The 54,981-nt window shown below is 68.7% G+C and carries 57 protein-coding genes and 1 tRNA gene (1 of these 58 only partly in view); 41 read left to right on the forward strand and 17 right to left on the reverse strand.

From position 1 onward, the window contains the following. Positions 1-189: 189 nt before the first annotated feature. Positions 190-765 carry an SRPBCC family protein gene (locus AC0NZN_RS16040; RefSeq protein WP_474593321.1) on the reverse strand — a complete coding sequence of 192 codons (576 nt, stop codon included), beginning with the start codon at positions 763-765 and terminating at the stop codon, positions 190-192. 260 nt (positions 766-1,025) lie between these two features. On the opposite strand from AC0NZN_RS16040, the gene AC0NZN_RS16045 reads away from it, so the two are divergent. Together AC0NZN_RS16045 and AC0NZN_RS16050 are read left to right on the forward strand one after the other, a co-directional pair. Next, on the forward strand, positions 1,026-1,190 hold the full coding sequence (locus AC0NZN_RS16045) for a hypothetical protein (RefSeq protein ID WP_474593322.1): 165 nt from the start codon (positions 1,026-1,028) through the stop codon (positions 1,188-1,190). A gap of 307 nt (positions 1,191-1,497) precedes the next feature. Further along, positions 1,498-2,028, forward strand: coding sequence for a gluconokinase (locus AC0NZN_RS16050; RefSeq protein ID WP_474593323.1), 531 nt, complete (start codon positions 1,498-1,500; stop codon positions 2,026-2,028). Here the strand turns inward: AC0NZN_RS16050 and AC0NZN_RS16055 are convergent, their stop codons facing one another. After that, complete coding sequence (locus AC0NZN_RS16055; RefSeq protein WP_474593324.1) at positions 2,029-3,105, reverse strand: ABC transporter permease; 1,077 nt, start codon at positions 3,103-3,105, stop codon at positions 2,029-2,031. It lies immediately after the preceding gene. A 69-nt stretch (positions 3,106-3,174) separates the two neighbouring features. Here AC0NZN_RS16055 and AC0NZN_RS16060 point away from each other — a divergent pair, with 69 nt between their 5' ends. Continuing rightward, positions 3,175-3,765, forward strand: a complete 591-nt coding sequence (locus tag AC0NZN_RS16060; protein WP_474593325.1) for a TetR/AcrR family transcriptional regulator — start codon at positions 3,175-3,177, stop codon at positions 3,763-3,765. Between the two features lie 36 nt (positions 3,766-3,801). On the opposite strand, the gene AC0NZN_RS16065 is transcribed toward AC0NZN_RS16060, so the two are convergent. Continuing rightward, positions 3,802-4,854 (reverse strand): LacI family DNA-binding transcriptional regulator, encoded by a 1,053-nt coding sequence (locus tag AC0NZN_RS16065; RefSeq protein WP_474593326.1) that lies wholly within the window; start codon positions 4,852-4,854, stop codon positions 3,802-3,804. A gap of 177 nt (positions 4,855-5,031) precedes the next feature. On the opposite strand from AC0NZN_RS16065, the gene AC0NZN_RS16070 reads away from it, so the two are divergent. From AC0NZN_RS16070 to AC0NZN_RS16100, 7 genes are read left to right on the forward strand one after another with little or no spacing between them, the layout of a single operon-like run. Continuing rightward, on the forward strand, positions 5,032-6,456 hold the full coding sequence (locus tag AC0NZN_RS16070) for an ABC transporter substrate-binding protein (protein ID WP_474593327.1): 1,425 nt from the start codon (positions 5,032-5,034) through the stop codon (positions 6,454-6,456). A 1-nt stretch (position 6,457) separates the two neighbouring features. Further along, a complete protein-coding gene (locus AC0NZN_RS16075) occupies positions 6,458-7,420 on the forward strand; it encodes a carbohydrate ABC transporter permease (protein ID WP_474593328.1) in 963 nt (320 codons plus the stop codon). After that, positions 7,417-8,316, forward strand: coding sequence for a carbohydrate ABC transporter permease (locus AC0NZN_RS16080; protein ID WP_474593329.1), 900 nt, complete (start codon positions 7,417-7,419; stop codon positions 8,314-8,316). The genes AC0NZN_RS16075 and AC0NZN_RS16080 overlap by 4 nt, the downstream gene beginning before the upstream one ends. Next, entirely contained in the window at positions 8,313-9,728 is a 1,416-nt protein-coding gene (locus AC0NZN_RS16085) for a family 43 glycosylhydrolase (protein WP_474593330.1), read from the forward strand. The genes AC0NZN_RS16080 and AC0NZN_RS16085 overlap by 4 nt, the downstream gene beginning before the upstream one ends. A 28-nt stretch (positions 9,729-9,756) precedes the next feature. After that, the gene (gene tatA, locus AC0NZN_RS16090) at positions 9,757-9,981 is read left to right on the forward strand and encodes a twin-arginine translocase TatA/TatE family subunit (protein ID WP_474593331.1); all 225 of its coding nucleotides are present in this window, start codon (positions 9,757-9,759) and stop codon (positions 9,979-9,981) included. Beyond that, positions 9,978-11,366 carry a glycoside hydrolase family 32 protein gene (locus AC0NZN_RS16095; protein ID WP_474593332.1) on the forward strand — a complete coding sequence of 463 codons (1,389 nt, stop codon included), beginning with the start codon at positions 9,978-9,980 and terminating at the stop codon, positions 11,364-11,366. Before tatA ends, AC0NZN_RS16095 begins: the two co-directional genes overlap by 4 nt. Beyond that, on the forward strand, positions 11,363-12,247 hold the full coding sequence (locus tag AC0NZN_RS16100) for a carbohydrate kinase family protein (protein WP_474593333.1): 885 nt from the start codon (positions 11,363-11,365) through the stop codon (positions 12,245-12,247). Before AC0NZN_RS16095 ends, AC0NZN_RS16100 begins: the two co-directional genes overlap by 4 nt. Before the next feature lie 27 nt (positions 12,248-12,274). On the opposite strand, the gene AC0NZN_RS16105 is transcribed toward AC0NZN_RS16100, so the two are convergent. Continuing rightward, positions 12,275-13,987 carry a glycoside hydrolase family 13 protein gene (locus AC0NZN_RS16105; RefSeq protein ID WP_474593334.1) on the reverse strand — a complete coding sequence of 571 codons (1,713 nt, stop codon included), beginning with the start codon at positions 13,985-13,987 and terminating at the stop codon, positions 12,275-12,277. 138 nt (positions 13,988-14,125) lie between these two features. Between AC0NZN_RS16105 and AC0NZN_RS16110 the strand changes: the two genes are divergently transcribed. From AC0NZN_RS16110 to AC0NZN_RS16130, 5 genes are all read left to right on the forward strand, one after another. After that, positions 14,126-15,376 (forward strand): ABC transporter substrate-binding protein, encoded by a 1,251-nt coding sequence (locus AC0NZN_RS16110; RefSeq protein ID WP_474593335.1) that lies wholly within the window; start codon positions 14,126-14,128, stop codon positions 15,374-15,376. Between the two features lie 205 nt (positions 15,377-15,581). Beyond that, a complete protein-coding gene (locus AC0NZN_RS16115) occupies positions 15,582-16,484 on the forward strand; it encodes a carbohydrate ABC transporter permease (protein ID WP_474593446.1) in 903 nt (300 codons plus the stop codon). Continuing rightward, positions 16,481-17,395 carry a carbohydrate ABC transporter permease gene (locus AC0NZN_RS16120; RefSeq protein WP_474593336.1) on the forward strand — a complete coding sequence of 305 codons (915 nt, stop codon included), beginning with the start codon at positions 16,481-16,483 and terminating at the stop codon, positions 17,393-17,395. The genes AC0NZN_RS16115 and AC0NZN_RS16120 overlap by 4 nt, the downstream gene beginning before the upstream one ends. A 4-nt stretch (positions 17,396-17,399) precedes the next feature. Then, positions 17,400-17,627, forward strand: coding sequence for a hypothetical protein (locus AC0NZN_RS16125; RefSeq protein WP_474593337.1), 228 nt, complete (start codon positions 17,400-17,402; stop codon positions 17,625-17,627). A 14-nt stretch (positions 17,628-17,641) separates the two neighbouring features. Next, positions 17,642-18,655, forward strand: coding sequence for a LacI family DNA-binding transcriptional regulator (locus tag AC0NZN_RS16130; RefSeq protein WP_474593338.1), 1,014 nt, complete (start codon positions 17,642-17,644; stop codon positions 18,653-18,655). 23 nt (positions 18,656-18,678) lie between these two features. Here AC0NZN_RS16130 and AC0NZN_RS16135 read toward each other — a convergent pair whose 3' ends face one another. Further along, positions 18,679-19,143, reverse strand: coding sequence for an FHA domain-containing protein (locus AC0NZN_RS16135; RefSeq protein WP_474593339.1), 465 nt, complete (start codon positions 19,141-19,143; stop codon positions 18,679-18,681). Positions 19,144-19,274: 131 nt separating this feature from the next. Next, a complete protein-coding gene (locus AC0NZN_RS16140; protein ID WP_474593340.1) occupies positions 19,275-20,018 on the reverse strand; it encodes a sulfite exporter TauE/SafE family protein in 744 nt (247 codons plus the stop codon). A gap of 147 nt (positions 20,019-20,165) precedes the next feature. Here AC0NZN_RS16140 and AC0NZN_RS16145 point away from each other — a divergent pair, with 147 nt between their 5' ends. Next, positions 20,166-21,026, forward strand: a complete 861-nt coding sequence (locus tag AC0NZN_RS16145) for a hypothetical protein (protein ID WP_474593341.1) — start codon at positions 20,166-20,168, stop codon at positions 21,024-21,026. Between the two features lie 7 nt (positions 21,027-21,033). Here AC0NZN_RS16145 and AC0NZN_RS16150 read toward each other — a convergent pair whose 3' ends face one another. Beyond that, positions 21,034-22,272, reverse strand: a complete 1,239-nt coding sequence (locus AC0NZN_RS16150; protein ID WP_474593342.1) for an MFS transporter — start codon at positions 22,270-22,272, stop codon at positions 21,034-21,036. Between the two features lie 99 nt (positions 22,273-22,371). Here AC0NZN_RS16150 and AC0NZN_RS16155 point away from each other — a divergent pair, with 99 nt between their 5' ends. From AC0NZN_RS16155 to AC0NZN_RS16190, 8 genes are all read left to right on the forward strand, one after another. Then, positions 22,372-23,412 carry an NAD(P)H-dependent flavin oxidoreductase gene (locus AC0NZN_RS16155; RefSeq protein ID WP_474593343.1) on the forward strand — a complete coding sequence of 347 codons (1,041 nt, stop codon included), beginning with the start codon at positions 22,372-22,374 and terminating at the stop codon, positions 23,410-23,412. Positions 23,413-23,451: 39 nt separating this feature from the next. Beyond that, on the forward strand, positions 23,452-23,577 hold the full coding sequence (locus tag AC0NZN_RS16160) for a hypothetical protein (protein WP_474593344.1): 126 nt from the start codon (positions 23,452-23,454) through the stop codon (positions 23,575-23,577). A 15-nt stretch (positions 23,578-23,592) separates the two neighbouring features. Further along, complete coding sequence (locus AC0NZN_RS16165; protein ID WP_474593345.1) at positions 23,593-24,270, forward strand: asparagine synthase; 678 nt, start codon at positions 23,593-23,595, stop codon at positions 24,268-24,270. Between the two features lie 49 nt (positions 24,271-24,319). After that, positions 24,320-24,392: transfer RNA gene (locus AC0NZN_RS16170), tRNA-Arg, on the forward strand. A gap of 282 nt (positions 24,393-24,674) precedes the next feature. Further along, positions 24,675-25,163: a hypothetical protein gene (locus AC0NZN_RS16175; RefSeq protein WP_474593346.1), complete on the forward strand. Its 489-nt coding sequence runs from the start codon at positions 24,675-24,677 to the stop codon at positions 25,161-25,163. A gap of 190 nt (positions 25,164-25,353) precedes the next feature. After that, positions 25,354-26,253: a hypothetical protein gene (locus tag AC0NZN_RS16180; protein ID WP_474593347.1), complete on the forward strand. Its 900-nt coding sequence runs from the start codon at positions 25,354-25,356 to the stop codon at positions 26,251-26,253. Beyond that, complete coding sequence (locus AC0NZN_RS16185) at positions 26,250-26,648, forward strand: GntR family transcriptional regulator (RefSeq protein ID WP_474593348.1); 399 nt, start codon at positions 26,250-26,252, stop codon at positions 26,646-26,648. The genes AC0NZN_RS16180 and AC0NZN_RS16185 overlap by 4 nt, the downstream gene beginning before the upstream one ends. A gap of 98 nt (positions 26,649-26,746) precedes the next feature. Beyond that, positions 26,747-27,295, forward strand: coding sequence for a GNAT family N-acetyltransferase (locus tag AC0NZN_RS16190; protein ID WP_474593349.1), 549 nt, complete (start codon positions 26,747-26,749; stop codon positions 27,293-27,295). Between the two features lie 17 nt (positions 27,296-27,312). On the opposite strand, the gene AC0NZN_RS16195 is transcribed toward AC0NZN_RS16190, so the two are convergent. Continuing rightward, positions 27,313-27,774, reverse strand: a complete 462-nt coding sequence (locus AC0NZN_RS16195; protein WP_474593350.1) for a nitroreductase/quinone reductase family protein — start codon at positions 27,772-27,774, stop codon at positions 27,313-27,315. 152 nt (positions 27,775-27,926) lie between these two features. Here AC0NZN_RS16195 and AC0NZN_RS16200 point away from each other — a divergent pair, with 152 nt between their 5' ends. The 3 genes from AC0NZN_RS16200 to AC0NZN_RS16210 all read left to right on the forward strand — a co-directional run bounded on the left by AC0NZN_RS16200 (position 27,927) and on the right by AC0NZN_RS16210 (position 30,050). Next, positions 27,927-28,277 (forward strand): metallopeptidase family protein, encoded by a 351-nt coding sequence (locus tag AC0NZN_RS16200; protein ID WP_474593351.1) that lies wholly within the window; start codon positions 27,927-27,929, stop codon positions 28,275-28,277. A gap of 296 nt (positions 28,278-28,573) precedes the next feature. Continuing rightward, complete coding sequence (locus AC0NZN_RS16205; protein WP_474593352.1) at positions 28,574-29,323, forward strand: SDR family NAD(P)-dependent oxidoreductase; 750 nt, start codon at positions 28,574-28,576, stop codon at positions 29,321-29,323. 130 nt (positions 29,324-29,453) lie between these two features. Further along, positions 29,454-30,050 carry a TetR/AcrR family transcriptional regulator gene (locus AC0NZN_RS16210; RefSeq protein ID WP_474593353.1) on the forward strand — a complete coding sequence of 199 codons (597 nt, stop codon included), beginning with the start codon at positions 29,454-29,456 and terminating at the stop codon, positions 30,048-30,050. Positions 30,051-30,099: 49 nt separating this feature from the next. On the opposite strand, the gene AC0NZN_RS16215 is transcribed toward AC0NZN_RS16210, so the two are convergent. The 5 genes from AC0NZN_RS16215 to AC0NZN_RS16235 are packed head-to-tail and all read right to left on the reverse strand — an operon-like array spanning position 30,100 to position 33,737. Beyond that, positions 30,100-30,681, reverse strand: coding sequence for a TetR/AcrR family transcriptional regulator (locus AC0NZN_RS16215; RefSeq protein WP_474593354.1), 582 nt, complete (start codon positions 30,679-30,681; stop codon positions 30,100-30,102). Between the two features lie 3 nt (positions 30,682-30,684). Then, on the reverse strand, positions 30,685-31,974 hold the full coding sequence (locus AC0NZN_RS16220) for an ABC transporter permease (protein WP_474593355.1): 1,290 nt from the start codon (positions 31,972-31,974) through the stop codon (positions 30,685-30,687). Continuing rightward, complete coding sequence (locus AC0NZN_RS16225; protein WP_474593356.1) at positions 31,971-32,678, reverse strand: ABC transporter ATP-binding protein; 708 nt, start codon at positions 32,676-32,678, stop codon at positions 31,971-31,973. The genes AC0NZN_RS16220 and AC0NZN_RS16225 overlap by 4 nt, the downstream gene beginning before the upstream one ends. Before the next feature lie 52 nt (positions 32,679-32,730). Further along, positions 32,731-32,988 (reverse strand): hypothetical protein, encoded by a 258-nt coding sequence (locus AC0NZN_RS16230; protein WP_474593357.1) that lies wholly within the window; start codon positions 32,986-32,988, stop codon positions 32,731-32,733. Next, entirely contained in the window at positions 32,988-33,737 is a 750-nt protein-coding gene (locus AC0NZN_RS16235) for a hypothetical protein (protein WP_474593358.1), read from the reverse strand. Before AC0NZN_RS16235 ends, AC0NZN_RS16230 begins: the two co-directional genes overlap by 1 nt. 132 nt (positions 33,738-33,869) lie before the next feature. Here AC0NZN_RS16235 and AC0NZN_RS16240 point away from each other — a divergent pair, with 132 nt between their 5' ends. The 4 genes from AC0NZN_RS16240 (at position 33,870) to AC0NZN_RS16255 (ending at position 36,748) form a co-directional block, all read left to right on the forward strand. Continuing rightward, positions 33,870-34,253 (forward strand): PPOX class F420-dependent oxidoreductase, encoded by a 384-nt coding sequence (locus tag AC0NZN_RS16240; RefSeq protein ID WP_474593359.1) that lies wholly within the window; start codon positions 33,870-33,872, stop codon positions 34,251-34,253. A 230-nt stretch (positions 34,254-34,483) separates the two neighbouring features. Continuing rightward, positions 34,484-34,864, forward strand: coding sequence for a hypothetical protein (locus AC0NZN_RS16245; protein ID WP_474593360.1), 381 nt, complete (start codon positions 34,484-34,486; stop codon positions 34,862-34,864). A gap of 188 nt (positions 34,865-35,052) precedes the next feature. Next, positions 35,053-36,378 (forward strand): phosphoribosyltransferase family protein, encoded by a 1,326-nt coding sequence (locus AC0NZN_RS16250; protein ID WP_474593361.1) that lies wholly within the window; start codon positions 35,053-35,055, stop codon positions 36,376-36,378. Between the two features lie 157 nt (positions 36,379-36,535). Then, positions 36,536-36,748 carry a hypothetical protein gene (locus AC0NZN_RS16255; RefSeq protein WP_474593362.1) on the forward strand — a complete coding sequence of 71 codons (213 nt, stop codon included), beginning with the start codon at positions 36,536-36,538 and terminating at the stop codon, positions 36,746-36,748. Between the two features lie 46 nt (positions 36,749-36,794). Here the strand turns inward: AC0NZN_RS16255 and AC0NZN_RS16260 are convergent, their stop codons facing one another. Genes AC0NZN_RS16260 through AC0NZN_RS16270 form a run of 3 tightly spaced genes read right to left on the reverse strand, consistent with a single transcriptional unit; the run spans position 36,795 to position 39,932 of the window. After that, the gene (locus AC0NZN_RS16260) at positions 36,795-37,658 is read right to left on the reverse strand and encodes a carbohydrate ABC transporter permease (protein ID WP_474593363.1); all 864 of its coding nucleotides are present in this window, start codon (positions 37,656-37,658) and stop codon (positions 36,795-36,797) included. Next, on the reverse strand, positions 37,655-38,638 hold the full coding sequence (locus AC0NZN_RS16265; RefSeq protein ID WP_474593364.1) for a carbohydrate ABC transporter permease: 984 nt from the start codon (positions 38,636-38,638) through the stop codon (positions 37,655-37,657). The genes AC0NZN_RS16260 and AC0NZN_RS16265 overlap by 4 nt, the downstream gene beginning before the upstream one ends. Then, positions 38,631-39,932, reverse strand: coding sequence for an ABC transporter substrate-binding protein (locus AC0NZN_RS16270; protein ID WP_474593365.1), 1,302 nt, complete (start codon positions 39,930-39,932; stop codon positions 38,631-38,633). Before AC0NZN_RS16270 ends, AC0NZN_RS16265 begins: the two co-directional genes overlap by 8 nt. A 156-nt stretch (positions 39,933-40,088) precedes the next feature. Between AC0NZN_RS16270 and AC0NZN_RS16275 the strand changes: the two genes are divergently transcribed. Both AC0NZN_RS16275 and AC0NZN_RS16280 read left to right on the forward strand, forming a co-directional pair. Continuing rightward, positions 40,089-41,114, forward strand: a complete 1,026-nt coding sequence (locus tag AC0NZN_RS16275) for a LacI family DNA-binding transcriptional regulator (protein ID WP_474593366.1) — start codon at positions 40,089-40,091, stop codon at positions 41,112-41,114. Positions 41,115-41,137: 23 nt separating this feature from the next. Next, a complete protein-coding gene (locus tag AC0NZN_RS16280) occupies positions 41,138-42,937 on the forward strand; it encodes a glycoside hydrolase family 2 protein (RefSeq protein ID WP_474593367.1) in 1,800 nt (599 codons plus the stop codon). Between the two features lie 137 nt (positions 42,938-43,074). Here AC0NZN_RS16280 and AC0NZN_RS16285 read toward each other — a convergent pair whose 3' ends face one another. Next, the gene (locus AC0NZN_RS16285; protein ID WP_474593368.1) at positions 43,075-43,719 is read right to left on the reverse strand and encodes a TetR/AcrR family transcriptional regulator; all 645 of its coding nucleotides are present in this window, start codon (positions 43,717-43,719) and stop codon (positions 43,075-43,077) included. Between the two features lie 147 nt (positions 43,720-43,866). Between AC0NZN_RS16285 and AC0NZN_RS16290 the strand changes: the two genes are divergently transcribed. The 8 genes from AC0NZN_RS16290 to AC0NZN_RS16325 all read left to right on the forward strand — a co-directional run. Further along, entirely contained in the window at positions 43,867-45,543 is a 1,677-nt protein-coding gene (locus AC0NZN_RS16290) for an ABC transporter substrate-binding protein (protein WP_474593369.1), read from the forward strand. Positions 45,544-45,623: 80 nt separating this feature from the next. Continuing rightward, positions 45,624-46,448 (forward strand): ABC transporter ATP-binding protein, encoded by an 825-nt coding sequence (locus tag AC0NZN_RS16295; protein ID WP_474593370.1) that lies wholly within the window; start codon positions 45,624-45,626, stop codon positions 46,446-46,448. Continuing rightward, the gene (locus AC0NZN_RS16300) at positions 46,445-47,257 is read left to right on the forward strand and encodes an ABC transporter ATP-binding protein (RefSeq protein ID WP_474593371.1); all 813 of its coding nucleotides are present in this window, start codon (positions 46,445-46,447) and stop codon (positions 47,255-47,257) included. The genes AC0NZN_RS16295 and AC0NZN_RS16300 overlap by 4 nt, the downstream gene beginning before the upstream one ends. Beyond that, a complete protein-coding gene (locus tag AC0NZN_RS16305) occupies positions 47,254-48,450 on the forward strand; it encodes an ABC transporter permease (RefSeq protein ID WP_474593372.1) in 1,197 nt (398 codons plus the stop codon). The genes AC0NZN_RS16300 and AC0NZN_RS16305 overlap by 4 nt, the downstream gene beginning before the upstream one ends. A gap of 1 nt (position 48,451) precedes the next feature. Further along, on the forward strand, positions 48,452-49,492 hold the full coding sequence (locus AC0NZN_RS16310; protein ID WP_474593373.1) for an ABC transporter permease: 1,041 nt from the start codon (positions 48,452-48,454) through the stop codon (positions 49,490-49,492). Then, entirely contained in the window at positions 49,489-51,765 is a 2,277-nt protein-coding gene (locus tag AC0NZN_RS16315; RefSeq protein WP_474593374.1) for an exo-beta-d-1,3/1,6-glucosidase, read from the forward strand. Before AC0NZN_RS16310 ends, AC0NZN_RS16315 begins: the two co-directional genes overlap by 4 nt. A gap of 135 nt (positions 51,766-51,900) precedes the next feature. After that, on the forward strand, positions 51,901-53,292 hold the full coding sequence (locus tag AC0NZN_RS16320; RefSeq protein WP_474593375.1) for a sigma 54-interacting transcriptional regulator: 1,392 nt from the start codon (positions 51,901-51,903) through the stop codon (positions 53,290-53,292). 39 nt (positions 53,293-53,331) lie between these two features. Continuing rightward, positions 53,332-54,981 carry the 5' portion of a vWA domain-containing protein gene (locus tag AC0NZN_RS16325; RefSeq protein WP_474593376.1) on the forward strand. It continues 393 nt past the right edge of the window, so only the first 1,650 of its 2,043 coding nucleotides appear in the window; the start codon lies at positions 53,332-53,334; its stop codon lies beyond the right edge, outside the window.

Here is a 54,981-nt window from a genome sequence, read left to right on the forward strand (position 1 = left end):
TCAAGGGCGCGTTAGCGTGAGTCACGAAGACCTCCGTGGAGCGGATGTGAGGGTGGTACCCACATCGTCCCGGAGGTCTTCGCCTCACCTCACACGATCACAACGTGTCGAGGAAGAACAGCTAGCCTCTCCCGGCCCGGAGAAGACGGGACGCCCGCGGCAGTGCCGCCGGCCGTCCCGTCTTCCCGCTCACATGTCGTCGGCAGGCATGCCGGTGTCGGGGTCGATGCGCACGCCGGTCGTCGGATCCAGGTGGGTCTCACGCATGCCTCCCATACCCGTCGTGCCGGCCGCGGGGTCCGTGGCGATGCCGCCGTGGACCTCGCCACGCCAGCCGCCGGTCGCCATGCCCTTGTCCTCGACGAGCTTCTTGAAACGGTGGAGGTCCTGCGCGACCGCCAGATCGTCCAGCTGCAGGGCGGCGCCGGCCTTCTCGGTGAAGCTCTCGGGCTCCCACTCCATGTTCAGCGTGACGCGCGTCCGGTCGCCGTCGATGGGCAGGAACTCGACATGTCCGGCGAGCACACGATCGTCGATGCTCTCCCAGGTGATGTGGTCATCCGGCACCTGGTCGATGATGCGGGCGTCGAACTCCCGCGTCACCCCGCCGATCTGGGCGACCCAGTGGGTGGTCTGGGCATCGATCTGACGGATCGAGTTCACATTGTGCATGAACTCCGGAAGCTCCTCGAACTGGGTCCACTGGTCGTACGCGGCCCGGACCGGCGCATCGATCTCGATATCGGCGGTGATGTGGCTTGTCATCACGCCCTCCTCTCCTTATGCGGAACGGCCACGCTAAGCGCCCGAGGCACGTGTCCGAGAGGGGGTTGACCGACGTGCGGCACACCGTTATGCCCGACTTCTTCAGCCGAGCCGGCGTCCAGGTGCCGCATTGCGCAGGCGCTGTCAACCCCCTCGGCGCCCGCCTCTGTCGCCTCTAGCTTCGAAAGCACATCCCGCGATGGAGGCCGCCATCGCGACGAGAAGCCACTGCGACGCCCGTCGCAGAAGAAGGGAACCCAATGAACATCCTGTTCATCGTCATCATCATCATCGCGATCATCATCGCGATCACCGGTGGACTCGTGCAGTCCCTCAACTTCCTGCTGTGGATCGGCATCATCCTCCTCGTTCTGGCCGTGATCGCCTGGCTGATCCGCGCGATGATGGGCCGCAACCGGGTCTGATATCCCGAACGGCGAGAGTCGGGGCGGGGCGGGCTTCCTTCGTGGCGGCCCGCCCCTCCCTCTCGTCGAGCGCATGGCCGGCGGTCTCGCGCGTCAGCGCTGGCGAAGACGAACGCCCCACTGCGTGGGCGTGGGAGTGCGGGAATCGCATGTCTGCCGGGCGTGCATCCGGCGTCCGCGTCTCCCCTTCCCGTCTCGCCTTCGGACGATCCTGCCGTCCATCCACGTGAAGGCTAGATGCAGCCCGCGGAGAACCCACGGGGCTTGACCCGTCCCAGCCGCGGTGGTATTTCCGAGGATCGGTACGATGGCCGCGATGGAACGGCGAATGGATGCGGACCCGCCCGCGGTACTCGTGGTGATGGGCGTGTCGGGCAGCGGCAAGTCCACGATCGCGGCGCTCCTGGCCGAGCGGCTGGGGTGGGACCTCCAGGAGGGTGACGACCTCCACCCGCCCGCCAACGTCGCCAAGATGTCGGCGGGCATCCCGCTCACCGATGACGACCGCTGGCCGTGGCTGCGCCTCGTCGCGGAGTGGATCGACGCCCACCGCGCCGAGGGCGTCCACGGGGTGATCACCTGCTCCGCACTGAAGCGGTCGTACCGCGATCTGCTGGCCCGGCCGGACGTCGAGTTCGTGCACCTCACCGTCGACCCGGACGTCATCGCCGATCGCATGGAGCATCGCGCAGGCCATTTCATGCCGGCATCCCTGCTCGACTCCCAATTGGCGGCCCTCGAGCCGCTGCAGCCCGACGAGCGTGGAATCGTCGTGTCCGCCGCCGGTGCGCCTGAGGCCGAGGTGGATTCGATCATCGCCCGCCTCGGCCTCCGCTGATCAGGCCGCGACCACCTCGCGGTCAGGCTCGAGCGTCTCGTCGGGCACGTGCATGGCCGGCCGGCTGCGGAAGTGACCGATGACGGTGAGCAGGATGCCGAGCACCGCCCAGCCGGCGAGCACCCACCATTGCCTGCTGTCGTCCGCCTGGGGGAAGTAGCTCAGCGATCGGATGAGCCAGCTCGAAGCCCCGGGGACGAAGAACTGCCCGATGGCGCCCCAGGGCTGCGCAAGGAACTGCCACGGGACCGCGGCGGCCGACAGCGGGCTCGCGAACAGGACGGTCACGGCGGCGCCGACCGCGATCCCTGCCCGTCCGAGCAGGGAGGCGCACCCGACCACGAATGCCGACGTGCCGAGCACCGACAGCCCGATCGCCAGCGCGTTGATCCAGAAGTCGCCCTGCAGGTACCCCCACCACGGCTGCAGCACGAGCGCGAGCGCGATGCCCGCCATCACCGCGAACGCCCCGAGCGCGACCAGCCGGCGCACAGGGCCGACCACCAGCAGGGAGATGAGGACGCCGCCGATCATGCCGCCGAGCGTGAAGGGGAAGGATGCCGCGGCCATGCCGGAGCCGGTGGGATCGCTCGAGGAGAGCGGGACGACCGGGGTCACGGTGACGACCGCCTTGCTCGGGTCGCCGCCGGCTGCGGAGATCTGCTGCACGAGCTGCGCCTGCAGCTGCGACGCGAGAGTGGTGAGAAGCTGCGTGGCCGCAGCGCTTCCCGCCGGGGCGGTCAGCACTTCTGGTGCGGTGCCGGGTGCACCGAGCACGATGGCGCCGTACGTGTCACGGCTCTTGATCTGATCGACAGCGGCCTGCCGGTCGTCCGCGGCGACGAAGTCGATGCGACCGGGAGCCTGTTTGTCGACGGCCTTCTCGAGGGCGTTGACGGCTGCGACGGGTCCGGCGATGCCGACCGGCAGATCGTGCGGGTCGGCCGTCTTGGTCGGCCAGAGGAAGGCGAGGACGACGAGCGTGACGATGAGGGATGCCACGAGGCCGAGCCCGAGGGCGACCGGCCACCTGGTGTGCGGCCGAGCGGTGGCGGCCGGGGTCGAGGCGGAGGACATGGCTGCTCCAAAGAGAATGTTTGAACTGTTTGCAGGGAATGAGCGTAACAGAACGAGTATTCTTTTTACATGCCCCGTCTCACCGAAGCCCGTCGCCAGGACCGCCGCGACAAGATCGCCGCGGCCGCCTTCCGCTGCTTCGCCCGCAACGGGTTCGCCGGCACCTCGATGGCCGACATCATCGCCGAGTCGGGGCTCTCTGCCGGCTCGATCTACTCGCACTTCGAGGGCAAGACCGACCTCATCCGCTACGTCGCGATCGAGGAGCTCGACCGTCGCTTCGAGGACGTCGCTCGGACGGTCGACGACACAGACACCCCGTTGACTCCCGGACGCATCGCCGCGCGCGTGTTCGGCGGCCTCCCCGTGGATCGGGAGCGCGCGCAGATCCTCCTCCAGATCTGGGCGGAGGTGCCCCGCGACCCCGAACTGGCGGTCATGGGGCGCGGTAACATCGCGCGCTTCCGACGCATCATCCGGGAGGCTCTGCGACCGTGGGCGCGCGCTCGCGTCGGAGAAGCGGGAGACGTCGAGGCGATGGCCGGGGCTGGCGCCGATGCGGCGCTCGCCGCACTGCAGGGGTCCGTCGTCCGCATCGCCTTCGACCCGGATTCCGATGCGGGGGCTCAGGCGGCGGCGCTCGCCGCAGCCTTCGACTGACGCCTGCAGACGAGGCCCGGCGGATAGCGCTCGCTGTCAGGCAGACGCTTCTGGAGCAGGGGTTCGATCCTGTGTGATCTCTCGTACCGAGTCGCGACGGATGACAGGCATCGGGAGCAGCTCATGGGTGAGGGGGCGATCGCCCAGGAGCATCTCCACGCCGTGCCGCGCCATCTCTTCGTAGGGCAGGCGGGCGGTCGTCAGGCCGGGGCGGACGAGGCTCGCCAGCTCCTCGTCGTCGAACGAGACGACGGAGATGTCGTGCGGCACGCGCAGGCCCAGGTCCGCGACGGCCTGGTACACCCCGAAGGCCACGCCGTCGGTCGCGGCGATCAGGCCGGTGAGATCGGGATGGGCGGCCAGCATCCGGTGCGCCTCTTCGTATCCGATCCGGGTGTTCCAGTCCGGGACGATGACCTCGACCGCGCCCACCCCGCGCTCCGCAAGGGTCTCGCGGATGCCGGCCAGGCGCCGCGCGATCGTCACGGACCGCCGGAGATCGCCGGCGATGTGGGGGACGTCGCCGATGAACCCGATCCTGCGGTGACCGGCCTCGAGCAGCACCGTCGCCATCGCCCGGCCGGCGGCGTACTCATCGGGCAGGACGCTCGGGAGGCCGTCGGGGGTGGTGCCGTTGACGATGACGACCGGGACGCCGGGCGGTGCCGGCGGCACATCGACCATCCGGGCCGCCATGAGCCCCACGATGACGCCGTCGACGCGCCGGTCGATCATCTCGTCGAAGGCCTCCGCGAGCTGGGAGACGTGGTCGCCGGTCTCCGCGATCAGGACGGTGTGCTCGAGCTCCTTCGCCGCGCGCAGGGTGCCCCGCACCATGGCCGAGGCGAAGCGCGTGATCGTGACCTGGTCCGAGATGAAGCCGATGGACCGCGTCTTGCCCGACCGCAGGCTCTGGGCTGCCGGGTTCGGTTTGTAGCCCAGCTGGGCCGCCGCGGCGTGGGCTCGTTCGACGGCCTCGTCCGACAGACGGGTGCCCGGGCGATTGTTGAGGATCAGGCTGACCGCTGTCTTCGACAGCCCGGAGAGCTTCGCGACATCGGCCAGCGTCGGCCTGCGTGCGGTCGTCATCCTGGTCCACCCCCGATTACTCGATCTCACAGACAGATTACGATGCTGAACTAATTTAGCGCTAGGTCTTGCGAGGGGCGTGTCGTGCTGTTAGCGTCTGCTAAATCGGTTCTGCTAAATCGGTTCGGCATATCGGACCGCAGGATGCGGAGCGATCCACTCAGAGAGGAGTAGTTGATGGCACGAGCATTCGGACCAGACCTGAACCGTCGTGATCTCTTGCGGCTCGGAGGCCTCGGCCTGGCGAGCATCGCTCTCGCGGGCGTCGGCACGGGGCTCACCGGCTGCGCGCCGACGGCATCGGGCAGCGGCAGCGGTTCCACCACAGGGACCCTGAACATGCTGTACTTCGGCGATCAGAAGGCCGCGACGACGCTGCAGAACTCCCTGCAGCCGCAGGTCAAGAAGATCGACAAGGATCTGTCGATCAAGGTGACCGCGATCAACGGCACGGACTGGAACGACTTCCTCGCCAAGGTGCTCACACTGATCGCCGCGGGCCAGGCGCCCGACCTTGTGAGCGTCGCGACGGAGGGGCTGCAGCTCATGGCGTCGAAGAAGCTGATCACGCCGCTCGACCCGTACGTCACGAAGGACATGGCGACCCTCAAGGCGACCTACTTCAACGACATCCACCCGGCGCTCGTCGAGGCGATGATGTTCGAGGGGCACCTCTACAACATGCCCGACAGCTTCAACGCCGGAAGCATGTTCTTCAACACCGGCGCGCTCCAGAAGGCCGGGGCCGCGGTGCCTTCCTCGACCTGGACCATGGACGACTTCCACACGACGGCGCAGCAGATCAAGTCCGCCGGAGGACAGATCCTGCCGTTCGACTGGGTGGTGCGCTTGTGGGGCAGCTGGACCTCGTTCCTGTATGCCAACGACGGAAACCTCCTCCAAGAGGGCAAGTACCCCGGCGGCGACTGGCTGTGGAGCAAGGCCTACGCCGCGGGTGACCCGAGCATCGCGGGACGTCAGGGCGGCTGGAAGTGGGGGACGCCCACCGCGAACTCGGATGCCTCCGTCGAGGCGCTGCAGTACGTGATCGACATGCAGAAGGCGGGCCTGTCGCCCTCGCCCGATGTGGGCGGCGGCGGGACGCTGCAGGGCCTGTTCTCGTCGGGCCGGATCGGCATGTCGATCGGCGGCGGATTCTGGGCCGGCGGCCTTCACAACGCGGGCATGGCGCCAGGCAGCTTCAACGTCCAGTTCTTCCCTCGCTGGAAGAGCAACAAGTCGCTGTTCGGCACCGGCGGGTACTCGATCTTCGAGTCGTCGCAGAAGAAGGATGCCGCGTGGGAGGTCATCAAGATGATGATCCGGCCGGAGAGCTTCGACATCATGTTCCCCGGCAACGTCACGACTCCCGGCCGCAAGTCTCTGATGACCGCACAGCGCTACGCACCGACCGGGCCCGAGAACTGGAAGGTCTTCTACGACCAGCTCGACGGCTCGGTGCCGATCTCGGCGCCGCCGTATTACAACGCGCTCGCCACCTCGCTGAACCAGCGCACCACGCAGGCGGTCTCCGCCGGGAGGGCGAAGCCGTCGCTGGACGCCATGCAGGCGGATCTCGAGAAGATCTCGAAGGGCAGCTGACATGACCGCCGTCGTCTCCGCGCCGCAAGCCTCAGCGCGCGAGGAGCGACCTCCCCAGCCCGTCCGCCGCCGCCCCGGTGCGCGGCGGACGGCCCGGCGGGAGGCCGTCTTCGGCTTCGCGATGATCGGGCTCGCGATGCTGTTCGTGACCGTGTTCACGTTCCTCCCGATCGTCGCCTCGCTCGGCCTGTCGTTCTTCGATTGGGATGTGATCAGTCCGCCGACGTGGGCGGGGCTCGGCAACTACCAGCGGTTCTTCTCCGACGAGCCCGTGCTGCAGTCGTTCGGCGTGACGATCGCCATGGCGATCGCGATCGTCGTCCTGCAGATCTCGCTCGGCCTGTTCCTGGCGGTGCTCGTCAATCAGCGCACGTCGACCTTCGGCAGGACGTTCTTCCGCACCGCCTTCTATCTGCCGCTGCTCGCCTCCACCGCTGCCGTGTCGATCTTCATGGGCTATCTCTTCGACTACCAGTTCGGAGCGATCAACTACTACCTCGGGCTGGTCGGCATCCCCGCCATCCCGTGGCTGACGAGTCCCCTCGGGGCCCAGGTGACCATCGTGCTGATCGTCGTGTGGCAGCAGGTCGGATTCACGTTCGTGCTGTTCGTCGCGGCGCTGATGTCCGTCCCGGAGGACGTGCTGGAGGCCTCATCCATCGACGGGGCCGGGCCTCTTCGCACCCTGTTCGGAATCAAGATCCCGCTCATCAGCCCGACCATCCTCTTCGCCGCCGTGATCTCGCTGATCAACGCGATGCAGCTGTTCGACCAGCCGTACATCATGACCAAGGGCGGCCCGGGCTCGGCCACCACGACCGCGACCATCTCGATGTACCAGACCGGGTTCCAGAACCTGCAGTTCGGCTACTCGTCCGCGATCGCCATCATCCTGCTGCTGCTGATCCTCGCGATCACCGGCCTGCAGTTCCTCGCCTCCCGGAAGCTGGTGTTCTACCAATGAGCACGACCACCGACACGGCCGCCGTCGTCAGCGGGCAGGCTCAGCCGATGCACCCCGTGGCGGGGCGCCGCCGGGGAGTGTTCAAAGTCGGCAAGTTCGTCGGCCTCGTCGTGCTCATCCTCGCCGCGGTCTTCGCCCTCGGCCCGCTGCTGTGGACCCTGACGACATCGCTGCGCACGCCGGCTGACGCGTTCGAGAACCCACCGCAGTGGATTCCACTGCATCCCGATTTCAGCAACTACGCCGCCGTGTTCCAGCAGATCCCGATCGGCACGTTCTTCATGAACAGCGTGATCGTGACCGTCCTGATCGTCCTGGGTCAGACCGTGACGTGCACGTTGTCCGGGTACGCCTTCGCGATGATCTCGTTCCCCGGCAAGAACGTGATCTTCGGCGCTTTCCTCGCCACCATGATGGTGCCGCTGCAGACGATCATCATCCCGGTCTTCATCATCATCAAGACGCTGGGACTGAACGACAGCCTGATGGCGCTCGTCATCCCGGCGCTCGGGAGCGCCTTCGGCACCTTTCTGATGCGGCAGTACTTCATGCAGATGCCGCGCGAACTCGGCGAGGCCGCCCGCATCGACGGAGCGAGCCAGTGGGGCGTGTTCTGGCACGTGTACGCCCGCATGGCGACGCCGGCGATCGCCACCCTCGCCATCCTCAACTTCTCGGGGTTCTGGGCGGAGTTCTACCGGCCGCTGATCTTCCTGCAGTCCCAGGACAAGTTCACGCTGCCGCTCGGACTCGTGGGTCTGCAGGGCAACCTCGGAACCGGCTCCATCTCGGTCGTGCTCGCAGGCGTCGTGATCGCGATGATCCCGAGCGTGCTGCTGTTCATCGTCGCGCAGCGGTACTTCATCGCCGGAGTGACGGCGGGCTCGTCCCGATGAGCACGCCTCCCGTCTTCTTCCGCCCCGCGCCGGCCTGGGTCGGAGACGTCATCCCCGCCGAGCACGACGGCGTCTTCCACCTCTGGTACCTGTATGACGACCGCCGCGACCCGAAGCCGGGGATGCCCTGGCATCTGGTCACCACGAGCGACTTCGTCACCTTCCACGCCCGCGGCGAGGCAGTGCCGTCTGGCGGACCGGAGTCCGAGGACTTCAACGTCTATACGGGGTCCGTCGTGGAAGGGCCGGACGGGACATGGCACCTGTTCTCAACCGCGCAGAACCCGGGACGGCCGGGTGCGGACGGGCGCCCGCTGCAGCTCGTGGCCCACGCCACGAGTGCGGCACCCGGAGGGCCGTGGCAGAAGCATCCGGAGCTGACGTTCGGTGCGCCCGACGGGTACGAATCGGGCGACTGGCGGGACCCGTTCGTCTTCCACGACGGCGAGGGATGGCGGATGCTGGTCGCCGCCCGGCATGCGGACGGCCCGGACCGGCGGCGCGGGACGGTCGCTCAGCTGGTCTCGGAGGATCTCACCTCATGGACGCCGGTCGAGCCGCTGTGGGATCCGCGCCGGTTCATCGCGCACGAATGCCCCGACGTGTTCCGGTGGAACGACTGGTGGTATCTCGTCTACTCGGAGTTCACCGACACCTTCTGCACGCGGTACCGCATGGCCCGCTCCCTCGACGGTCCCTGGCTCGCGCCCGAGGACGATGCGATCGACACGCGGGCGTTCTACGCCGCCAAGACGGTGGGCCGTGACGACCGCCGGTTCTTCGTCGGCTGGATCGCCACGCGCGAGGACGACTCCGATGACGGGGCCTGGCAGTGGGCGGGGACGATGGCGGTGCTCGAAGCCCGTCAGCGGACCGATGGCGTCCTCGCCTTCCACCTGCCCGCGGAGCTCGTCGCGACCTTCGACACGACGGTCGCGAGCGGTCTTCGCTCACCCCTGACGCTCTCTGCTCCCGATTCGTATCGGGCGATCGTCGGCACCGAAGATCTCCCCGCGCGGTTCCACCTCCGGGCCGAGATCGACATCGCGCCAGGCACGGGTTCGGTCGGGCTCCTGCTGCGCTCCGATCACGACGGCGGCCGGGCCGCCGTCGTGCAGCTCGAGCCGCGCCGCCATCGTGTCGTCTTCGACCGGTGGCCGCGCACCCTCACCGGCGCCGAGCAGTGGCAGATCTCCGGCGATGTGCCGTTCGAGTTCGAGCGGCCCGTGAACTTGGACGCCGGTCGCCACGCCATCGAGGTGCTCACCGACGGGCAGGTCGTCATGGTCGTCGTCGACGACCACGTGGCGCTCAGCACGCGGCTCTATGCGCACTCCGGGTCGCGGATCGGGTTCTTCGCCTGCGACGGGGAGGCATCCCTCATCTCTCTCACCATCAACCGGCGCGACTGACGCCGCAACCTTCCGAAGGAGAACCCACATGGGCATGCTCGGCTGGCCGCATCTGCTGCTGATCGTCGCCGTCCTCGTCCTGCTTTTCGGCGCCGCGAAGCTGCCGGCGCTCGCCAAGAGCGTCGGGCAGTCGGCTCGCGTCTTCAAGGGCGAGATGAAGGCGATGCAGGAGGATGGCGCCGCCGCTCCGCTCGAGGAGGCAGGCTCGCAGAACATCGACGGCGGATCCCCGTCCACGGGCGTGTCCGGATGACGCGCCGTCCCCGCATCCACTTCACCCCCGAGCGCAACTGGCTGAACGACCCGAACGGGCTCGTCTTCCACGAGGGCCGCTACCACCTCTTCTTCCAGTACAACCCTTTCGGCGATCTCCACAGCCACATGAGCTGGGGGCACGCCTCGAGCGCCGACCTGATCCGTTGGGAGGAGCATCCCGTCGCCATCCCGTGCGGGGAGAGCGAATGGATCTTCTCCGGCTCGGCGGTGGTGGATGCCGAGAACACGAGCGGGTTCGCCGCCCCCGGCCAGACGCCCCTCGTCGCGATCTACACCTCGGTCGATGCGATCACGCTGATCCAGACGCAGGCTCTCGCCTACAGCGTGGACGGCGGGACCACGTGGACGAAGTACGCCGGCAACCCGGTGCTCGACCGGGGGTCGCGGGACTTCCGCGATCCCAAGGTCTTCCGCTACGGCGACGGGGCGGACGCGTGCTGGGTCATGGTCGCCGTGGAGGCCGAGGATCGGCAGATCGTCCTCTATCGATCGCACGACCTGCGATCGTGGGAGTTCCTCTCGACGTACGGGCCGGCCGGCGCCGTCGGCGGGGTATGGGAGTGCCCCGACCTGTTTCCGCTCGCGCTCGACGGAGACCCCGACGACATCCGATGGGTGCTCCTCATCAGCCTCTATCCCGGCGGGGTCGCCGGGGGGTCGGGCACCCAGTACGTCGTGGGCTCGTTCGACGGTGTGCGGTTCACGCCCGACCGCCCGGTCGGCGGCGACCTCGCCCGTCTCGATTGGATCGACCTCGGTCGCGACTGCTATGCCGGAGTGACGTTCAACGGGCTGCCCCTGCACGAGCGCACATTCATCGCCTGGATGAGCAACTGGGACTATGCGGCCGAGGTTCCGACGGCGCCGTGGCGCGGATCGATGACCGTGCCCCGGCGGTTGAGCCTCGTGAACCTGGATGGCCGGCCTCAGCTGCTCTCCCAGCCGATCCTCCCCCGGGGTGAGGCGATCGACCCCGCCGCGGAGCTTCCCGCGGCGGCTCGCATCGACGTCAGGGCCGCACTCGGCCCGGACGGCCGAGTGCGCCTCGATCTGGTCGGCGCCGAGGGCCGCCGGGTGTCGGTCGACTGCGGGCGCGGCCGCGTCACGGTCGATCGCCGGGCAGCGGGAGACCTCCATCCCGGCTTCCCGAGCATCGAATCCGTGTGCGTCCCCGGCGACATCGACACCGTCGAGCTCACGATCGTGGTCGACACCTGCTCGATCGAGGTGTTCGCGGCCGGAGGCCTCCGCTCGATCACCGACCTGGCGCTTCTCGGCGACACGCGGCGACTCGAGGTCTCGACAGAGGGCACCGCTGTCGTCGAGACTCTTGGCGTGGTCGATCTCGGTGGTGGTGCATGACGCGGGTGGCGGTCATCGGCGAGGCGCTCGTCGATGTGATCCGCGGAGTGCCTCATGCGGGCGGCTCTCCCGTGAACGTCGCCGTCGGGCTGGCGCGCCTCGGAATGGATGTCACGATGGCGACGCGCATCGGACGCGACGACCATGGGCGACTCCTCGAGGAGCATCTGATGGGCGCGGGGGTCACCCTGATGGCCGGGTCCGTCGTGGACGAGCGGACGTCGTCGGCGGTCGTCACGCTCGACGACAGGGGAGTCGCGCGATACGACTTCGACGTCGTGTGGGACCTGCCGCCGGTCGACGTGACCGGCTTCGACCTGGTGCATGTCGGCTCGATCGGCGCGTACCTCCAGCCCGGCGCCTCTGTCGTGAACGACGCGCTCGACGCCGTCGATCGGCGGACGCTCGTGAGCTTCGACCCCAACATCCGCCCGGCCCTCATCGGACCGCGCGCCGAGGCGGTCGTGCAGACCGAGCAGCTGGTGGCGGCGACCCATGTGGTGAAGCTCAGCGACGAGGACGCCGCCTGGCTGTACCCGGGCGAGTCGCTCGAGGACGTGCTGCGGAGGTTCCACGCGCTCGGCGCCCGTCTCGCGATCGCCACGCGGGGGCCGGAGGGCTGCCTCGCCCTGGCGGACGACATCGTGCTCGACGTTCCCGCGCGCCCGGTGGCCGTCGCCGACACCGTCGGAGCGGGCGACGCGTTCATGTCGGGGCTGCTGGCGGCGATCGCCGCCGACGGGGGAGCCGCCGTCGTGACGGCCGGCGGAGCGCCGGAACTCGGGTGGGCGCACGTGCTCCAGGTCGCGCTCGAGAGCGCGGCCATCACCGTGTCGCGCCTCGGCGCGAACCCGCCCTGGAGCGCCGAGCTGCCGCTCTGATCGAGCGGACCGCTCGGCGCCGCCCGCTCAGGCGCGCAGGTCGAGCCAGACGGCGGCGTCACCGTCCAGGTGACCGTCGGCCACCGCATCCGGCACGCTCGCCAGCAGGATGCGTGCGTCCGCAGGCATGGCGACCGGCTCGGAGCCCGTGTTGACGATCATCCGCACGTCGCCGAGGTCGGCGTCCAGCACCGTTGCCGGGCTGTCGTTCCACGTCAGCGTGGTGCGCCCCAGCCCCCGCTCGTGGCGCAGCCGAAGCGCCGCGCGATAGAGCGCGAGAGTGGATGCGGGGTCGTCCTCCTGCAGGTCGGCGGCGAGCTCGCCGAAGACCTCGGGCTGCGGCAGCCAGGAGGCGCCCGTCTCGCTGAAGCCGAAGGCCGGCGCGTGCGCGCGCCAGGGGAGGGGGACCCGGCATCCATCCCGCCCGATCTCGGCGCCGCCCGTCCGGATGAACGTGGGGTCCTGGCGCACATCGGCGGGGAGGGTGGTGTGGTCCGGCAGCCCCAGCTCCTCGCCCTGGTAGATGTACGCGGAGCCGGGGAGGGCGAGCGTCAGAAGGGCGATCGCCCGCGCGCGCCGGAGACCGAGCGCCTGGTCGGGCTGCGGGTCGTCCGGCCCGATGCCGTTGACCCACGTCGTCGGGTCCGCCTGGCCGAAGCGGGTCGCGTGACGCACGACATCGTGGTTCGACTGCACCCAGGTGGTCGTCGCCTCCACCGCATGGTTCGCGGCGAGGGACTCGTCGATCGTCGCGCGCAGCGCCTGCGCCGACCATCCCGACAGCATGTACGGGAAGTTGAACGCCTGGTGCATCTCGTCGGCGCGCACGTAGCGTGCCATGCGGTCGGCGGGGTGCACCCACGCCTCCGCGACGAGGATGCGCGGCGGCGTGTAGCCGTCCAGCAGCTGGCGCCAGTGGCGGTAGATGTCGTGGACGCCGTCCTGATCCCACATGGGCCCGCGGTCGCCGCCCGCGCCCTGGATGTCGCGCATGACGGTGTTGTCGGGGAGGCCCTCGGCCTTCACGAGGCTGTGCGCGACGTCGACGCGGAAGCCGTCGACGCCGCGATCGAGCCAGAAGCGCAGGACGTCGTCGAACATGTCGGCGACCTCGGGGTCGGACCAGTCGAAGTCCGGCTGGCTCGGGTCGAAGAGGTGCAGATACCAGTCGCCGTCGCCGACCGGCTCCCAGGCGGGGCCGCCGAACACCGAGTGCCAGTTGTTCGGGGGGAGCGAGGCATCCGGCCCCGATCCGCGGCGGAACATGTACCGCGCGCGCTCGCGACTCCCGGGCGCCGAGGCCAGCGCCGCCTGGAACCACGGGTGCGCGCTGGACGAGTGGTTGGGAACGAGGTCGACGATGACGCGGATGCCGTCGGCATGCGCGACGCGGATGAAGGCGTCGACGTCGCCCAGCGTGCCGAAGCGCGGGTCGACATCCATGTAGTCGGCGACGTCGTAGCCCGCATCCCGCTGCGGCGAGACGTAGAACGGGGAGATCCACACCGCATCCACGCCGAGGCGCGCGAGGTAGGGCACCTTCGAGGTGATGCCGGCGAAGTCGCCCATGCCGTCGCCGTCGCCGTCCGCGAACGAGCGCGGATAGATCTGGTAGACGACGGCGTCCCGCCACCAGCGGTCGACTGCCGTCGCGGTCTCCGTCGCCTCGGACTCGGTCGTGGTGGTGGAGAAGGTGTCGCTCACGTCGCCTCGTTCTTGTGTGTTGCTGAACCACGACATCCTGGCACGACGCAACCGGTTGTGCAACAGATCTGCAACCGGTTACTGCAACCGGTTGCGGAGCGGTGTGCCGACGGAGTAGCGTCACCGTGCATCAAGCCCCAAGAGGCTTTGTCGCGTCTCAGTGAGGAGAACACAGTGAAGAGAACAACACTTGTCTTCGCGACCGCCCTCGCGGTCGGAGGATTGGCGCTGACCGGCTGCAGCGGCGGTGGAGGAGGCTCTTCCACCGGGTCGGCAGACAATGCCCATGGCCCGATCACCTACGTGCAGGGCAAGGACAACAACAACGTCGTCCAGCCCATCATCGACATGTGGAACCAGAAGCACCCGAGCGAGAAGGTCACGCTCAAGGAGCAGTCGACCGATGCCAACCAGCAGCACGACGACCTCGTGCAGAACTTCCAGGCGAAGAACTCGGCCTACGATCTCGTGAGCGTGGATGTCATCTGGACCGCCGAGTTCGCGGCGAAGGGCTGGCTGCAGCCGCTCGAGGGCAACCTCAAGATCGACACGAGCGCCATGCTGCCCGCGACCGTCAAGTCGGCGACGTACATCGACAAGCTGTACGCCGGGCCCGTCTCCTCCGACGGCGGGCTGCTCTACTACCGCACCGACCTGCTCTCCACGCCGCCGACGACGTGGGATGAGCTGATCGCCGACTGCCCGAAGGCGAAGGCCGCAGGCATCAACTGCTACGCCGGTCAGTTCAAGCAGTACGAGGGCTTGACCGTCAACTTCGCGGAGAGCGTCAACGGGGCGGGAGGCGAGATCGTCAAGTCCGACGGCAAGACGCCGAACCTCTTGACGCCGGAGGCCAAGAAGGGCTTCCAGCAGCTCGTCGACGCGTTCAAGAACGGCGACATCCCCCAGGAAGGCCTGACCTTCATGGAGGAGCAGGGCCGCACCCAGTTCGAGGCCGGCAAGTACCTGTTCATGCGCAACTGGCCGTACGCCTACAGCCTCGCGTCGACGGATGACACTTCCGTGATCAAGGGCAAGTTCGGCATCGCGCCCCTCGTGACGGCCTCGTCGCTCGGCGGTCACAACGCGGCCATCTCGGCGTACTCGAAGTACAAGGGGACCGCGCACGACTTCCTGCAGTTCCTCGAGAGCCAGGAGATCCAGAAGATCTTCGTGCAGAAGGCGTCGCTCGCACCGGTCCTGTCCGCGCTGTACGACGATCAGGACCTGATCAAGACGAACCCGTACCTGCCCACGCTGAAGGCGTCGATCCTGAAGGCTGTGCCGCGTCCCGTCACGCCGTTCTACCCCGCTGTCACCCAGGCCATCCAGGTGAACGCCTTCCAGGCGCTCTCCGGGGCGACCGACGTCGACACCGCGCTGAAGAACATGCAGGACGCCATCAAGTCCGCAGGCAACGGATAACGTCCGCCTCCGACCCGGGCCGGCCGGTCGCCGGCCGGCCCCGGTCCCCCATCGCAGAGCTACATCCGATCCACTCAAAGGAGAGAGGAGTCCACCCATGGCAGTCGTAGACGCCGCGCAGGAGACGACGACCAAGTCGCCGCGCGGCAGGAAAACCGACAAGGCGGCGGTCAAGACTCACGAGCGCCGTGCAGCGCTCTGGCTGATGGCCCCCAGCATTGTGATCCTCGCGGTGGTGATCGGATATCCGCTCGTCGCCGCCGTCATCCAGTCGTTCCAGAAGGATGCGGGTCTCAACCCCGCCACCGGCCTGTTCGAGCAGGGCGGCTTCGCGGGCTTCTCGAACTACACCCACTGGCTGCTCCAGCAGTGCGGTCCGGTCCCGTGCCCGCCCGGAACCAACGGCGCGAGCTTCTGGGCCGCCATCTTCAACACCTTCTTCTTCACCATCGTCACCGTCGTCTTCGAGACCGTCCTCGGCCTGTGGATGGCGCTCATCATGAACCGCGCATTCCGCGGACGCGCCCTGGTGCGTGCGTCGGTCCTCGTGCCGTGGGCCATCCCGACGGCCGTGACCGCGAAGCTGTGGTTCTTCATCTTCGCGACGTACGGCATCGCCAACGTGATACTCCATTCGCAGATCCTCTGGACGAGCCAGGCCTGGCCCGCCCGCATCGCCATCATCATCGCGGACATCTGGAAGACGACGCCCTTCATGGCACTGCTCATCCTCGCGGGGCTGCAGGTCATCCCGGACGAGATCTACGAGGCCTCGCGGGTCGACGGCGCCAGCACCGTGCAGCAGTTCTTCCGCATCACGCTGCCGCTGATCAAGCCGGCGCTCATGGTCGCGATCCTGTTCCGCACGCTCGACGCACTGCGCATGTACGACCTCCCGGCGATCCTCACCGCCGGCGGTCCAGGCAATTCCACGACGACCTTGTCGATACTCGTGGTCAATCAGATCAGGCAGGGCTTCAACGCCGCGGCAGCACTGTCGACGCTGACGTTCCTGCTCATCTTCGCTGTCGCGTTCATCTTCGTGCGCTTCCTCGGCGCCAACGTGGTCGCGACTCAGACCGCGCAGCAGAAGGGACAACTCCAGTGAGCGTCACGACCACCCAGGTCGCCGCCGCGACGACGCCGAAGCCGGCGGACGAAAAGGCTCGCGCCAGCAGCCGTGCGCGCAAGAAGGCGGGAGCAGGCTTCCGCACGGGCCTCCAGGCGATCATCATCGTCATCTGGTGCCTCGCGCCGTTCTACTGGATGATCGTCACCGCCTTCCGTCCTGTCACGCACACGTACGATACGTCCCTGATTCCCATCCCGGCGACGATCGACAACTTCGTCACCGCCTTCTCCACGCAGCTCGGTAACCACCTGCTGCGCGCGATCGGCAACAGCCTCATCGTGGGCGTCAGCGTCACGGTTGTCGCGCTGGTGTTCGGCGTGACGGCCGCCTATGCGCTCGCACGGCTGGAGTTCGCGGGCAAGACGTTCTTGGCCGGCATCATCCTGGGGGCCTCCATGTTCCCCGCGGTGGCCCTGCTGACTCCGCTGTTCCAGCTCTTCACGAACCTCGGCTGGACGGGCACGTACCAGGTGCTGATCATCCCGAGCATCTCGTTCGCGCTGCCGTTGACGGTGTACACGCTGGCGTCGTTCCTGCGCGAGATGCCGTGGGATCTCGAGGAGGCCGCGCGCGTCGACGGCTGCACGCGGTTCTCGGCATTCATCAAGATCATCCTTCCGCTGGCGGCGCCCGCGGTCTTCACGACCGCGATCCTCGCCTTCATCGCCAGCTGGAACGAGTACCTGATCGCGAGCGTGCTGTCGACCGACGCCACGCAGACCGTGACGGTCGCCATCGCCGGCTTCACCGGGTCGCTGCCCCACCAGGAGCCCTACACCGCCATCATGGCCGCGGGCACCATCGTGACGGTGCCGCTCGTGATCCTGGTGCTGGTGCTCCAGCGGAAGATCGTCGCCGGTCTGACCGCCGGCGGAGTGAAGGGTTGACCTGGTGGCCGTGCGGGCGCCTCGCCAGCCCACCAGTAGGCTCGATTTCAGCCTCGGGGTCTTCGTGTCGCTGGGGGTGGGGTTGCTGCTGATCACGCTGCTGTGCGAGTTCACGGGTCAGCCGGCTGTGCTGTGGGCGCTGCTGACCGGTGCGGACGCTGTGGTCATCGCGATTCTCTACCGGCGCAGGAGCCGGATCTCCGCTGGGTCGGGCGGAGGTGCCGATCGATAGGACGGACGTATGTCATGACTTCCCTCATAGACATCGCCCGCGAGTTGGGGCTGTCCAAATCGACCGTCTCGCGGGCGCTGCGCGGCATGCCGGGGATCGCCCCGGCCACCGTGGAGGCCGTGCGCGGGGTGGCCGAGCGTGACGGGTACATCCCGTCGCTGGCCGCCTCGGGGCTCACGACCGGACGCCATCATGCGATCGGCGTCGTCGTCCCGTCGCTGCGGCGCTGGTTCTACGCATCCGTCGTGAGTGGCATCGACGCCGCACTCGCCGAGGCGAACTACGACGTCGTGCTCTTCGACCTCAGTCGCGGCGGCGGAGAGGAGCGCCTGTTCCACCGGTCGCTGCTGCGGCGCCGCGTCGACGGACTGATCGTGCTGTCCACGGACTTCGCGGCGGAGGAGCAGCGCCAGCTCGACGAGGTGGGGCTGCCGACGATCGGCGTCGGCGGGCCGACTCACGGGATGCCGCGCGTCGGCATCGACGACCACGCCGTTGTCGTGACGGCGACACGGCACCTGATCGAGCTCGGCCATCGGCGCATCGGCCTCGTCGGCGGAATCGACGCCGAGGGGCTGAACAGCACGGTGCCGCAGATCCGCTTCGCTGCGTTCGCCGACACGCTCGCCGAGGAGGGAATCGACCTCCGCGACGAATGGATGCTGTCCGGAGGCTATCGTTTCGGCCTGGCCAAGCGCGCGATCGAGCAGCTGCTCGCGTCGGGCGACGAGCTTCCCACCGCGCTCCTGTGCACCTCGGACGAGATGGCCGCCGGCGTCATGTTCGCGCTCCAGGCCGCCGGCATCGTCGTGCCGGATGAGGTGTCCGTCATCGGCATCGACGGCCATGACTACTCCGAGGCGCTCGGCCTCACCACCGTCCAGCAGGAGCCCGAGCAGCAGGGGCGCGACGCCGCCGCGTGGGTGCTCGGACACCTCGTGGGCGGCTCGGGCGACTGGCCCGACGTCCCCTCGGCACCCTACGAGCTCGTCGTGCGCTCGACGACGGCCCCGCCGCCGGGCGACTGATCCGCCGCGAGGTTCTGCCTCCCTCAGGACTCGGCGGCCGCATCCTCGGTGTAGTCCGGACGCTCGGGCTGCCGGGGCTGGTGCGTGCCCTCCCCGCCCTCACGGCCGCCGTACGGCCGGCCGTGGTCGGCGTACTCGTCGCGGGCGTAGACGAACGTCCACCCGCCCATCGTGAACCGCGCCCCGGTGCGCAGGATCGCGCCCTCGGCGTCGACGGCCTCGATGTACATGGGCGCGTGGCTGAGGTCCATCGCGCCGTGCGGGATCAGCACGTACTCATCGTCGACATCGTGGACGATCTCGGCGTGCAGTGCGTCGATGTCCGCGAGCCTCAGCTCCGACTCGGCGGCGCTCCCGATGCGCACGCTGTCAACGTCGAGGCTGAAGACGCGGTGGGCGCCGTCCCGCGACACGATGAGGTGGGGATTCCCCGCGCCCCAGGTGGCGTGGGTCGTGCTCGGCTGCGTGTGGTTGCTCGATGCGTTCACTGCTCGTGCTCCTCCCGACGCCGGGGGAGCGTTCTCGTCTCGGATGCATCCCCGACCCCTCGATTGTTCCACCAGAGCTCGCCGGCGTCAGGGGGTTGCGGGATCTTCCGGTCTCTGCCAGGGCCCCGCCGTCAGGGGACGAGCAGGTACGCGGCGCCGAGGATCGTGAGGATGAGCACGATCCGGTCGAAGAGCGCCTGATGGATGCGAGGGATCATCCACCTGCCGACGAGCGCCCCGGCGACCACGAGCGGGATGAGGACGGCATCCAGCAGCAGCACCGGCAGGGTGATGAGGCCGAGGCCGACGAGGATCGGCAGCTTGACGATGTTCACGATCGCGAAGAACCAGGCCGCGGTGCCGAGGAACACCTTGACGGGCGTGCGCATGCCGAGCAGGTACATCGACATCACCGGTCCGCCGGCGTTGGCGACCATCGTGGTGAAGCCGCCGAGCGTGCCGTAGCCGATCGTGGCGGGGACGTTCGCGTGCGTGATGGCGTCGGTGGATGCGGAGCGCCTGCGCCACAGCGTGATCGCCACCATGCCGAGGAGGATGACGCCGATCACGGGCTTCACGATCGCGTTGCTCGCGAACGCGAGGAAGAGCGCGCCCAAAGCGATGCCCGCGGCCACGGGCGGGGCGAGCCGGAGGAGCGTCGGCCAGTGGGCGTGCCGGCGGTAGGTCAGCAGGGCGAAGACGTCGCCCACGATCAGCAGGATGAGCAGGGCGCCCGTGGAGGTGCGGGCGGGCAGGAAGGCGGCGAAGATCGCCACCGAGATCGTGCTCGCCCCGGGCAGTGCCGTCTTGGACACGCCGACGATCGCCGCCGCGAGGGCGAGCAGGGCCCATGCCCACGGCATCAGGTCGAGCATGCGTCCATTCCGGCTGAAGGTCGGGTCGGTCGATCCTACGTCTCATCGACGACGCCGCTGTCACTGTCATTCCCTCCGTCACGTTCGGCGGCTTCGCACGACAGAAGGTGACGGAGGGGCATTCCCGCCGTCGGGCATACTGACGGCATGCCCGAGGCCGCCGTGCCGGATGACACCGCCGCAGACATGACCGCGGCTCTGCGGCGCGCGTTCATGACGTGCGGCGAGCTCTCCGACGCGTTGCGCTCTCTCGGCGGGGGACCTGTCGCCGCCGAGGCGAGCCTCCGCCGGGACGAGGATGCCACCCGCACCGCCGAGGGACGCCTCGCCTTCGTGGCGTACGTGCAGCAGCGAGCCGCTGCGGCGGCGAGCTATCTCGACGAGCTGCACCGCTCGGCGCTGCGCACGCGTCCCGGCGAGGTGTCGCTCGACCTGGTGCTGCTTCCGCCCCTCCTGCGCGGAGCCATCGAGAACGCGGCGACCCTCGCGTGGCTGCTCTCACCGCAGACCCGGCAGCAGCGGCTCGAGCGCTTCGCGCGCGCTCTGCGCGCCGACGTGGGCAGGTTCGCCGCCGACCATGAGCGTCTCGCGCAGGCGAGGGATGCGTCGATCCCGCCGCAGCTCTACGACCAGCTGGCATCGCGTCTGGCGGAGCACGGCGAGGCGGCTCTCGCCCACATCGACGCCGCCGCACACGCGGCGGGGGTCACGACCCGTGCGGTGCGTCGCGAGCTGCCGCCGTCCGTGCCTGTCGCCGAGGCCTACGGCGACGGCAGCCTGCCGCATGTCGCCTGGACGGCCCTCAGCGACCTGACGCACTTCGGCTTCACACTCGCGAAGAACGACGCCGAGCTGCACGTGGAGACCGACACCCGCCAGTCGTCGCTCGTGGTCTACGCGCTCGTCGCCGTGACGACGGCCCGCGACGCGCTCGAGCGCCTCACGGAGGCGATGGGGATGCGGGGGGTCGCAGCATCCATCGATCCCGTCGTCGACGACACCGCCTGAGGCCGGCTCAGTGCCGCGAGCCGAGCGCCGCGTTCACGACGCCGGCCGCCGCGACGACCGCCGCCGCGACGATGGGCGCGACGAGGGCCGCGGGGGTTCCGATCGACTGCGCGACGGCTCCCGTGACAGCCGATGCCGCGGACTGCCCGACGATCACACCCGAGCCGAGGATCGTCATGACGGTCGCCGAGCGTCCGCGCGGGCTGTACGCCGCGCCGAGGCTGTACTGCGTCACGAGCGTCGGCCCGATACCGACGCCGATGATGAGCAGCGCCCACGCCATCTGCGGCACGTCGCGGACGAAGGGGAGCGAGAGGCTTCCGATCAGCACGATGCCCGAGAACACCAGCCAGCGCGCCCGCAGTGAGAACCGCGGCGGCAGGATCATGACCCCGAGCGCGAAGATCGCCGAGCCCACGCCCATGGCGCCGTAGACGAGTCCCGCCTCGGTCGCGGCGCCCCGATCGGTCATGAAAGCTGTGAGCGACGTCAGCATCGCGCCGAAGAAGAGGCCCATTCCGAGCGCTCCGACGGTGATCGTGATGAGACGGATGCCGAGCAGCTCCCGCGCGGGAGCCTGCGTCGCGATGTCCGCCGTCGCCGGCGGCATGCCCTCCGGGCGCGTGATCGGGACGGTGGTGCGCCCCGTGCGGTGCAGCGCGAATGCGGTGACGAACGCGGCCGTCAGCACCGCGGCCGCGACGATCGGCGCGGCAGGGCTGAACGCGGTCGCGAGCACGCCGACGACGACCGGACCGAAGACGAAGACGATCTCGTCGGCCGATGACTCGTACGCCATCGTGCCGTTCAGGATGCGGGGTCGCCGCGCTCGCGGGAACACCCGGTCGATGATGCCGACGAGTCGGCTGCGCGACATGGGCGACACCTGGGGGGCCGTCGCTCCGACAAGGAGCGAGGTGAGCAGCACCGCCGGATCGGGGAGCGGGCTGTAGACGACCCACGCGAGGGTCAGCAGCACGATGCTGTTGGCGATCGCCGTCGCCAGCACGACGGGGCGCTGCCCCCAGCGGTCGGCGGCGACGCCGATGAGCGGCCCGCAGATCGCGGCGCCGAGGCCGACCATCGCCGAGTTCACTCCGCCGAGCGCGAGCGATCCGCGCCCGGAGACGACGAGGGTCAGCACGCCGACGACCATCATCGCGTAGGGGAAGCGGGCGATGAGGGCGATGGGGAAGTAGGCGAAGCCCGTGGCGCGGATGAGGCTCGGCTCGTTCTTCCGAGTCATGGAGCCTCCTTTCCGAATCCGGGCCAAGCGTTCCATCGTACCGGGGAGGACCCGCGGCACCCGGAGCCCGGTTCGGACCCGCGGAGTAGCGTCGCGGGCATGAGCATCCTCGGCGTCGAACACCCCATCCTCCTCGGCCCCTTCGGCGGGCTCTCCTCGATCGATCTGACCGCTGCGGTCAGTGACCTCGGGGGCCTCGGCGGATACGGCCTGTACGGATACTCGGCGCAGCGCATCCACGACACGATCGCGCAGCTGAAGGACGCGACGTCCCGCCCGTTCGCGGTGAACCTGTGGCTGCCCACCGGCGACGAGGTGGTGCCTCAGCGGCTGGATCTCGGGCCGTTCATCGATGCGGTCGCACCGCTGTATGCGGAGCTCGGACTCGAGCCGCCGACCGTGCCGCAGGCCTTCCTGCCCGACCTGCGGGTGCAGCTCGAGGCCGTGGAGGAGGCCGCACCCGCGGTGCTGAGCCTCGTGTTCGGGGTGCCTCCGCGCGACGTCGTGCAGCGGCTGCAGGCGAAGGGCATCCGCGTGGTCGGCACGGCGACGACCGTCCATGAGGCGGTGTCGCTGGATGCCGCGGGCGTCGACGCGATCGTCGCCAGCGGCTCGGAGGCCGGCGGGCACCGCGTCTCGTTCGCGGCCCCGGCGGAGAAGTCCCTCGTCGGAACGTTCGCCCTCATCCCGCAGGTCGTCGACGCGGTCCGTGCCCCTGTCATCGCGGCGGGCGGGATCGCCGACCGCCGCGGGGTGGCGGCCGCCTTCGCCCTCGGCGCCTCGGGCGTTCAGGTCGGGTCGGCGTTCCTGCGGACTCGGGAGTCGGCGGCGACCGATGCGCATCGGGCGGCGCTCGCGGCCGCATCCGACACCTCCACCGTTCTCACGCGGGCGATGAGCGGGCGGCTGGCCCGCGGCATCCCGAACCGCGCGATGCGCGAGATCGAGGCGAGCGGCGTCATCGCTCCGTTCCCGGCGCAGAACTGGCTCACCGGCGGATTCCGCGCCGCCGCGGGAGCGAAGGGCGACGGCGACCTGCTGTCGCTGTGGGCAGGACAGGCGGCGGGTCTCTCGCGCGGCGGGACCGCGGCCGAAGTGTTCGCGGAGCTGCTCGCGGGCGTTCCGGGGGCCACCGGATGACGGCGGGCGGGCGTCATCGCCGCCCCCTAGGATGAGCGCATGGTCGGCCTCGACAACATCACGAGCATCGCGACGAACCCGGGCGCATTCACCGCCAGGGCAGTCGGCGTGATCGGGGTCCTCATCCTCGGATTCGGAAGGTCGACCTACACGAAGCCCGTGTAGTGCGGACGGATGCTCTTGGCACGCAAGAAGACGAAGACGCAGGATGCGCCGCCCCCGGCACCCGACGGGGACCGTGCATACCGCGTGCTCGGGGAGGATGTGCGCGTGCGGGATCTCGTCGCCGAAGGCGTCTACGTCGCCGCTGCGGCGACACGGCTCGCGCTGAAGAACAAGATCCTCGTCCAGATCCTCGCGGGTGGCGCGGATTTCGATGTCGACCATTTCCTGCCGGATGCGCGGGAGACCCTGCTCGCGCTCGCTGCCGAGGCTGATGCCGACGGGGTGCGCGCGCGGCTGGACCAGAAGAAGGCGAGCCGCCGCTTCCGCGATCCGTACGGCTCGCACGACTACAGCAGCCGCGACGTGAGGAACCTGCGCCGTCGTCGCAAGCAGGCCGAGCGCGTCGCCGCCGAGCTGCGCACTCGGGCATCCGACGACGGTGAACTCCGTCAGCTCGTAGAGGCGGCGCGCGAGGCCGCCTGGGCCGACGTCGCCCGCAACATCGACCGCACGCTGCGCATCGAGGCGGCGCGCCCCGACCTCGAGCCGGACTACGACAAGATGCGCGAGGCGCGCATGCAGTCGCTGCGGCTCGTCGACCTTCCGCGGCTCGCCGCGCACAAGCGCAGGCTGGAGGAGATCCGCGCGGGGGATTCGCCGTCGGACGACGTCGCGTCGGGTGCCGATTCGTGAGTTCGACGTGTCGTGGGGTAATGTAGACGAGGCCCGCGCGGCGGACCATGCGCCTGTAGCTCAATGGATAGAGCATCTGACTACGGATCAGAAGGTTGGGGGTTCGAGTCCCTCCAGGCGCGCACTGTGTTGAGACAGTAAACGAGAAAAGACCCGGTCAGCCGGGTCTTTTCTTGTTTCTGGGGTGCTCTGATCGGGTGCGATCGCCTTCGTCGGCTTGCGCGGCAGGACATGCCGCGCGCCCACGGAGCTCGCGCGGATACTTGCTCGGATATGCGACGAAGACGATCCTTGCAGGGGTCAGGTCGTCGGCCATGCCGGGGCGACTCAGGCGGGTCTTTAGCCGCACTCGAGCGCGCACGCGCGGGGGAGTGCCGAGGAGATGCGGAGGGAGCGAGACTGACATGGCAAGCGAGATGGACACGGCGACGCAACCTCGATCGATGGCTCGCTGGCCCGGGCGGTTGGTGCTCGTCGTGAGCGGGCTCGGCTTTCCGCTCACGCAGTTGGCGATCCGTGCAGGAGGTCGTCCTGGGGCGATCGTGGTGGCAAGTCTGTCCGGTGGGTTGCTGGTCCGCGACGTGGTGCTCATCGCGCGTGGCGCGGTGAACCGACTGCAGGTATTTCCGGCGGCGCTGCTGATTGCGGAGTCCGGTGTTGCGTTGGGTGCGACGTGGTCGGGTTTGCGTCTGATACGTGACGACAAGGCCCGCAAGCGGGCGGTGGACGGGCCGCTGGATGCCGCTGAGCTGGGGCGCCGAGTCCTCGTCGGGGCTCTGTTCGGTCTCTACACGTGGCGATTCCGCATCCACCTGTCACCGACCCAGGGACGACGGGCGGCGTCCCTGGATGGATCAGGTGGCGCTGCGGATGCGATGGTTGCGCGACCGTAGCCATATGGACGTCGAGTCCGGGTCCGGTGGCGGGTCACGGCGAGTTCGGTCACGCCGCTGTCCGCGCTCTGAAGCTGTTCGGCGTCCCAGTTCTCACCTCACCGCCTTGCTGGTGTAACAGTCGATTGCTACATTATGTGGCACTCGGTTGATACACCTGGAGGTGGCGGTGGGGTGGATCCTGTTGGTCATGTGGATGCCGTTCGTGCTCGGCTTCCTGGTGGCTGTCCTCGTGTGGGCGGCGACGCGTCGGCATGGCGTCTCGCTGTCGGGCCGGCTGGCTGCGCTTGCCGTCATCGCCGGGCTTCTGCCCGTGCTCGTCGCTGTTTGGTACGCGACGACCGGAGTCACCGTAGATCTGTTCGTTCCGCTCGGACCCGACGTGTTCTCGCTGGTGCAAGACGCCCGATTCGTCGCGCCTCTCGTGGCAGGGATCCTCAGCGTCTTGACACTGAGCATTCCCGGGCGACGCAGTCGCCTCGCGCCGACGGCCGATATCGCCCGGCGGACCGCGTTCACGTTCCTACCGCGCCCTTGGGTGATCACCGTTGCCGCGGTCACCGCCGTCACGTTCGTCGTGACCTGCGCAGCGGGGTTCCTATCGACATCGGATCCCGCAGGTGACGGCGACTGGTTCAGCTTCCCGATCGGCACAATGACGGTGGCAACCACAGTTTACGGCTGGCGCTCCTCCGCACCCGCCCTCATCCTGTTCGTCATCCTGATCACTGCCGGATGGGCGGCACTCTCATTCGTCGCCCGCCCACCGATCGCCCAGGCGCGCGACCGGGACATTGCCACACGGCGCACGCGGAGCGGCAACGTCGCCGCGATCATCACCGCAGCGATCGCGTTCCACCTCGCGGTCGTCCTGCAATCCCTCGCCGGGACGGCATCCCTGACCGGAACGGTGCCCAGCGCCACGGCCGGTGACATCACCGTGCATTCGCCGTTCGCCGCGCTCGCTCCTGTCCTTCATGCCGGCGGCCTCCTGGTCGCCTGCATCGCCGTGGCCGTCTGCCTCACCGTCGCGCTGGCGGCGGCACCCGGACTGAGCCGTGCCCGGGCGAGCGTCGAACCCGCATCATGATCATCGCGCTGTCCCCAACCGGGGGCACTCCCGCCGAACAGATCCACGACCAGATCCGCGGCCTGATCACCACCGGCGCGCTGGCCGCCACCGAACGCCTGCCGTCCGTGCGGCAACTCGCCGCCGACCTGCACGTCGCCCCGGGCACCATCGCGAAGGTCTACAAGCAGCTCGAGCAAGAACGCCTCATCGTAACTCGCATCGGTGCCGGCACCCGCGTCAGCGCACACGCCTCCGCGATCTCCATCGACGTCGCCCACTCCGTGCGCCACCTCATCGACGTCTCACGGCGGGAGGACCTCCACCTCGAGGACATCCTCCAGATCATTCGCGTCACCTGGCAAACCGAGCCGCTCCGCGTAGATCCACAAGCCGGTCAGGGCGACCCTCCTTAGCCTCCCGGCGCGAGGACGGAAGGATGGACCGGCGTGCGGAGCCGGTCGGCCATTGCACGCGCGGTGGCGTCCACTAGCGTTTGTGCATGTCCGTTCAGGTGCTGCCCGCCACCGGCCGATGGGATGACTTCGCGACCTTCATGGTGCCGCGTAAACCGGGCGCCGGTGGGTGCGTCTGCATGGCGTACCGGGACGCGCGGCTGGGGATGCCGGAGCGCATCGCGTACATGCGCGCCGAGTGCTCGACGCAGCCGGGCCCGGGAGTCCTTGTCTACGCCGACGACCAGGTCGCCGGCTGGTGTTCGGTTGCTCCGAAATCCACGTACCGGCGGCTCATGAGCTCACGCACGATCCCGCACCTGGATGAGGAGCGCGATCCGTGGTCCATCGTCTGTTTCGTCATCCGCGCCGGGTTCCGCAAGCGCGGGCTGATGCACGACCTGCTGGCCGGGGCGGTCGATCATGCTCGGTCCGGCGGCGCGACGATCGTCGAGGGGTATCCGGTCGATACCGCTGAACGGGTGGATCAGATCAGCGGTTATGTGGGAACGGTTCCCCTGTTCGAGGCCCACGGGTTCGTCCGGGTTCAGGCGACCGACGCCCATTCCGGCGGAGTGCAGCGCTGGGTGATGCGGCGTGAGCTGTGACCACGTCGGCGTCGGCCTCATGCGGTGCGTGTGGTGAGCCGGATAACCGGGAGTTCGCGGTCGGTCTTCTTCGTGTACTCCTCGAAACGGGGTGCGGAGTGGACGATGTGCGTCCAGGCCGCGTCGCGTTCCGCACCGTGGAGCTCTTCCGCGACAACGGGAATCTCTCGTCCCGCGATGATCACTTTCGCGGTGCCCGGGGATGCGGCGAGGTTTCGGTACCAGGCGGGGTGCCTCCGGGCACCCCCGGCCGAAGCGCAGATCAGCCACGTGCCGGAGGGTTCGGCCCAGTACGCGACCGGCGTCTCGTAGGTCTTGCCTGACGTGCGGCCCGTCGTGATGAGTGCGAGGGCGGTCATGCCCATCGTCTTCTGCCTGCCGTGGCGGATGGCTCTGGCTTGCCGGGCCATGAACCATTTCATGATCCGGTTCGGCTTCATCCGGATGCCGTAAGTGCCGTCGGGTGTGGTGAACGTCATCTTCGCCCTCCCATGAGTGCTCTCGATCGATGTCGACCGACTATAGGTGACATCCGTCGGCAGGGGGCATGCGCGCATGGCACGGCCCTGAGCGCAGGCGGTGCGCAGCAGGATGCGGCGCCTGCTGCGTCGCGGGCGGGCAGGATTGGACCATGGTCGAGATCTCGGACGACGACTTCGAGCGCCTGGTGTCCGACGTGTTCGACGCGCTCCCCGACGACATGGTCCGCGGGCTCGAGAACGTCGGCATCGTCATCGAGAACCAGCCCGTGGGGCAACGACCGCGACTGTTCGGGCTGTACCGAGGGCATCCGCTGACGACGCGCGGGGTCTATGGGTTCGGGGAGCTTCCGGACCGGATCACGTTGTACAAGAACAACATCCAGGAGCACAGCGCCGACCTCGACGCGCTTCGTATGCGGGTGCGCATCACGCTCGTGCACGAGATCGGTCACTACTTCGGGCTCGACGATGCCCGGCTGCAGGAGCTCGGCTGGGCGTAGCAGGCCGCATCTGCAACAGCAGCGTTCCAGACGAGGGCGCGACGACGAAGCCCCCGCCGACTGCGTCGGCGGGGGCTCGCTTTGGTATTTCAACGATCGTGGGTGCTCATAGGTTGGTCCTTCCGTCGGGGACAAGGTGAATCTAGTCGCGGGATGAGGCGTTGACAATGCCTTCCGCGACAACGCGACGCGGTCGCCAGCGACTTTCTACCGTTCAGTACGGAATACATGGCCCGAGCATCCTGTTGTCCTCTCCCATAGCGTACCGATCGGTACAGAATTAGATGGGATGGATCATGGGAGACCTTGAGAGCAAGACCGCGCTGGTCACCGGCGGAACTTCGGGCATCGGACTGGCCGTCGTCCGCCGCTTCGCCCAGGAGGGCGCGCACGTGGTGGTCGTGGGACGCACCGCGCAGAAGCTGGATGAGGTGAAGGCCGAGTTCGGGGATGCCGTGACGATCGTCCAGGCAGACGTCTCGCGTCTCGACGACCTGGACAGGGTGTTCGCCGCGGTAGGCGAGCGCGGAGCGGGACTGGATGCGGTGTTCGCGAACGCCGGTGGCGGTGAGTTCGCCTCGATCGAGGACATCACCTGGGATCACTTCACCTCGACGTTCGAATCCAACGTGGGCGGGACGGTGTTCACCGTGCAGAAGGCGCTGCCGCACCTCAACCAGGGTGCGACCATCGTTCTCACGTCCTCGAACATCGATGTCAAGGGCAGCGCGTCGTTCAGCGTGTACGCCGCATCCAAGGCCGCGATCCGCAGCTTCGCCCGCAGCTGGGCCGCCGAACTCGTCGACCGCGGCATCCGCGTGAATTCGGTCGCCCCCGGACCCATCGCGACGCCCGGACTCAGCGGACTGGCCACCGACCCGGCGCAGGCCGACGCGCTCCTCGGCGCCCTCGCAGCGGGTGTTCCGATGCGCCGTCTGGGCTCGGCCGAAGAGATCGCCGAGGCGGTCCTGTACCTGTCCTCTCCGAAGAGCTCCTTCGTGACGGGCGCCGAGCTGTACGTCGACGGAGGCGCGAGCCAGATCTGACACGCGACGTGGTCCGCGCGCCGGGGCGGCTGCTCGCAGCCCTCGGCGTGCGGACAGTCGGCCGGGCGATCGAGATACTCCAGACAGTTCCCCTACGTTGGGACTGTCTCCCGAGGTGAGGAGGGCGTACATGGCCAGCAGGGGCCGACCACGAGAGTTCGATGTGGACGACGCGCTCGACCGTGCCATCGAGGTGTTCTGGCGACAAGGGTACGAGGGGACGAGTCTCAGCGACTTGACCCAGGCCATGGGCATCAACCGCCCGAGCCTGTACCGCGCGTTCGGGAGCAAGGAGGGCGCTTTCAAGCTTGCGGTGGACCGGTACGCGCGCATCGACATGGCCTATGTCGCGGATGCCCTCGCGGAGTCGACGGCTTACGACGCCGCCCGCAGATACCTGTCCGAGAACATCGAGGCGATCACGACGCCCGGTCGCCCGCCCGGCTGCCTCTCCATTCAGGGAGGCCTCTCGAGCGCACCGCAGGACGAGGGGATCGTCCGCTACCTCGAAGAGCGACGCGCGGAGGGACAAGCACGATTCGCCGCACGCTTCACGGCCGCCATCGAAGCCGGCGATCTCGCGCCGGACGAAGACCCCGACGAGCTTGCGCGCTACATCACCACCGTCTCCGGCGGCCTCGCCGTACAGGCGGCAGCCGGGGCCACGAGAGACGACCTGAAGCGAGTGGCGCACAGGGCACTGCTCGCCTTCCCCCGCAGCGCCTGACGCACGTCAACTCGTCGCCGGGTTCAGGCGACGAGCGGTGCCCCGTGACTCAGATCAGCCGATCCCACACCCACCGGAGCTCATCGAGGGGTGAGTCCGGGTCGTCGCGGAGTCGCCGCTGGAGCGAGACCGCGCTCGCGATTCTGGTGATCAACGCTGCGGATGCGTCCAGGCGCTCCGGCGGCTCGTCGGGGCCGACGGAGGCGAGTTTGAGCCGGATGATCGTCCGAGCCTCTTCCGCCAATGGGATGAGCCTCGCGGCCTGTCGTTCGGCCAGGGCCGGGGACGTGGCAAGCAGCTGCAGGCGCGACCTGGCGAGGTCGTCGCCCGCATCCGTCGGCAGCGAGATGAGACGCAGCGCGCCGCTCAAGATCGGGATGCGCGGGTCGCTGAGGTACTCGCGCGTGCGCTGCTCGTCGATGGTGGGCATGGCGGACCCGAGCAGCGCATCCTCCTTCGTCGCGAAGTGGTTGAAGAAGGTGCGCTGCTTGATCCCTGCCTCCGCGCAGATCTGGTCGACGGTCAGTGCGGCTGCCCCGTGCTCCAGAGCGAGCCGCACTGCCGCCGTCTCGATGGCGCGCATGGTCGCCCTTCCGCGGGCGTTGCCGTGCGAGCTCATCGAGGGTGCCATGGTCTATTCGTATCGCAAAGCGTCGATCGGGGTCTTCCGGGCGGCTCGACGAGCCGGAAGCGTGCCGGCGAGGAGTGCGATCACGACGATGAGGACGATGACACCCAGGATGCCCGCCGGCTGGAACAGGAGAAGATTCAATCCGGCGAGGCCCGAGAGCGGACCGTTCGTCAATGCGGAGTTCAGCGGCAGCCCGACGAGCATCGCCACGACGACGCCGAGGAGGCTGCCCAGCAGGCCGATGAAGCCGGCCTCGAGACTGAAGAGTGCGAAGACGCGCCCGTTGCTCATTCCCATCGCCTTCATCAGTCCGATCTCGCGCGTGCGCTCCTGCACGCTCATCAGCAGCGTGTTCACGATGCCGAACGCCGCGGCGATCAGGGCGATGATCGCGAACGCGTTGAGCACGCCGGTGATGCCCGAGATGACGGTCTGGATGACTCCCAGCTGATCCTTGATGGTCTGCGCGGTCATGCCCTTGTCGGCGATCGCGGACTTGAGGTCGGCGATCTGCGCGTCGGTGGCGTCTGCCGGGACATGGGCGACCGCCACCTGGTACCGATCCGGAGCATTCGAACCCGCCTTCTGCTGGACGGCGATCGCATCGACCAGGGCATTGTTGCCGCCGGCGCCCGAGTTCAGCAGGCTCGTGTTCGAGACGCCGACGATCGTGGCCGTGATCTCGTGGGCGCCGCCGAGGACGTCAGTGAACCCGAGCGTGACCGTCTCGCCCACGGCATCCTCCGCGCTGGCGAAGCCCAGCGGCTCGACGTAGTCCTCTGGCAGCGTGATCTGACGTTCGTCGGCGTTCGCGTCGAGCTGATCACCTGCAAGGAGGTCGGAACGTGCGATGGATGACGTGGGCGCGATCGCGAACTGGTATTTCTCCGTGCCCGGGCCGCTGACCCAGTCGATCGAGACAGCCGATACCGGGGCGACACGGGTCAGCCCATCGATTCCCTTCAGGTTGCTGATGTCGGCGTCCGTGAGAGCGCCGGCTGACCCGGTGAGGGGGTTGCTCGTCCCGTTGGATGCGGTGGAGCTCTGCGGGTCGTACTTCTGCGGGCCGGACCCGGACCCCGTGGCGGCCCCGCTCTTGGAGACGAGCAGCACGTCACCGGCCCCGAGCGAGGCCACCTGCTTCGTGACGTAATCCGAGACCCCCGCCCCGAGGGCGGTCGTCAGGGTCAGCGTGAAGGCCCCGACGAACAGGGCCAGCACGGTCAGGGTCGTCCGCAGCTTGCTGCGGAAGGTGTCAGCCGCAGCGGTCGTGATCAGATCGATGGCCTTCATGCCGCGGCCCTCCCGGAGTCGATGACCCGTCCGTCCTGGATGAGTACGCGCCGATCGCACCGGGCGGCGAGGTCCTCGTCGTGCGTGACGAGCACCAGGGTGATGCCGCGGTCTCGATTGAGGGCGAAGAGCTCGTTCGCCACCAGCGCGCCGGTGGCGCTGTCGAGGTTGCCCGTGGGCTCGTCGGCGAAGATCACGTCGGGTTCCGTCACGAGCGCGCGGGTGAGCACGACCCGCTGCTTCTGCCCGCCCGAGAGGTCGCTGGCCCGGTTCTTCGCCTTCTCCTCGAGGCCGAACCGGGCCAGCGCGTCGAGGCCACGCCGGCGGCGCTCGGCGCCGGGCACGCCGGCGATCTTCAGGGGAAGCGTCACGTTGTCGAGCACCGATGTGCCGGCGGTCAGGAAGAACTGCTGGAAGACGAAGCCGAAGCGTCGATTCCGCAGCTCATTGACCGCTCCCCGGGAGAGGGTGGCCGCATCGGCGCCGTCGACGAAGACGCCGCCCTCATCCGGCGTGTCCAGCAGCGCCAGCAGATGCATCAGGGTCGACTTGCCGGACCCGCTCTTCCCGACGATCGCGACCGATTCGCCGCGGTCGATCGCGATGGACACGTCGGAGAGCGCCTGGAAGGCGCTCTGCCCCTTTCCGTACACCTTCGAGAGGTGGCGCGCAGACAGGAGTTCCTGCCCCGTAGATTGTGCCATGCACCTACTGTAACAAGAATTGGCGGTTACTGCCTATTCAGTCCTTTCGAGATCAGCGATCGTCGGGGGTGTCCGTCGCCTGCTGCGCGGAGTTCGCGTCGGAATCCGCGTCATCTGCCGACGAGAGCGCCGAGTCGAGGTCCTGGGCCACGTCATCCGTGGAGGTCCCGGCGGATGGGGTCGATGCCGAGGTCTGCACCGGGGCGGCCGGACCGCTGGAGCCGGCGGGGTGCGTGGAGCCGCACCCCGCCAGAGCCAGCGACAGGCCGACGACGGCCACCGCGGCGAGGCTCGCCTTGTGTCGCGGCATCAGGACGCGCCGGGCGTGCTGGGAGCGGGGCTCGGGGCAGCCGGACCGGACGCGTGCGGAGCCTTCTGGCCGACGAGTCCCTTGCCGATCTTCGCCGCCGCCTTGATGTGCGCGATGGCGTCCTTCAGCCGAGCGCGCAGCGCCGACATCACGGAGTGGTCGGCGTTGAACGCGGCCGGGGTGACGGCGAGCGCCTCGGAGTCGAGGCCCTTCACATCCTGCGCTGCGGTGTTGATGTCGTTCTGCATCACCGCGAGCTGCGCGTTGTCGGCCCCGCGCCCCTGCAGACGGTCGTGCGCGGACTGCAGCCTCGGCACGGCGCTGTCACCGATACGGTCCGCCCCGATCGCGATGTAGGACTGGGGGAGAGCGACCGCGTAGACCCGATAGGTGGTGAAGATCGTCGCCACATCCGCGCGCGCGGTCGCGGCATCCGTATCGGCCTGGATCTTCGCCGCGAGCGACGTGAGGCCGGTCTTGTCGGAGTTGAGGGTGTCCAGGATCTTCGTGCGGTCGGATGCGGTGGCATCCTTCGCCGCGGTCACCCGGGTGATCGCGGTCCCGAGTGAGGTGAGCCGCGCGGCGATGAGCGTCGCGCCGCGCTGCTGGATGGCACTCAGGGATGCGGGTCCGTGCGTCGCCGAGGGGTTCGGCGCGCCCGTGGCGGCGAACGCCGGTGCGACGCCGCCCACCGCGAGCGCCGTCGCCGCTCCGACGGAGACGATGGCTGTGCGCAGGGATCGATTCATGGGATTCTCCTGGTCTCGTGGCGCCGCGGATGCGGTGCTCGAGACCAGTGTCCGAGGTGACCGTTCGACCGATGTCATCCCCATGTCAGGATCCGGTAAAGGCTCTCGCCGGGCGACGGTAGCGTGGCTGCTGTGCGTGAGTTGACCGAGAGCGGCGCCTCCTTCGTCGAAGAGCGCCATCTCGCGACCCTCTCGACGCTCGCGCCGTGGGGCGGCATCCACGCGGTGCCGGTCGGGTTCACCTTCCACGACGGCATCCTCCGGATCATCGCATCGGGGGACTCGCAGAAGGTGCGCAATGTGCGCCGGGATCCGACCGCGACGATCAGCCAGGTCGAGGGTGCGAGATGGATCGCGTTTCAGGGGACCGCCTCGATCCACGACGACCCGGCCGACGTCACCCGTGCGGTCACCCTGTACGCCGAGCGCTATCGCCAGCCGCGGGAGAACCCCCGGCGGGTGGCGATCCACATCGTGCCCCACCGGATCATGGGGAGCGCAGGGCTGCTGACGTAGCCTCCATCAGTCCGATGTGAATGCCGAGCGCGTGTGCTGCACGCTCTCCTGCGGCGGCCGCTCGCCGCTCCCGGCCCCACCTGCGGGTGCGGGCATCGACGGCCGCGTGTCCTCCCTCCGGCCGGTGACGGGCCGGCGCGACGACGGGACCTATGGCCCCCGGGCGGCTGAGTCCCTCCGCCTACGCTGAACTCCTTCGGAGCAGGTCTGGGGGAGGCGGTCGCACAGTCATGAGCATCGCGATCGGAGTCGTGCTCGGTGTCATCGTCGGGGCAGCCATCGCCGTGCTGCTGAGCCCGCACATCGATGCGATGACTCAGCGAAGGAGGCCCAGCGCCCTGGCCTGGATATCGTTCGGTCTCGCTATCGCGGCGGCGATCGCGCTCACGAGCGGACTGTTCCTGCCTCTCGCGCTCCCGGGACCTGTCGGGTCGGCCGTCAACTCGGCTCAGATCTCGGTCGTGCTGTCGATGGCCGCTGTCACCGACGCGGTGTGGGCGATCGTGCGGCGCGACCGCCGCTGGGTCTCCTGGACCGCTTTAGCGATCGGCGCGGCGCCGACGCTGTTCTGGATCCTGTTCGCGCTCGGATATCTGATCCAACCCCGCTGATGCGGATGCTCAGGTGATCTCGGACCCGGCGCCCTGAAGCACGGAGGCGCCCAGCCATCCATCGTCTGGGTCGAAAGTCCCGCCGCCGCCGGTGGCCGCCGTGCAGGGTATCGGCATGACCATCGTTCGCGTCCGCGACCGGCGTGGTGCCTTTGACGGTCGCCGCGCATGAGGAGAGCGAGCCCATCGTGTTCAAGGACCGTTCCGAGGCAGGCCGCCTCCTGGCCGGGCGGCTGAGCGCGCTCGCCGCTGAACGCCCCGTCGTCCTGGGACTTCCGCGGGGTGGTGTGCCGGTCGCCTTCGAAGTCGCCGCCGCGCTGCACGCGCCGCTCGACGTCCTCGTCGTGCGCAAGCTCGGCGTCCCCTACCAGCCGGAGCTCGCGATGGGAGCGATCGGCGAGAACGACGTCCGGGTGATCGACGACGATGTGATCCGGATGGCGGCGGTGTCACCGGACGAGCTCGATGACGTCGAACGGCGGGAGCGTCGCGAGCTGGAGCGGCGCGTCACGAGGTTCCGCGATGGTCGGCGAGCGGTGCCGCTGGCAGGGAAGACGGTCATCATCGTGGATGACGGCATCGCCACGGGTTCCACAGCCCGGGCGGCGTGTCGGGTCGCCCATGCCCTGGGGGCCGTCCGGGTGATCCTGGCCGCCCCGGTCGGACCACCGGATGCCGCTCAGCGTCTTCGTGCCGACGCCGACGAGGTCGTGTGCCTCTTCCAGCCCGCCGACTACTACGCGGTCGGTCAGGCCTACCGCGACTTCTCGCAGACGCCGGATGACGAGGTCGAACGGCTGCTCGCCCGGGCTGCGGCGCGCACAGCGCCCTCCGCCGGCAGCGGTGCAGCCGGCGATCCCGAGGTGTTCGTGCCGGCCGGAGCCGTGACGCTGGCCGGATCGCTCACCGTTCCGGAGGATGCGACGGGCATCGTGCTGTTCGCTCACGGCAGCGGAAGCTCGAGGCACAGTCCCCGCAACCGGTATGTCGCATCCGTTCTCAACGGTCGCGGCATCGCGACGCTGCTGCTCGACCTGCTGGCTCCGCACGAGGAGCACGACCGCCGGCTCGTCTTCGACATCGACCTGCTCGCCGAGCGACTCGCGGCCGCGACCACATGGGTCCGCGAGTATGACGGGACGGCGGGTCTGCGGGTCTGCTACTTCGGGGCGAGCACCGGGGCGGCCGCGGCGCTCGCGGCTGCCGGCGAACCCGGGGCCGACATCGCGGCGATCGTGTCGAGGGGAGGGCGCCCCGACCTCGCGGGCCCGATGCTGGTGCACGTCGCCGCGCCGACACTGCTCATCGTGGGGGGAGCAGACCCGGAGGTGCTGGAACTGAACCGGCTGGCGCAGTCGAGGATGCGGTGCCCGACGAGGCTCGAGATCGTGCCGGGGGCCACGCACCTGTTCGAAGAACCCGGAGCGCTGGAACAGGTGGCTGCGCTTGCGGCTGCGTGGTTCGCCGGGCACCTCCTCCCGGAACGAACGCCCGCCGCCGCCGATGGAGGATGACGCCGTGCGCGAGCAGGTCGCGACGCGCGCCGCATCCGCATCGCGCAGTGCGCGGAGGTGACGAAAGTCCCTCCCGCATCGTGGTGCGACGTCGGATGCTGGGGGTGGCCGTCACGGCATCCCCGTGCGGTCGGCAGATCGAGGAGCGGAGGATCCGATGAGTCGTGATGATGAGGCGAGCCGGCCGAGGCGGCCGCTCGGCGGCCGCCTCGGGACGACGTTGGTGGCCTTGTCGCCGTTCGTGGCCGTCGCGCTGTTCTTCCTGGTCGGGATGCAGAACTCCTGGGCGTGGAGCTGGATCTTCTTCCTGCTGATCCCGGTGACCGCGATCATCGTCTACGGTCCGCGGGGAGGCGGACCGGAAGACTGAACCCCCCGGGCTTGCCGAGACCCCGAGCCGCAGTCGCGGGGGCGCCTCAGCCCTTGACGGCAGCGCCCGCGACCGATTCGACGATCTGCTTCTGGGCGATGCCGAAGAGCACCAGCACGGGCACCGAGGCGATCACGGCGCCCGTCATCACGATCGCGAAGTGGGTGCGATACGCGCCCTGGAGCATCGACAGGCCGGGCGGCAGCGTCATGTTCTCAGGGGAGAGCAGCACGTACACCGGCCACAGGAAGTCGTTCCAGTTGTTCAGGAACGAGAGCACCGCGAGCGTGGCCAGTGCCGGCCGGGCGAGCGGCAGGACGATCTGCGCGAAGATGCGGAAGTCGCCGGCCCCGTCGATGCGCGCTGCCTCTTCGATCTCCGTGGGCAGCGCGACGAAGAACTGCCTGAGGAAGAAGATGCCGAATGCGCCCGCGGCCCCCGGAACGGTGATCGCGAGGATCGAGTCCAGCCAGCCCAGGTTCTGGACGATGAGGTAGTTCGGGATGAGGAACACCACCGGCGGCACGAGGAGCGTCGCGATGATGACTCCGAAGACGACCTTCTTGCCCGCGAACTCCATCCGCGCCAGCGCATACGCGCCCATGGAGGCGGTCACGAGGATGAGGATCGTCTGGACCGTGGCCGCCGCGAAGCTGTTCCACAGCCAGAGGAAGATCGGCTGCTGGTCGCTCGCGAGAAGGGTGCGGTAGGCGTCGAACGAGAACGGGCTCGGCCAGCCGTACGGGTTGCGGACGGCGTCCGCATCCGTCTTGAACGAGGTGATCAGCATCCAGAGCAGGGGCAGGATGATGATGAGGGCCAGGATGCCGAGGACGATGTAGAGCACCGTCGTCCCGGCGATGCGCCGCCTCGAGGGGCGACGGGTGGCGGGAATCGCCGTGGCGGTCATGCGGCGGTCCTTTCGACGCGCTCCCGTTGCAGGCGGAAGTTGACGATGCTGATGATCGCGAGGAAGGCGAAGAGCACGTAGCTCATCGCTGCCGCGGGTGCCATGTTGTTCTGCGACAGACCCTGATCGGCGATGTACATGATGGCGGTGCGGGTCGCGTTGCCCGGGCCGCCCTTGGTCAGCAGGTAGGACTGCCCGAACATGTTGGCGGATGCCAGCACCGTGGTCGTCGTGATGAACAGCATCACCGGACGCAGCCCGGGGACGGTGACGGCCGTGAAGCTGCGCCAGGCGCCCGCGCCATCGAGGGATGCCGCCTCGTAGAGATCGGTGTTGATCCCCTTCAGCCCGGCGAGGAAGATCACGGTGTTCAGCCCCATGGTCCACCAGACGGTCACGCCGACGAGCGTCACCCAGACCCACGGGACGTTCACGGTCCACGGAATGTCGTCGGGGAGTCCGATGAGACCCAGGAAGTGGTTCAGGACGCCGGACTGCGTGTCGAGGATGTAGCCCCAGATGACGCCGATGACGGCGACGCCGAGAACGTACGGCGCGAAGAAGATGGTGCGGAAGGTCGTGGCCGCACGAATCTTCCGATTGAGCAGGAGTGCCACGCCGAGGGGCACGAGGATCAGGCACGGCACCGAGATGACGACGAAGATGGCCGTCGCGCCCATGGACTGCCAGAAGTCCGCCGAGGTCGTGCTGCCGGGGCTGAAGAGGTCGATGTAGTTCTGCAGCCCGATGAAGTGCTGGACGTCGCGGAAGGGGCTCCAGTCGGTGAGGCTGATCCAGAGGCCGAAGATCGCCGGCGCGACCACGAACGTCAGGAAGAGGATCAGGAAGGGCGCCAGGAAGAGATACGCGACGAGGGTCCGACGCCCACCGTGACGACGACGGACGGGCGCAGTCCCGCCGGACTCCCCGGCGCGGGTGCGCCGGGGAGTCGCAGCGGTGGTGGTGACGATGTCAACCACCGTACTTCGCCTGGTTCTGCTTCAGGATGACGTCGGCCTTCGCCTTCGCGTCATCCAGAGCCGCCTTCGGCGTCTTGGACCCGGTCAGGGCCTCGTTGATCGCCGTGGTGATCACCGCGTTCGCCTCGGCGATGCCAGGAGACACGGTCTCGTAGTGCGCGTAGGGGAGTTCCTCCATGAAGGGCTTGAGGTGCGGGTACTTCTGCACCAGCGCGGGGTCGTTGCGGACCTTGTTCGCTGCCGGCAGCTCGCCCGTCTCCGCCCAGCCGCTGGAGTTGTCGTTCATCCACTTCACGAACGTGGCCGCCGCGGCGGTCTTGTTCTTGTCCTCGCCCCTGTTCGCGGGGAAGACCCAGTGCGTCGAGCTCGACCAGACCGCCTTCTCCGATCCGATCTGCGGCAGCGGCGCGGCAGCCCAGTCGACGCCGTCGAAGGCGGTGTTGGTCGTCTGCCAGACGCCGTTCCAGTTGAACGCGTTCTGCCCCGCGAGCAGCGCCTTGATGTCGCCGTCCTGGGCGACGTTCGCCGGGCTGTAGCCGTTCTTGATCAGGTCCGACATCCAGGTCAGCGCCTGAACCCCCGCGTCCGAGTTGAAGGTGGCCTCGGTGACGTCCTTGTTGTACAGATCGCCGCCGTTCTGCCACAGCAGGCTCTCGAACTCGAACGTGCCCGTGAAGACGTAGCCGTCGACCCACGCACCCTGGACGCCGACCGCCTTGAGCGCGTTGAGCGCGGCGAGGTAGGACGTCTTGTCCGTCGGGATCTCGGTGACGCCGCCCTTCTGCATCACCGTCTTGTTGACGAAGAGACCCAAGGGGGTGACGCTCCACGGCACCGCGTATTGCACACCCTTGTAGCGGCCCTTCTCGAACACGCCCTGCGGGAAGTCGCCGGCGGAGTAGCCGAGCGTCTTGACGATGTTGTCGGCCTTCAGCAGAAGCCCCTGAGCCGCGTACGTCGCGAGATCGTCACCGTGCAGGACGGCGACATCCGGCCCCTTGCCGGCCTTGATCGCGAGCGGCATCTTCTTGGCGATGTCGCCCCACTCCTGCGGAACGTCCTTCACGACGATGTTCTTGTGCGTCGCGTTGAACTTCGCGATCAGTTTCGGAACGAGCACCGGGGCTGCGCCGCCGGTCCATCCGTTCCAGAATGAGATCTCGACCTTCGGGCCGCTGTAATTGTCGCCGGACACCCCGCTGCCGCTGCTCGATGAGCCGGAGCAGCCGCTGAGCGCAACGCCCAGGGCGACTGCGGCGGCGATGCCGAGCGCTCTGGTGAACGCCTTCTTCATGTGATCGCTCTCCTTTGAGTCCGGGTCGCTCCTCGCCTGCCGATCAGGCGAGGTCACTCAAACCACCAGTTGCTCGGAATTTACAGCGCTAGAAAAGGTCGTGTCAAGGGCGAAGGCTGGATAGTGTGTAACCATCGCGCACAGCCGGGAGGTCTGATGGCAGGGGTCACCCTTCAGGATGTCGCGCTGCGTGCGGGCGTCTCGATGAAGACCGTCTCGAACGTCGTGCGCAACCGTCCGCACGTGAGCGAGAAGACGCGGGCGAAGGTGCAGCTCGCCATCGACGACATGGGCTACCGCCCCAACGCCATGGGTCGACGTCTCGCCACCGGCCGCACCGGCCTCATCGCGCTCGCCTTCGCGGATGTGGGTGTGCCCTACTTCGCGGAACTGGCGCGAGAGAGTTCCCGGGCTGCTCTGAAAAGCGGCTACCGCCTGCTGCTGGAAGAGACGGACGGCACGCTGGAGGGCGAGCGGGCGCTCGTCTCCAGCTCGGAGGCCGGCCTCGTCGACGGCGTGCTGTTCCAGCCCAGCGTCATGTCGTCCATCGAGATCGCGCAGCATCGCGGAGACCTTCCCATGGTCCTTCTCGGTGAGGCCGCCGCTCCCCTCACGATGGACCGCGTGATGGTCGACAACGTCGCGGCGGCGCGGGAGGCGACGGCGCATCTGATCGCTCTGGGGCGCCGGCGGATCGGTTTCGTCGGCCACGAGCGCAGCGGCCTGACGAACACCTCGCGATTCCGCATCGCGGGATACCAGCAGGCGCTGGAAGAAGCCGGGCTGGAGGTCGCACCGCGGCTGCTCATCGAGTCCGGTGCCATCTCCGCGATCGAGGCCGCCCGCGCCGTCGGCGAGAGGCTGGACGCCGGGGGTGAGTTCGACGCCCTCTTCTGTCGCGACGACCTCGCCGCCATCGGCGCGCTGCGCGCGGTGCAGGAGCGGGGGATGCGGGTGCCCGAAGATATCGCGATCATCGGCTGGGACGACATCCCGCTGAGCGCGGTGATGTTTCCGAGCATCACGACCGTGGCGCCCGACATCGGGGTCCTCGTGGAGCACGCCCTCGAGATGCTCATCGAGCGCGTGGACGGGTATGACGGCATGGGTCGCCACGTGATCGTCCCCCACCGGCTCGTGTTCCGCGAGAGTGCACCTGCGATTCCAGATTTACAGCGCTGAAAATTTGCGGCATGCTATGGAGCATGTCTCAGACCTCCCGAACTCGCAGCGCCGTGCACGACGCGCCGGTGGGCTATCCGCGGCCTCAACTCGTCCGCGATCGCTGGCGCGATCTCAGCGGGGAGTGGACGTTCCAATTCGACGACGCTGATCGCGGCCTCGCGGAGCGCTGGTACGAGCGACCGAAGCTCGACGACCGGATCGTGGTGCCGTTCCCGCCGGAGTCAGCCGCGTCGGACATCGCGGAGACCGGCCACCACGCCGTCGCCTGGTATCAGCGCGACATCGGCTCGGAGGACTTCGCTGCGCTGGGCCTGCTCGAGGACGCAGGGCGCGTCGTGCTGCATTTCGGTGCGGTGGACTATCGCGCCACCGTATGGCTCAACGGACGGGTCGTCGGATACCACGAGGGCGGTCATACCCCGTTCTCGGTCGATCTCACCGACATCGCCGTCGGCCGCGAGGCGCACTCTCTCGTCGTTCGCGTCGAGGATGATCCGCACGACCTCGCGCAGCCGCGAGGCAAGCAGGACTGGCTCGAGCATCCGCACGTCGTCTGGTACCACCGCACGACCGGAATCTGGCAGCCGGTGTGGATGGAGACGGTCCCGGCGGTCGCCGTGGAGAAGATCCACTGGGTCACCGACGTGCACTCTGCCTCGGTCACGGCCCAGATCGATCTCTCGCGTGTCCCGGACGGGTCCCTGCCCGTGCGCGTCCGCCTGTCGTTCGAGGGGCGAGTCCTCGCCGATGTCTCGACGGTCGCCACACGTCCCTCGCTGACCGTCCACCTTCCCGTGCCGGCGCTCGGCAACGGCCAGGGGTACGAAGAACTCCTGTGGTCGCCCGAGCATCCTCGCCTGATCGATGCAGTGGTGACGGTCGGCGACGATGCGGTGTCGTCCTATCTGGGGCTGCGCACCGTGCGGGTGGGAAGCGGGGCCTTCTGGCTCAACGATCGGCCGTACTACCTGCGCTCCGTGCTCAACCAGGGGTACTGGCCGGACACCCACCTGGCCGCGCCTTCGGCAGACGCCCTGCGTGTCGAGGCGCAGCTGATCAAGGACCTCGGGTTCAACGCGACCCGGATCCACCAGAAGTTCGAGGACCCGCGGTTCCTCTACTGGACGGATCGCCTCGGCATCCTCGTCTGGGGAGAGGCGCCCGCGGCGTTCGAGTTCTCGTCCGCCTCTGTCGAGCGGACCACCCGGGAGTGGCTGGAGATCGTCCGGCGCGACAGCTCGCATCCCTCGATCGTCGCGTGGGTGCCCCTGAACGAGAGCTGGGGCGTGCAGCACATCTCGCACGACACCCGGATGCAGAGCTTCGCCCGCGCGCTGGTCAATCTGACCAAGGCCCTCGACCCGACGCGCCCCGTCGTGTCGAACGACGGGTGGGAGCAGGTCGACACCGACATCGTCGCCATCCACGACTACGAGGGCGACGCGGATGTCGTCCGCGCGCGCTATGCCGACCGGGCGGCGATCGAGCACCTCATCGACACGGTCGGCCCCGCGGGGCGGCGACTCATCCTCTCGGGGGATGTCTCGGACGCGCCGATGATGCTGACGGAGTTCGGCGGCATCTCCTTCGACGTCGATGCGCACGAGGACGCGTGGGGATACACGACGGCGACGAACCCCGAGGACTTCGCCGCACGATTCGAAGCGCTGATGGCGGCCGTCCACGCGAGCACCGCCCTGCAGGGCTTCTGCTACACGCAGCTGACCGACACGCTCCAGGAGACGAACGGACTGCTCACGGCGCAGCGGCTTCCGAAGCTCCCGATCGAACGCATCCGCGCAGCGATCACCGGTCGGTGACGCCTCGGCGAGGCCGGAGGCGTCGGCGTCCGCCGCGGCCCTAGTCCTCGACCGCGACGGGGACCAGACGCGCATCGTCGCATCACCGCGAACCTGCAGAGCCTCGGCCGGAAGGCCGTGCGGGACCCGCCCCGGGATCAGGCGTCGTGAACGTAGGACGACAGCGTCGGCCCGGGATGCAGCACGCCGTTCACGATCGCCTGGATGGCGAACTCGGTCGCGTCGGCGAGGTCGACAGCCGCGGGGTCCAGGAGCCACTGCAGCTGCAGTCCGTCCATGACCGCGAGGATGGCGGCGGCTGCTTTGCCGATGGTGGCGGGGTCGCTCACGCCCTCCTGCGCGCACAGCGCGCGGAAGGCGCCGTCCACGTCGCTGCGAAGCGTGCGATACCGATCCTCGAAGTACTCGCGCGCGGCATGCCCGTCTGTCACCGATTCCGCGGAAAGCACCGTATACGCTTGCACGATCCCGGGGCGCAGTGCGTTCCGGATGGCGGTGCCGACGAGGTGGACGAACAGCGCGGGCCCACCGGGGATGTGACGCTCGGCCAGGTCGGCGACGTCGTCCCGGTCGCGGAACTCGATCACCTCGAGAAGCAGCCTCTGCTTGGAGCCGAAGTGGTGCAGCACGCCGGCATGCGTCATCCCGACCTGCTCGGCGATGTCGGCCAGGGTGCCGTTCGCGGAGCCCTTGGCGCCGAAGATCTCCAGTGCGGCGTGCAGGATCTCGGTCCGCTTGCGCTCCGTCTCAGGGCGAGTGCCGGTATGCGTGCCCGTGCTCATCGTGTGCATCGCCCCCTCGGCTTGTCATTGAACTTACCATCGAGTAACCTCACCTCAGCTTACTGACTCGCCAGTAAGTAATCGCCGGTCCGCCGGCACACCTGCACCATCACGGGCACGACGGACGTGCCCTCTCAAGGAGAAGCAATGAGGCTCAAGAAGTACCTGATCGTGGGCTCCGCGATCGCCGCACTCAGCACCGTCGCGCTCACCGGATGCTCATCGAGCGGCGGCTCGTCGTCGTCGGCGGCAGGCGGCGGTTCGCTGACGATCGCGAAGCCGGACGGCGCCGCCATCCTCTCGACGCAGATCAACAACCCGTTCATCACCACCGGCTCGGGCATGTCGCTGGGCTACGACCGGATGATCTACGAACCGCTCGCGATCGTGAACCCCGTCGGCAAGAACGAGACGACGCCCTGGCTCGCCTCGAAGGTGGAGTGGAACAGCGACTACACCCAGCTCACGGTCACGCCGCGCGACGGCGTGAAGTGGAGCGACGGCAAGCCCTTGACCGCCGACGACATCATCTTCACGTTCAACCTGATCAAGAACACCCCGGCTCTGGATCTCGCCGGTCTGAAGCTCTCCGACATCAAGAAGGACGGCGGAAACGTCGTCATGACCTTCAGCGAGTCGAAGTTCGTGAAGCAGGGCGATGTCCTGCAGACGGTGATCGTTCCCGAGCACCAGTGGAAGAGCCTCTCCGACCCGTCGAAGGACCCGGTCACGAACGCCGTCGGCACCGGCCCCTACAAGATCAAGAGCTTCTCCTCACAGGGCGTCGTGCTGGGCGCGCGCACCGACTACTGGGGCGGCAAGGTCCCCGTCGGCCAGCTCAAGTACCTCGAGTACAACGACAACACCGGTCTGCTCCGCGCTCTCCAGAACAAGGAGACCGACTGGGCGCAGATCTTCATCACCGACTACCAGACGAACTACGTCGCAAAGGACCCGAAGCACAACGTGTTCTGGGGCGCCAACGTCCTGAGCCCCGACATGATCCTGGTGAACACGACGAAGGCTCCGTTCGACAACGTCGCGTTCCGCAAGGCCGTCAACATGGTCGTCGACCGCAAGGCGCACGCCGAGAAGGCGCGCAGCAACGCCGGTCCCGAGCTGAAGAACGTCACCGGCATCCCGCAGCCGACGGGTGACCAGTACATCTCTGCCGAGCACAAGGACCAGAACTTCACGGTCGACGTCGCCGGCGCGAAGAAGGTCCTCACCGACGCGGGCTACACCTGGAAGGACGGCGCCCTGATGGATCCGTCCGGCAAGCCCGTCTCCTTCACGCTGCAGGACCCGCAGGGGTGGAACGACTACGTCACCGGCATCCAGCTCGTCGCGACGCAGATCAAGACGACCCTCGGCGCCGACGCGAAGGTCGCCACGCCCGACGCCGACACCTGGTTCACGAACATGGCCACGGGCAGCTTCGACGCGGCGCTGCACTGGTCGGGCTCGGGCTCGAACCCGTGGCACATCTACGACGACGTCATGAACGGCGCCTACCTCGAGCAGGCCTCCGGCGGCAAGGTGTCCGACAACTTCGGGCGCTACAACAACCCGGAAGCAACCGCGCTGCTGAAGGAGTACGCGCAGGCGTCCGACGAGGCGACGCGCACCGACGCGCTCAACAAGATCGAGAAGATCTTCGTCGACGACGTCCCGGCGATCGCGATCGGCACCCACCCGCAGCTGGCCGAGTACAACACCCGGAAGTACACCGGCTGGCCGAGTGAGAGCGACCAGTATGCGACCGCCGACCCGACGCAGCCGTCGGCCGTCCAGGTGCTGATGAAGCTGAAGCCGGTCCAGTAGAACCCCGCACAGCGGGGGTGGACGGGGCACCCGACCCCGTCCACCCTCGCCGTGCGCTGCGAGCCTGAAAGCGGTGCCGAATGACTGATTCCCTTCTCTCTGTGCACGACTTCTCGGTCGTGTACGACGTGGATCCGCCCGTCGAGGCGGTCACGCACGTCACCATCGACATCAAACGGGGCGAGATCCTCGGACTCGCCGGCGAGAGCGGGAGTGGGAAGACCACCCTCGCCTACGGAGTGCAGCGACTGCTCAAGCCGCCGGCGGTCATCACGAGCGGAAGCGTCGTCTTCCACGACGAGAGCGGCGAGGACATCGACGTCCATGCCCTCGACGCAGAGGGGATGCGCCGCTTTCGCTGGGACAAGATCTCGATGGTCTTCCAGGGGGCGATGAACGCCCTCAACCCGGTGGCGACGATCGGCGCTCAGCTGGATGACGTGTTCCGCGTCCACCGCCCCCGGATGAACCGCGCGGAGCGCAAGGCCGCGGTGATCGAGCTGCTCGAGATCGTGAAGGTCGGCGGCCAGCGCGTGCGCTCGTACCCCCACGAGCTCTCCGGCGGCATGCGCCAGCGGGTCATGATCGCCATGGCGCTCGCGCTCCGCCCGCAGCTGATGATCATGGACGAGCCGACGACCGCGCTCGACGTGCTCGTGCAGCGCGAGATCCTCAAGCAGATCTCCCAGCTCCGGCACGAATTCGGATTCTCCGTGGTGTTCATCACCCACGACCTTCCGCTCCTTCTCGAGATCAGCGACCGCATCGCCGTCATGCGCGACGGCGCGATCGTGGAGCTGGCCACCGCGGACGAGATCTGGACCGACCCCCAGCACGAATACACGCGGAGCCTCCTCGGCTCGTTCCCGCGCCTGACCGGTGAGAGAGGGGTGGTCGTGCGATGACGACTCTCGAGTTCAAGAACGTCACCAAGATCTACAACGTCCGCGGCTCCGGTCAGATCAAGGCCCTGGACGATGTGAGCTTCACGCTCAGCTCGCGTCAGACGATCGGGCTGGTCGGCCAGTCCGGCAGCGGAAAGTCGACGATCGCGAAGATCCTCACGCAGCTGGAGGTCCCCACCCGCGGCGAGGTGCTGCTCGACGGTGTCCCCATCCCGCGCGGCGGCAGGGGGCTGCGGAAGTACCGTCAGCAGCTGCGCATGGTCTTCCAGGACCCGTTCGCCTCGCTGAACCCCTACCACTCGATCCGCCATCACATCGAGCGTCCGCTGCGACTGGACAAGGTCGTGCCCCGCAAGGAGGTCGACGACGAGGTGCGGCGCCTGCTGCAGCGGGTGCGGCTCGATGCGGATGCCGTGATCGAGCGGCGCCCGCACGAGCTGTCCGGCGGACAGCGTCAGCGCGTCGCGATCGCCCGGGCACTCGCATCCCGCCCCGCTCTCCTCGTGGCGGACGAGCCGGTGTCGATGCTGGACGTGTCGATCCGTCTGGGCGTCCTGAACCTGCTCGCCGATCTGCAGCGCGAGGAGGGCCTCGGCGTCCTCTACATCACGCACGATCTCGCCACGGCACGCCACTTCAGCGACGAGATCATGGTGCTCAACCAGGGCAGGGTCGTCGAGCACGGCGCCGCCGACGACGTCATCCTCGATCCGCGCGACCCGTACACCCGGGAGTTGCGCGCCGCCTCGCCGGACCCTGAGGAGTTCTTCTCCACCGTGCCGGCACAGACCACCGGAGGTGTGCGATGAGCGCCGACACGTCCACGCCCATCAGCCGGCGCAGCGCTGAGACACCGAACCCCGACGCGGCGGTGCCGAACCCGGGCGCGGCCGTGCCGAGCCCCGACGCGGCCGATCCGACGCGCGCCGCGCAGGTCTCGGCGACCGCGGCTCCCGGGGACCCGACCCTCGTCGGGACCACCGCGACCCGGGCGGAGCGCGGCGGAATCCGCGTGCCCTGGCGCTTCATGGGCGGCCGCGTGGCCTTCTACGTGTTCACCGCCTGGGCCGCGATCACGATCAACTTCTTCATCCCGCGGATGATGAAGGGGGATGCGGTCGACGCGTACATGGCCCGCAGTCAGGGCCAGCTGCAGCCGCAGGCGGAGAAGGCTCTGCGGGCCCTCTTCGGCCTCGACACCTCGGTGCCCCTGTGGCGGCAGTACCTCGACTACTGGGGGATGCTGCTGCACGGCGACCTCGGCACCTCGATCTCGACCGGAATGGCCCCGGTCAGCGAGGCGATCGCCGCCGCGCTGCCCTGGACCCTCGGGCTCGTCGGATTCGCCACCGTCGTCTCGTTCCTCGTCGGCACCGTAGTCGGTGCGGTGGTCGGCTGGCGCCGCGGCGGACGCCTGGATGCGCTCGTGCCGATCACGACCTTCATGGGCACCGTGCCCTACTTCTGGCTCGGCCTGATCTTCATCGCGATCTTCTCGACGCTGCTCGGCTGGTTCCCGGCAGGGCACGCCTACGAGGTGGGCGTGGACCCGGGATGGAATGCCGACTTCATCTCCCAGGTGCTCTCGCACGCCGCGCTGCCGATGGTCACGATCGTGATCGCCTCGATCGGAGGCTGGGTGCTGGGCATGCGCAACATGATGCTCACGGTCCTCGATGAGGACTACATCACCGTCGCCCAGGCGAAGGGGATGCCGAACAGTCGTGTCCTCTGGCGCTACGCGGCCCGAAACGCCGTGCTGCCGCAGATCCAGAGCTTCGCCCTCGCGCTCGGCTTCATCGTCGGCGGCACGATCGTCATGGAGATGGTGTTCTCCTACCCCGGCATCGGGCTGCTGCTGCTCAGTGCGACCAGTGCGAAGGACTACGCCCTGATGCAGGGCATCTTCCTCGTCCTCGTCCTGGCGGTGCTGATCGCGAACATCATCGCCGACATCGCCTACGCGATCCTCGACCCCCGCACCCGTCAGACGGAGGCCTGAAATGAACACGAGCTCTCCTGCAGAGACGACATCCGTCGCGAAGAAGAAGAAGAAGACGTTCTGGAGCCAGCTCTCCGCGTCCCTGGCGATGTTCAGCAACCGCAAGTCGGCGGCAGGCCTCATCATCCTCGGGATCTTCGTGCTGGTCGCCCTCTTCGCCCCGCTGATCGCGCCGTACGATCCGACCGCGCAGCATCTGGACCAGACGCTGCAGCCGCCGTCGTTCCAGCATCCGCTCGGCACCACACACATCGGCGAGGACGTCTTCAGCCAGATCGTCTACGGAACGCGCGGCGTGCTCGTGGTCGGATTCCTCGCGACGATCATGGCCACGATCGTGGCGATCATCGTCGGCGTCACCGCGGGCTACCTGCGCGGGTGGAGGAGCGAGTCGCTGTCGGCGCTGTCGAACGTGTTCCTGGTGCTGCCCGCGCTGCCGCTGATGATCATCATCGCGTCGCAGTTCCAGGACCCGCCGCTCATCGTCATCGCGGCCGTCCTGGGGCTCACCGGATGGGCCTGGGGTGCGCGCGTGCTGCGGGCGCAGACGATGTCGCTGCGCAACCGTGACTTCATCCAGGCCGCGCGGGCCAACGGAGAGCCGCTGCACCGCATCATCCTGGTCGAGATGCTGCCGAACCTCATGGCGATCATCGCCTCGAGCTTCGTCGGGACCATGACCGCCGCCGTGCTGGGGCTCACGACCCTGGCGTTCATCGGCGTCATCCCGGTGTCGAACCTGAACTGGGGCACCATCTTGTTCTGGGCGCAGCAGAACAGCGCGTTCCCCGACTACTGGTGGTGGTACGTGCCCGCGGGACTGTGCATCGCGCTCCTCGGAGTGTCGCTGGCGCTGATCAACTTCGGCATCGATGAGTACGTGAACCCCCGTCTGCGCTCCGCCGGTGAGCGCGCGCGGGCGATGAAGCGAAAGGGTCTGAACGCGAACGCCGCCGTCACCCAGGTGCGCACCCCGTCGCCTGCGGCCTCACCCACCGCGGCGATCGCCGGAACGTCGTCGGACGGCGGCCCCACCGCATGACCTCGGCGCAGATGCTCGGGAGCGCCGCGCCCACGCACACGATCCCCCTTCCGTACCAGGACCCGCAGCTCACGACCGAAGAGCGCGTCGCCGACCTCCTCGCACGCATGAGCGTCGAGGAGAAGGTGGGGCAGATGCTCCAGCTCGACGCCCGCGACGACCTGAGCGACGTCGTCCTGCGACGCCACGTCGGCTCGATCCTGCACACCTCTCCGGAGCGGATCGTCGAGGCGAACGCGCTGACAGCCCAGACCCGCCTGCGGATCCCGCTGCTCGTCGGCGAGGACTGCATCCACGGGCACTCCTTCTGGCCCGGTGCGACGATCTACCCCACTCAGCTCGGAATGGCCGCGTCGTGGGACGCCGCGCTGATCGAGCGCATCGCCCGTGCCACCGCGCAAGAGGTGTCCGCGACAGGCGTGCACTGGACCTTCTCGCCCGTCCTGTGCGTCGCCCGCGACCTGCGCTGGGGACGGATCGACGAGACGTTCGGCGAGGACCCGTTCCTCATCGGCGAGTTCGCGAGCGCCATGGTGCGCGGCTACCAGGGAGAGGGTCTCGACGACCCGACGGCGATCCTGGCGACGGCGAAGCACTTCGCCGGATACTCGGAGACCCAGGGCGGGCGTGACGCGAGCGAGGCCGACATCTCGCGGCGCAAGCTCCGCAGCTGGTTCCTGCCGCCGTTCGAGCGGGTCGCCCGCGAGGGCTGCCGCACGTTCATGCTCGGCTACCAGACGACGGACGGCGTGCCGATCACGGTCAACGACTGGCTGCTGAGCGACGTGCTGCGCGGCGAATGGGGCTACACCGGCACGCTGATCACCGACTGGGACAACGTCGGCCGCATGGTCTGGGAGCAGCGGGTGCAGCCCGACTACGCGCATGCCGCGGCTGCCGCCGTGAAGGCGGGCAACGACATGGTCATGAGCACGCCGCTCTTCTACGAGGGCGCGCTGGATGCGGTCGCCCGCGGGCTGCTCGCCGAGGATGCGTTCGACGACGCCGTGGCACGCATCCTGCGGCTCAAGTTCGATCTCGGTCTGTTCGAGGACCCGCGGCTTCCTCGCCCGGACTTCGACACCGTGGTCGGCAGCGCCGAGCACGCCCGGCTCAATCTCGAGATCGCGCGCCGCTCGATCGTGCTCCTGGAGAACGACGGGACCCTGCCGCTCGCAGACTCCGCGCCGCTGCGGGTCGCTCTGGTCGGTCCGCTCGCCGATGACGCGCAGACCCAGCTCGGCGACTGGGCGGGTGGATCGGGTCAGGCCGGATGGCTCGACGGCCAGCCGCGCGAGATGATCACGACCGTGCTCGACGGCCTGTCGGGGATCGAGGGCTGGAGCGTGCAGCACGCGCGGGGCGCCGACATCCTCACCCTCGAGGACGACCCGCGCGGCGCCGCGTTCCCCGACGGGCAGCCTCGGCCGCCGATCGTCGTGCCGTGTGCGCCCGACGAGGAGCTTCTCGATGAAGCCGTGGTCGCGGCACGGGCGAGCGATGTCGTCGTCGCGGTCGTCGGAGACCGCATCGAGCTCGTCGGCGAGGGCCGCTCCACGGCGACGCTCGAACTGATCGGCGGTCAGGTCGCGCTCCTGGACGCCGTGATCGCGACCGGGAAGCCGGTCGTCGTCGTGCTGCTCGCGTCCAAGCCGCTCGTGCTGCCGCCCTCGGTGGCGAAGGCCGCCGCCGTGATCTGGGTCGCGAGCCCCGGCATGCGGGGTGGGCAGGCCATCGCGGAGATCCTCGCCGGACGCGTCGAGCCCTCCGGACGCCTGCCGATCTCGTTCGCGCGTCATGTCGGCCAGCAGCCGACGTATTACAACCAGATCCGAGGGCAGCACGGCGACCGTTACGCCGACCTCACGATGGCGCCGGCGTGGGCCTTCGGCGAGGGGCGCTCGTACACGACCGTGGAGTATGCCGACCTGACCCTCGCGGACACGACGCTCGACATCGGGGGCACCGTCATCGCCGAGGTCACCGTGCGGAACACGGGCGAGCGCCCGGTCCGCGAGACCGTGCAGGTCTACGTGCGCGACGCGGTCACGAGCGTCAGCTGGGCCGACAAGGAGCTGAAGGCCTACCGTCAGGTGGATCTCGCGCCGGGCGCCTCGGCCCGAGTGCGCATCGAGCTGCCGGTCGCCGAGTGCACGATCGTCGACGCCGCAGGCACCCGGCTGGTGGAGCCGGGAGCGTTCGAGATGCTCGTCGGACCGTCGTCCCGCGCAGAGGTGCTGCTTGCCGCGGGATTCGAGGTCGTCGCGAGCTGAGCGCCGTCGGCACGGGAGGGACCCGCGACCGCGGGTCCCTCCCGTGTGCGGCGGGTGCGATCACGGCGCGGTGAAATCGGGACGGATGTCGCCGATCCGGCCCACAGCGGGTCCCAGGCGTCTTAGCCTCTGGACATGACAACGCCGCCTCCCGCGATCACCACGACCGGACAGTTGCGTGCCTCGGGGCACACGCATCGCCCTCTGCGCGTCGAACTCCGCGAGAACCTCCTCGCCGCGCTCGCCGAGGGAAGCGACCCGTGGCCCGGCATCCACGGCTTCGACACGACCGTCATCCCGCAGCTCGAGCGAGCGCTCCTGGCCGGCCACGACATCGTGCTCCTCGGCGAGCGCGGCCAGGGCAAGACCCGGCTCCTGCGCAGTCTCGTCGGCCTGCTCGACGAGTGGTCCCCGGTCATCGAGGGCTCCGAGCTCGGCGAGCATCCGTTCCATCCGATCACGCCCGCCTCGCTCCGTCGCGCCGCCGAGCTGGGCGACGACTTGCCGGTCGCGTGGCGCCACCGCAGCGAGCGGTACGCCGAGAAGCTGGCGACCCCCGACACGTCGGTCGCCGACCTCATCGGCGACGTCGACCCGATCCGGGTCGCGGAGGGGCGGTCGCTCGGCGACCCCGAGACGATCCACTTCGGGCTCGTGCCGCGCAGCCACCGCGGCATCGTCGCCATCAACGAGCTGCCCGACCTCGCCGAGCGCATCCAGGTGTCGCTGCTGAACGTCATGGAGGAGCGCGACATCCAGATCCGCGGCTACGTGCTGCGCCTCGACCTCGACGTGCTCATCGTCGCGACCGCGAATCCCGAGGACTACACGAACCGCGGTCGCATCATCACGCCGCTGCAGGACCGCTTCGGCGCGGAGATCCGGACCCACTACCCGCAGACGATCGACGAGGAGATCGCGGTCATCCGCCAGGAGGCGGAGCTCGTCGCGCAGGTTCCCGACCACCTTCTCGAGATCCTCGCCCGGTTCACCCGCAATCTGCGGGAGTCGGATGCGGTCGACCAGCGCGCGGGCGTCTCCGCACGCTTCGCGATCGCCGGCGCCGAGACGATCGCCGCGGCCGCGCTGCACCGCGCGACACGGCAGCACGAGCAGATCGCGGTCGCACGCCCGGTGGACCTCGAGACCGCCGTCGACGTCCTCGGCGGCAAGATCGAGTTCGAGACCGGCGAGGAGGGGCGCGAACGCGCGATCCTCGAGCACCTGCTGCGCACGGCGGTCGCCGAGACGGCGCGGGCGCACCTGGCGGGGCTCGACACGCGCCTGCTCGTGGAGGCCGTCCGCAACGGCGCGACCGTCATGACCGGCGAGCAGGTGCCGGCGGCCGATGTGCTCGAGGCGATGCCCGTGCTCGGCGAATCCGACCTCTACGACATGGTCGCCCAGCGGCTGGACGCCGCCACGGCGGGCGAGCGCGCCGGCGCTCTCGAACTGCTGCTCGAGGCGCTCTACCTCGACCGTCGGATCGGCAAGGACAGCGCGGCGGGGGAGACGGTCTATGGATGACGGGATGCCGGTCGCCCCCGGCAGGAGTGAGGCGGTCTGATGGTCCGCGGCTTCCACCGTGCGCCGCAGCACACCTCGCGCTACGGCAGGTACTCGGGCGGGGATCCGCTCGAGCCGCCCGTTCCGGTGCAGGCCGCGCTCGAGGCGATCGGCGCCGAGGTGATGTCGGGCACATCCGCCGAGCGCGCGATGCGCGAGTACCTCCGCCGCGGCGACCGCAACCGGGAGGGTCTCGACGACCTCGCCCGGCGTGTGCGCGAGCGGCGCTCGGAGCTGCTGCGCCGCCACCGCCTCGACGGCACGCTCGAGGAGATCCGCGCGCTCCTCGACCACGCGGTGCTCGAGGAGCGCAAGCGCCTCGCGACCGACGTCGACATGGACGAGGACGCCCGCGCGTTCGCCGAGATGCGCATGGACAACCTGCCGCCGAGCACGGCGGCGGCCGTCAACGACCTCGCCGACTACGAGTGGAGAAGCCCGGCGGCGCGCGCCGACTACGAGCGCATCAAGGAGCTGCTCGGCCGCGAGCTGCTGGACCAGCGATTCGCCGGCATGAAGAACGCCCTCGAGAACGCGACGGATGACGACCGCCAAGCCATCCGCGACATGCTGAACGACCTCAACGACCTCCTGGAGAAGCGCCGGATGGGGGAGGACACGCAGGAGGACTTCGACGAGTTCATGCGCAAGCACGGGAACCAGTTCCCCGAGAATCCGCAGAACCTCGACGAGCTCATGGACACCCTCGCCGAGCGCTCGGCGGCCGCGCAGCGCATGCTGAACTCCATGTCGCCCGAGCAGCGCGAGGAGCTCATGAACCTCGCAGCCCAGGCCTTCGGCTCGCCGGAGCTCATGCAAGGGCTTTCGCGACTCGACGACAACCTGCGCTCGCTGCGCCCCGGCGAGGACTGGACGGGCTCGGCATCCTTCTCGGGTGATGAGCCCGCCGGTCTCGGAGAGGCGACCGGCGTGATGCAGGATCTCTCCGATCTCGACTCGCTGAGCGACCAGCTGTCGCAGAACTACCCCGGCGCGCGCATGGACGACATCGACCTCGATGCGCTCGCGCGCCTCATCGGCGAGGATGCGGGGATCAGCGCCCGCGCGCTGCGCGACCTCGAGCAGGAGCTGAAGGACACCGGCATGATCCAGCGCGCATCCGACGGCGCGCTGCGGCTCACACCGCGCGCGATGCGCCAGCTCGGCCGCGCGCTGCTGCGGGACATCGCGACCCAGCAGTCCGGGCGCACCGGCCAGCGCGACACCCGCCAGGCGGGCGCCGCGGGCGATCGCACCGGCTCGACCCGCGAGTGGGCCTTCGGCGACACCGAGCCGTGGGACATCCCGCGCACGGTGTCGAACGCCGTCCTGCGCACGGTCGCCGACGGGGGAGACGCCTCCGCCGGCGTGCACCTGGACACGCGGGACGTCGAGGTCGTGGAGACCGAGCAGCGAACGACGGCTGCGGTCGCCCTGCTCGTCGACACGTCGTTCTCGATGGCGATGGACGGCCGCTGGGTGCCGATGAAGCGCACCGCGCTCGCGCTGCACCACCTCATCTCGAGCCGCTTCCGCGGCGACAACCTGCAGCTCATCGCGTTCTCGCGCTACGCCGAGGTGATGGACATCGAGCAGCTGACGGCGAGGGATGCCGTGTGGGACAAGGGCACGAACCTCCACCACGCCCTG

The sequence above is a fragment of the Microbacterium sp. sgz311019 genome, assembly GCF_056135325.1.

Coding starts and splice junctions, on each gene's coding strand:
- AC0NZN_RS16100 (WP_474593333.1), top strand. CDS start 11,363: ATGACGCGGGTGGCGGTCATCGGCGAGGCGCTCGTCGATGTGATCCGC.
- AC0NZN_RS16255 (WP_474593362.1), top strand. CDS start 36,536: ATGAGTCGTGATGATGAGGCGAGCCGGCCGAGGCGGCCGCTCGGCGGC.
- AC0NZN_RS16175 (WP_474593346.1), top strand. CDS start 24,675: ATGGCAAGCGAGATGGACACGGCGACGCAACCTCGATCGATGGCTCGC.
- AC0NZN_RS16115 (WP_474593446.1), top strand. CDS start 15,582: ATGGCCCCCAGCATTGTGATCCTCGCGGTGGTGATCGGATATCCGCTC.
- AC0NZN_RS16285 (WP_474593368.1), bottom strand. CDS start 43,719: ATGAGCACGGGCACGCATACCGGCACTCGCCCTGAGACGGAGCGCAAG.
- AC0NZN_RS16075 (WP_474593328.1), top strand. CDS start 6,458: ATGACCGCCGTCGTCTCCGCGCCGCAAGCCTCAGCGCGCGAGGAGCGA.
- AC0NZN_RS16260 (WP_474593363.1), bottom strand. CDS start 37,658: ATGACCGCCACGGCGATTCCCGCCACCCGTCGCCCCTCGAGGCGGCGC.
- AC0NZN_RS16065 (WP_474593326.1), bottom strand. CDS start 4,854: ATGACGACCGCACGCAGGCCGACGCTGGCCGATGTCGCGAAGCTCTCC.
- AC0NZN_RS16280 (WP_474593367.1), top strand. CDS start 41,138: ATGTCTCAGACCTCCCGAACTCGCAGCGCCGTGCACGACGCGCCGGTG.
- AC0NZN_RS16105 (WP_474593334.1), bottom strand. CDS start 13,987: ATGTCGTGGTTCAGCAACACACAAGAACGAGGCGACGTGAGCGACACC.
- AC0NZN_RS16210 (WP_474593353.1), top strand. CDS start 29,454: ATGGCCAGCAGGGGCCGACCACGAGAGTTCGATGTGGACGACGCGCTC.
- AC0NZN_RS16215 (WP_474593354.1), bottom strand. CDS start 30,681: ATGGCACCCTCGATGAGCTCGCACGGCAACGCCCGCGGAAGGGCGACC.
- AC0NZN_RS16095 (WP_474593332.1), top strand. CDS start 9,978: ATGACGCGCCGTCCCCGCATCCACTTCACCCCCGAGCGCAACTGGCTG.
- AC0NZN_RS16180 (WP_474593347.1), top strand. CDS start 25,354: ATGTGGATGCCGTTCGTGCTCGGCTTCCTGGTGGCTGTCCTCGTGTGG.
- AC0NZN_RS16155 (WP_474593343.1), top strand. CDS start 22,372: ATGAGCATCCTCGGCGTCGAACACCCCATCCTCCTCGGCCCCTTCGGC.
- AC0NZN_RS16040 (WP_474593321.1), bottom strand. CDS start 765: ATGACAAGCCACATCACCGCCGATATCGAGATCGATGCGCCGGTCCGG.
- AC0NZN_RS16060 (WP_474593325.1), top strand. CDS start 3,175: ATGCCCCGTCTCACCGAAGCCCGTCGCCAGGACCGCCGCGACAAGATC.
- AC0NZN_RS16305 (WP_474593372.1), top strand. CDS start 47,254: ATGAGCGCCGACACGTCCACGCCCATCAGCCGGCGCAGCGCTGAGACA.
- AC0NZN_RS16070 (WP_474593327.1), top strand. CDS start 5,032: ATGGCACGAGCATTCGGACCAGACCTGAACCGTCGTGATCTCTTGCGG.
- AC0NZN_RS16045 (WP_474593322.1), top strand. CDS start 1,026: ATGAACATCCTGTTCATCGTCATCATCATCATCGCGATCATCATCGCG.
- AC0NZN_RS16185 (WP_474593348.1), top strand. CDS start 26,250: ATGATCATCGCGCTGTCCCCAACCGGGGGCACTCCCGCCGAACAGATC.
- AC0NZN_RS16140 (WP_474593340.1), bottom strand. CDS start 20,018: ATGCTCGACCTGATGCCGTGGGCATGGGCCCTGCTCGCCCTCGCGGCG.
- AC0NZN_RS16145 (WP_474593341.1), top strand. CDS start 20,166: ATGCCCGAGGCCGCCGTGCCGGATGACACCGCCGCAGACATGACCGCG.
- AC0NZN_RS16130 (WP_474593338.1), top strand. CDS start 17,642: ATGACTTCCCTCATAGACATCGCCCGCGAGTTGGGGCTGTCCAAATCG.
- AC0NZN_RS16295 (WP_474593370.1), top strand. CDS start 45,624: ATGACTGATTCCCTTCTCTCTGTGCACGACTTCTCGGTCGTGTACGAC.
- AC0NZN_RS16225 (WP_474593356.1), bottom strand. CDS start 32,678: ATGGCACAATCTACGGGGCAGGAACTCCTGTCTGCGCGCCACCTCTCG.
- AC0NZN_RS16050 (WP_474593323.1), top strand. CDS start 1,498: ATGGCCGCGATGGAACGGCGAATGGATGCGGACCCGCCCGCGGTACTC.
- AC0NZN_RS16160 (WP_474593344.1), top strand. CDS start 23,452: ATGGTCGGCCTCGACAACATCACGAGCATCGCGACGAACCCGGGCGCA.
- AC0NZN_RS16230 (WP_474593357.1), bottom strand. CDS start 32,988: ATGCCGCGACACAAGGCGAGCCTCGCCGCGGTGGCCGTCGTCGGCCTG.
- AC0NZN_RS16315 (WP_474593374.1), top strand. CDS start 49,489: ATGACCTCGGCGCAGATGCTCGGGAGCGCCGCGCCCACGCACACGATC.
- AC0NZN_RS16200 (WP_474593351.1), top strand. CDS start 27,927: ATGGTCGAGATCTCGGACGACGACTTCGAGCGCCTGGTGTCCGACGTG.
- AC0NZN_RS16205 (WP_474593352.1), top strand. CDS start 28,574: ATGGGAGACCTTGAGAGCAAGACCGCGCTGGTCACCGGCGGAACTTCG.
- AC0NZN_RS16245 (WP_474593360.1), top strand. CDS start 34,484: ATGAGCATCGCGATCGGAGTCGTGCTCGGTGTCATCGTCGGGGCAGCC.
- AC0NZN_RS16300 (WP_474593371.1), top strand. CDS start 46,445: ATGACGACTCTCGAGTTCAAGAACGTCACCAAGATCTACAACGTCCGC.
- AC0NZN_RS16275 (WP_474593366.1), top strand. CDS start 40,089: ATGGCAGGGGTCACCCTTCAGGATGTCGCGCTGCGTGCGGGCGTCTCG.
- AC0NZN_RS16310 (WP_474593373.1), top strand. CDS start 48,452: ATGAACACGAGCTCTCCTGCAGAGACGACATCCGTCGCGAAGAAGAAG.
- AC0NZN_RS16320 (WP_474593375.1), top strand. CDS start 51,901: ATGACAACGCCGCCTCCCGCGATCACCACGACCGGACAGTTGCGTGCC.
- tatA (WP_474593331.1), top strand. CDS start 9,757: ATGGGCATGCTCGGCTGGCCGCATCTGCTGCTGATCGTCGCCGTCCTC.
- AC0NZN_RS16270 (WP_474593365.1), bottom strand. CDS start 39,932: ATGAAGAAGGCGTTCACCAGAGCGCTCGGCATCGCCGCCGCAGTCGCC.
- AC0NZN_RS16080 (WP_474593329.1), top strand. CDS start 7,417: ATGAGCACGACCACCGACACGGCCGCCGTCGTCAGCGGGCAGGCTCAG.
- AC0NZN_RS16085 (WP_474593330.1), top strand. CDS start 8,313: ATGAGCACGCCTCCCGTCTTCTTCCGCCCCGCGCCGGCCTGGGTCGGA.
- AC0NZN_RS16290 (WP_474593369.1), top strand. CDS start 43,867: ATGAGGCTCAAGAAGTACCTGATCGTGGGCTCCGCGATCGCCGCACTC.
- AC0NZN_RS16055 (WP_474593324.1), bottom strand. CDS start 3,105: ATGTCCTCCGCCTCGACCCCGGCCGCCACCGCTCGGCCGCACACCAGG.
- AC0NZN_RS16150 (WP_474593342.1), bottom strand. CDS start 22,272: ATGACTCGGAAGAACGAGCCGAGCCTCATCCGCGCCACGGGCTTCGCC.
- AC0NZN_RS16235 (WP_474593358.1), bottom strand. CDS start 33,737: ATGAATCGATCCCTGCGCACAGCCATCGTCTCCGTCGGAGCGGCGACG.
- AC0NZN_RS16220 (WP_474593355.1), bottom strand. CDS start 31,974: ATGAAGGCCATCGATCTGATCACGACCGCTGCGGCTGACACCTTCCGC.
- AC0NZN_RS16195 (WP_474593350.1), bottom strand. CDS start 27,774: ATGACGTTCACCACACCCGACGGCACTTACGGCATCCGGATGAAGCCG.